Here is a 57,671-nt window from a genome sequence, read left to right as displayed (position 1 = left end):
AAGAGAACCGTAAACTGATGGTCCAGTGGTTTGAAATTAAGGATCAGCGAATTGATAAAGTCATCTCCATACTGTACATACATAGGGGCAATGTTCAGTACACGCTCCTGTAGAACTCCGGTAGGGAATAACTTTTCTTTTAAATTGTCAATCTGTGTAAGTGAGGTATCGTGCTTGCGCTTTTCTGCCCTCAGCATTTTTTTCTCCAGATTGGCGATGAGCTTTAAGGCTCTTGTTTTAGCCGCATCGGCGGATTGAGACAAGGTCTTGTCGATCTTGTAGGCATTGAGCTTGATCTGATCAAAAACAGCACTGATGGCACGCTGCTCGTCGTCCAGCGACAACTGTAAGGTCACATGTGCCTTAATCCAGTCATTCTTTAAGGTCAACGGATCCTTAAATAGATTGGTGTGGTTAATTCCCAGAATTTGCATCCTCGTCTGACTCCGTTTATCAATCACCAGGGCCGAATTACGGAGCAGCAATACCGGAAAATCTATTTGATAATAATCGAAATTAGCTTTCAATTGCAGCCAATAAGTGAGTTCGGCACCACCTCCAATGTACGCAAGGTTAGGAAGGATGATTTCCTGATATACCGGACGCATCACTACATTCGGACTAAACCGTTCCGGAAAATCAAGAATCTCCTGTTGCAGCTCAGCTTCCGTAAAACGGATGTCCGTATTCATGACCTTATAAACCTGATCTTCTTCAATGATTCTTTCGCGAAGCTGATCGGTCATATAGAAGAAATTGATTTCTCTCGGATTGACCTGTGTTTTATATCCTTTTTCTTCCAGTAAAGCATTGCTGGAAGAAATGTGTTTAAAGCTGTGTTGCCCGGTAATATCTGCTTCAATAACAGGCGCAAATTGCTTTTTAAGCTCATGTTCATCTGCATCTACGCAAACCAATCCATACTTTCCAAATAAAGCATCTACCAGCTCACGTGTTGCATCAGAAAGTTTTTCATGATGGGAATAAGCATGATCTACAATTTCAGATAATTGCAGGCCATTTTCAGTAATGCCCAGATAACCTTTATAGGCGATCAAAACCTCTGTGATATCTTTTGTACTCAATCTTCCGGTCGCACCTGCTGCCTTTTTGTTCCAGGTCAGCATTCTGTCTTCGATCTTCACATGATTGATTTCTTCAAAATCATGATCTTCGGTCGCCATCCAGTAAACGGGCACGAAATTATAATCCGGAAATTTCTCCTTCAGCTCTTTTGCAAGATTGATGGCAGTAACGATCTTATATATAAAATAAAGGGGTCCGGTAAATATATTGAGCTGATGACCGGTGGTAATGGTAAAAGTCCGGTCATCAGCCAGAAGGTTAATGTTTTGTGCTACTAAAGCCGATGGTTCAATAGACGAATATTGCTTTTTGAGGATCCGGGTCAGTGTAGACCTGTTTCCTTTAAAGTTGCGGTTGGCGATGGCCTTTGCAAAGCCTTCAAAATCCGGTATATACTTATAAAAAGCACTTAACTGATCCTTCCCACTGATGTAATCCAGTACAGCGGAGGAGAAGGCATTTGTTTCCTGGTAAGAGATGTATTTGGCCTGCATTGCCACGAATTTAAGTTAATAAACCAGAACTCCTTACATCCCGCTTTTATTTTACAATTTGTCCATATAGATCGAAGTCTTCGGCCCTGTCAATCTTCACATTAACGAAGCTTCCATTGGCTGCATAACCTGTCGCAGCATCAATTAAAACCTCATTATCAACCTCCGGAGAGTCAAATTCTGTACGTCCTATAAAGAAATCACCTTCTTTTCTGTCGACCAGAACTTTATAGGTTTTTCCTACTTTTTCCTGATTGATATCAAATGAGATCCCTTGTTGTAATTCCATGATGGCATCCACACGTTCCTGTTTCACTTCATCCGGTACATCATCTACAAGGTTATGCGCATGGGTTTTTTCTTCATGAGAATAAGTGAAACATCCCAGTCTGTCGAATCTTGTTTCTTCTACCCAGCTCAGCATTTCTTCAAAATCCTGCTCTGTTTCACCAGGATATCCACAGATTAAAGTGGTACGCATGGCGATGTTAGGTACTTTATCCCTGATCTGGTTTACAATGTCTATTGTTTTCTGTTTCGTGATTCCACGACGCATCGACTTCAGCATGTTGTCTGTGATGTGCTGTAAAGGCATGTCCAGGTATTTACAGATGTTTTCACGTTCGTTCATCGCATCCAGGATTTCCATAGGGAAGCCGGAAGGGTAAGCATATTGTAACCTGATCCATTCAATTCCAGGAACATCAGAAAGACGTCTTAACAATTCATCAAGGTTACGTTTTCCATAGATATCCAGACCGTAATAGGTCAGGTCCTGAGCGATCAGGATCAGCTCCTTTGTACCATTGGCAGCCAGGATCTTTGCTTCATTTACCAATTCCTGCATGTCGCGGGAAACGTGTTTTCCACGCATTAAAGGAATGGCACAGAAAGAGCAGGGGCGGTTACAGCCTTCCGCAATTTTGAAATAGGCGAAATGAGAAGGAGTGGTCAATAATCTTTCTCCGATCAGTTCGTGTTTATAATTCGCACCTAAGGAATGTAAGATGTTATTTAAATCATTGGTACCAAAGAAAGCATCTACATTGGTAATCTCTGCTTCCAGCTCTGGTTTGTACCTTTCAGACAAACAACCGGTCACGATTACTTTTCCTATTTTTCCAGCCTCTTTAAGTTCGCTGTATTGCAGGATCGTATCGATAGATTCCTGTTTTGCATTGTCGATAAAACCGCAGGTATTGATCACTACGATGTCATCCTTACCCATTTTATCGGATTCATGAACCACATCCATGCTGTTGCCGCGAAGCTGCCCCATTAAAACTTCTGAATCGTAAAGGTTTTTGGAACAACCCAAAGTAATTACATTGATTTTAGGTTTTTTAACAGGGATAATCTTAGATGTGGTTTTTGTATTCATGTGTGTTTTTTATCTTGCAGCGGATCTTTAAATAATGTTTAATTAAATAAACTGTCCACAAAAGCTTTTTTGTCAAATAATTGCAGGTCGTTTACGCTTTCGCCAACGCCTATGTATTTTACCGGAATTTTAAACTGATCAGAAATTCCGATCACGACACCACCCTTGGCAGTGCCATCCAGTTTGGTAATGGCCAAAGCATTTACATCGGTCGCCTCTGTAAATTGCTTGCATTGTTCAAAGGCATTTTGCCCGGTCGAACCGTCCAGTACCAATAGTATTTCATGTGGTGCATTAGGGATTACCTTTTCCATCACATTTTTGATCTTGCCCAATTCGTTCATCAGACCGATCTTATTGTGCAGACGCCCGGCAGTATCGATAATCACAACATCCTCGCCATTGGCTACCGCAGATTGTAAAGTATCGAAGGCTACAGAGGCTGGATCTGAACCCATGGCCTGTGCAACTACACGGACCCCAACACGCTCACCCCAGAGTTTAATCTGCTCTACAGCGGCTGCTCTGAAAGTATCTGCTGCACCTAAAACTACCTTCAGGTTTTCTGCCTTCAGCTTATGCGCCAGCTTTCCGATCGTCGTTGTCTTACCAACTCCGTTTACGCCAACCACCATAATTACATAGGGCTTATGTTGGCCGTATTCAAATTTACGGAAGTCATTGCTGTTGTTTTCGGAAAGCATCAATTGAATCTCATCACGCAACAGGCGATGCAATTCTGATGTAGATAAATACTTGTCCTTAGCTACACGGCTCTGAATACGGTCGATAATTTTTAAGGTAGTACTTACTCCAACATCGGAAGTAACCAAAACTTCTTCCAGGTTATCGAGTACATCATCATCCACAGTCGACTTACCTGCAACTGCTTTGGTGATCTTACTCAGAAAGCCTTCTTTAGTTTTCTCTAATCCCTTGTCTAGAGCTTCCTGCGCTTCCGGAGCGGTTTCCTTTTTCTTGAAAAAATCGAATAAACCCATACGAATGTATAACTAAACAAAAAAAGCCCTCCCATTTAAAAGGGACGGCTTTAATATAATTAAATATTAAAATTATTTTTTAGATGCAGAAATAGCATCTTGAACGTGATCGTTGTGAACAATAACTTCTTTGAAAGAATAAGCACCTTTTGGTGATTTAGTCATTGTAATAACTTTTGAATATTCTTTTCCTTTTCCCGTTTTAAGGGTTGCAACTACCTTTTTTGCCATGATCTAAATAGATTGTATTTAGTTAAATACTAAATGTATTACTTAATTTCTTTATGTACAGTTACCTTTTTCAAAACTGGATTGAATTTTTTCAATTCTAATCTCTCAGTAGTGTTTTTACGGTTTTTAGTAGAGATATATCTAGACATACCAGGCATGCCACTAGTTTTATGCTCCGTACACTCTAGAATAACTTGTACTCTGTTACCTTTTTTTGCCATTTTATTAATCTTAAGGTCGATTCACATCAACCATTGTTATTTACAAATATCCTTTTTTCATGAAGCGATTAATCGCCTCAGTAATACCAATTTTATTAATGGTTTTGATAGCTGAAGTAGAAACTTTCAGTGTTATCCAACGATCCTCATCAGGAATATAAAATTTCTGAAGTTGTAAGTTGGGATAAAACTTACGCTTAGTTTTAACGTTTGAGTGAGAAACATTAAAACCTGTCATTGCCATTTTTCCGGTTAAATCACAAACTCTAGACATGCCTTTAAATATAGTGTGTTAATTGTTCTTTCTTAATTTTTTAAGAGTGTGCAAATATCAATAAAATATTTGTAATCATCAAGTAGGTATCTAAAATATTTTCAATTTATTTACAGCACGTTGCGAACTGTAGCTTAGATTCCCGTTGAGGACGCTCCCGGGGCGCAATATACAACATTTAAACGGATTAAACGATCACCGCCTCTTCCAAATCACCTAAAAGATTCTCAAATTGAAGGACATAACGCCTCGCTTCGTTAATATAATGCACCAGTTCCGGCCTTTCTTCCTTACCCAGTTGCTGTAACCAGACCTGTTTATGCGCTTGTAAATGGTACAGTGTAGCGGTTACTCCGTATGCCTTTTGCAGTGTCTTCAGTTGAGGGTGCAAAACCTCATGGAGGCCCAGCTCGGGAATCCCCGGAAGGGAAATGGCCTTCATCATCGAAACAATGGTAATGGGAAGGAGCACCTCATAAATTTCCTTGAGTAAAGAGCGGAGGTGTTGATGCTGAGCCTTATGGGCATCAAGATTCCACTTTAAGGAATCTGTACGGTAATGCTGGTTGGCCAGTTCTGCCCGTCTTAAGGTTTCCGAAATCTGGTCGAATAATTGTTTATTCATAGATAGGTATGTCAGGTAAAACAATAGACAGTTCAACCGGGCATTTGGTTTAAAAAGAAAATCAGGAAAGGACCTAAAACCTGTGATTAAAATTTTGTTAGCTTTCTAATAAAGGTATATTTGAGTTTTAGTTATTGACCTAAACCAAATCATGCAAATTAATTCTTTTGAAGAGTATCAGGAAACGTATAAACTGAGCGTTGAGCAGCCCGAACAGTTCTGGGCTGGTATAGCAGACAAATTTTTGTGGAGAAAAAAGTGGGACAAGGTATTGTCCTGGAATTTCTCCGAGCCAAACATTAAATGGTTTGAAGGGGCAAAGTTAAACATTACTGAGAACTGCCTTGATCGTCACCTTGCTGAAAATGGAGATAAACCAGCCATTATCTGGGAGCCTAATGACCCTCAGAAAGATAGCATCACTTTAAGTTATAAAATTTTACACGAGCAGGTATGCCGCTTTGCCAACGTGTTAAAGAAAAACGGCGTCAAAAAAGGAGATCGCGTATGTATATATATGCCTATGGTTCCCGAACTTGCCGTAGCTGTATTGGCTTGTGCAAGAATTGGTGCCGTCCATTCCGTAGTTTTCGGTGGATTTTCTGCCAAATCTATTGCCGACAGGATTAATGATGCCGAATGTAAGGTAGTCATCACTGCCGATGGTGCCTTTAGGGGTAACAAACAGATTCAACTGAAAGAAGTGATTGACGATGCCCTGATCGGTTGCCCGACAGTGGAACGTGTAATCGTATTGACCCATACCCGTACCCCGGTATCCATGCTCAAAGGCCGTGACATCTGGTGGGAAGATGAAATAAAATTAGTAGATACCAACTGTCCGGCAGAAGAAATGGATGCCGAAGACCTGTTGTTTATATTATATACCTCCGGTTCTACCGGTAAACCTAAAGGTGTGGTACATACCATAGGAGGATATATGGTCTATGCCGGATATACCTTCTCCAACGTATTTAACTACCAGAAAGACGAAGTGTTTTTCTGTACCGCAGATATCGGCTGGATCACAGGGCATTCTTATATCGTATACGGTCCGCTTTCTCAGGGCGCAACAACCTTAATGTTCGAAGGAATTCCAACCTATCCGGATGCTTCCAGAATGTGGCAGGTGGTAGAAAAACATAAAGTAAACATCTTATATACCGCACCAACAGCGATCCGTTCTTTGATGAGCTTTGGAGAAGAGCCTTTAAATGGCATCGATATGAGCTCCCTTAGGGTGTTGGGCTCTGTTGGTGAACCGATCAATGAAGAAGCATGGCATTGGTTCGATGAAAACATCGGAAAAAGTAAATGTCCGATTGTGGATACCTGGTGGCAAACGGAAACCGGTGGAATCATGATTTCCCCGATCGCATTTGTAACCCCTACCAAGCCAAGTTATGCAACTTTACCTTTACCGGGTATTCAACCGATCCTGGTTGATGAAAACGGTAATGAAATTGAAGGAAATGGCGTAAACGGAAACCTTTGTATTAAGTTTCCATGGCCGGGAATGATCCGCACCACTTATGGAGATCATGAGCGTTGCAAGCTGACCTATTTCTCTACTTACGAGAACCTTTACTTTACCGGTGATGGCTGTCTGAGAGATGAGGATGGTTACTACAGAATCACCGGAAGGGTAGATGATGTGATCAATGTATCCGGACACCGCATCGGTACTGCAGAAGTGGAAAATGCCATTAACATGCATGCCGGAGTAGTGGAAAGTGCTGTAGTCGGCTTCCCTCATGAAGTAAAAGGCCAGGGAATCTATGCTTTTGTCATCTTCCCGAACCATCATGAAGACGCAGACCTTACCCGTAAGGATATCCTGCAAACGGTAACCCGTGTGATTGGTGCCATCGCCAAACCGGATAAAATCCTTTTTGTTACAGGATTGCCTAAAACACGTTCCGGTAAAATTATGAGACGTATTTTAAGAAAAATTGCTGAGGGAGATACCTCAAACCTGGGCGACATTACCACTTTGTTAGATCCTGCGGTAGTAGAAGAGATCATCGAAAAATCTCAGAAATAGGTTTCCTGTAGTTCAGAAAGAAGCCTTCAATGCTAAAAATCCCCTGATAAGCAGACTTATCAGGGGATTTTTAATATGCGGTCATATCCTGGAAACAGTTGACTAATGACTGGTTCATCTTATGAAAACCAGGATGCGCTGCTTTTTTATTACATAGAAGAAGCACTATTAGGTAGAAGAAGTACTATTGTGTAGAAGAAACACTGAAATTGACTTTGTCAGGGCTTTTATTGAAATGTCCCTGATACCAATCCTTTAACAATTGTGTCTTAAACTTCTCATTGCTGTTTACCCCTCTGACCAGTGCTTTTGCAGAAGCAGTACCGTCTATGCCATTTCTCGCTTCGTAAAGTACATAATCAACCAGGGTATGGTCATAAGGCTTTGGCCCCTTAAAAGCGAGCATCGTTCCATCTTTTCCAACAATAAATGGAACCTTCGTGGATTCTTTTAATGCGGAAAGAAACTTTTTGGAGGCCTCGTCATGAACGAGAAAATAATTGCCCTGACCAGTGTTCTTTTGCTCATCAGCAGTCCAGGCTGCCTGATCTGTACCAATAAACAAATCGGCAAATACCACATCCGGATACTTTTCAAAACGTTTCTTTAAGGCGGTGTAATCCTTGTCTTTTTCTCCCGGCGGACGGCTTGAAGGGCTGGTCCATACATAGAAATAGACAGTTTTACCTTCATATAAACTGGCAAAAGTCTGTTTCTTCCCTTGCTGATCTATCAGCTGAAACGAAGAGACATTCATGTCGGTATGGTCATTGTATCCTTTCACGACTGCTTTGACCAGGCCCTTGACCATCATGGTACAGGAACTTTGGGACAGCGAAAGCAAAATAAGGGAGGCGTAAAATAGTTTTTTCATATCGGTTCTGTTGGTTTTATAGGTTGAAAATCAAGAATCTCTCCTATATACCAGATGAACAAAACAGGCCAAAGGTTACATGGAACCAAACAAATATTTTAAAAACCTGTTATTATGGTATCTATTTATTGTTAAACATTAAAAAAACGGATCATGGATAAGTTAGAATTAAAAGGAAAATGGAATGAGATCAAGGGTAAAGTAAAACAAGCTTATGCGGATCTCACCGATGATGATTTGAAATATGAAGAGGGGAAAGATGATGAGTTGTATGGAAAATTACAACAGAAAACAGGCAAAACCCGTGATGAGCTGGTTACCTGGATCAAATCGTTGTAATAATTGATCATAAGACTATAATTATGATCATAAAAAAGCCCTTCCTGCAGGAAGGGCTTTTTTATTTAAAAGGTCATTCTCAGACCCTGCAGCAGTGCTTAGTAACCAAATATCTGTTCTAAGGTCAGTTTGTTCACCGTTCCAAATTTCTGCATGTCGTCTAATTTTACATTTTTCTCAGAGGCAACAATACAATAATTGTAAGGCTTATTGGCCACATTATTGGTATGGAAAGCTTTGATATCTGTAAAGGTTAGAGGTTTCAGTTCATTGTATTCATCGATTCTTGAATCATGATCCAATCCCAGTTTTTTATTCGCAAAGTAGCTGGCAATGATGTCATCTTTGGTAATTCTATCGGTTTCAATTGCATTCATCGCATTGTACTTGGAGGCTTCAAATGATTTTGCAGATTCAGGAAGATCGTTTAACAATTCATTCATCCCTTTTACGGCATCGTTCATTTTATCCGCCTGACTACCCACATAAGCCACCATCGCGTATTGCTTGTCAGCTCTGTCTGGTGCAGAATAAACGGCAAAAGTAGAATAGGCCAATGCTTTAGATTCCCTGATGGTCTGGAAAACGATAGAGCCCATTCCACCACCAAAATAACTGTTGAAAAGGTTTACTTTACCTGCAAGGTCTGCTTCGTATTTACCCGCATTTCTTACCCATCTGATTTCCGACTGCACCATGTCGTAATCGGCAAAATAAACCTGATTGGTTGCATTATTAGTGTAAACGAATTTTTTTACCGGAGGCTCAGGTGTAAAGGTCGCCGGAAGTTTGTGCAGCTTGCTGATGTTTGCTGTAAATTCAGGTAAGCTTTGCGGACCATAATACGTAATCGTATGCTCATAGTTATTCACATTGTGAAGAATGGCCAGCAGGTCTGCCGAAGTGATGTTGTTCACCTCATTATTGGTCAGGATATAGTTCGAAGGATTACTTGCGCCATACTGTGCATAGCTCATTAGTCCATTCAGAATCATCGCTTTATTTAACTTATTGTTTTCTCTCGACTTCAGGATTCTGCTTTTCAGTCCTGCCAAAGCTGTTTCATTAGGCTTACAGTGCGCTAAGATATGCTCTACTAAAGTCACCGCCTTATCGAAGTTTTCCTGTAGTCCGCTGATATTGATGGTCGCCACCTCGTTGCTTACCGTGAAGGTATAGTTACAGGCAATGTTATAAAACTCCTTGCTGATCTCTTCTGCGGTATATTTATCTGTAGCCAGAAATGCAAGGTATTGTGCTGCATAAGGCATCAGTTTGTTGTTCCATGCGCCCATTTCAAAGCGGTAAGACAAACGGAAAATAGGGTTTTCTTTATTTTGCACTTCAATCACGTCTGCGATCCCCGCTTTACCGAAAGAAAGGTCTTTCTGGTAATCCAGGAATTTAGGTACAATCTCTGCGGAAGGCATCGCCAATAGTTTTTTTGCAAAAGGGGAGGTTTCTGTCGCATTTGTCTTTACCGGCGTGATGGTCGGTTTCTCCACTTTCGCAATGCTCTTGTCTTCTCCTTTATGTTTGTAGGTCACCACATAATTGTCTTTGAAGAACTGATTGGCGAAGTCTGTTACCTGTTTCTTCGTCAGCTTTGCCATGGCGTCCTGTCCGCTTAGAGACTTGTCCCATTTATTGGCACGGTTCAGGATAAATTCATTCGTTACTGCCTCTACACGAAAACCATTGTTATCAAAAGACTGCAATAAGCTTAACTTTTGATTTGCTACAGTAGCTTTAATCAGACTTTCATCAAATTCTCCTTTTTTAAGGATATTGATCTGGTCTAACAGCAATTGTTTTGCCTGTTCCAGGGTCTGTCCCTGTTTAGGCTGGGCATTTAAAGTAAAGACACCATAGTCTTTCATTTGCTGATAACCTGCACCTGCGCGAAGTACTTTTTGCTGTTTGTTCAGGTTGATGTCGATTAAACCCGCTTTACCATTGGCAAGGATACTGGAGATCAGATCCAATAATAAACTTTGGCTGCTGTTCTCTGCATATCCCCTGTAAGATAACCTGACACTTTCCGCACTTGGACCATAAATGTCCAGTTTCTGAATTTTTGTCAAAGGTTTTTCCGGAGCAGGATTATAAAGTACTACCGGCTTGTTCTGCATGAAAGAGAAAGACTGGTCTACTTTCTTAATCATTTCATCCGGATTAAAATCCCCCGCCATGGCCAATGCCATATTGTTCGGAACATAGTATTTATTGTAATATTTTCTGATTTCTACCAGTGAAGGGTTTTTGAGGTGTTCTACGGTTCCGATCGTAGTCTGCTGACCATAATTATGAGTAGGGAAAAGCAATTCTGCTGTTTTCTCTTCTACTTTCCAGGCATCTTCATCCAGTCCGCGGTTCTTTTCTTCATAAACAGCCTCTAACTCTGTATGAAAAATACGGAAAATCGGGTTGCGGAAACGTTCTGCCTGCAAAGCCAGAAACTTATCAGTTGCATTGGAAGGAAAATCTTCATTGTAAACGGTTTCTTCATACCAGGTATGGGCATTGGTCGATTGACCACCAATCGCTTTCATCATTTTATCGTACTCATTGGCGATAGAATAATTGGAAGCTTCACCGGAAGTTTTGTCAATCTGCGCATAGATTGCTTTACGTTTGGCAGGATCAGTCGTTTTGTTATACTGTTCATAAAGACCGTCAATTTTATCCAGCAAAGGTTTTTCCTTTGCAAAATCCAATGTTCCGAATTTATCGGTTCCTTTAAAAAGAAGGTGTTCCAGGTAATGGGCCAGTCCTGTTGCAGTACGGGGATCTGTATTACTACCCGCTCTGACACTCATGCGGTATTCAATCTTAGGTTCTTTTGTATTAGCGGATAAAATAACCGTCAATCCGTTTTTTAAAGTGTAAAACCGGGATTGAGTAGGGTCATTGGTCACGTATTTATACGTGTACCCACCCGAACTGGCCGTTTTCCATTGAAAACCGGATTGGGCCATCATACTCGTTCCTGCAATCAGAAAACAGGCGAGCAGTAATAATTTCTTCTTCATGTTTAATAAGTTATAATTCAAATATACTCGGGAATGTGCATTATTCCTGAACATTCTCTCGAAATCTTGTATTTTTACAGACATGATGAAGCAAAAATCTAAACCTAATATTTTAGTGGTAAATGATGATGGAATCACTGCGCCAGGTATAAAGAACCTGATTGATGTGATGAAGGAGCTGGGCAATGTAGTTGTCGTTGCACCTGATGGTCCGCAATCCGGAATGGGGCATGCCATTACCATCGGAAAACCATTGCGTTTTGATCGTGTTGATCTTTACGAAGGCGTAGAAATGTACAAATGCTCAGGCACTCCTGTGGATTGTGTAAAGCTGGCGGTCAACAAAATTTTTAAAGGCAAAAAACCTGATTTATGTGTCTCCGGTATCAACCATGGCCTGAACAATTCAATCAATGTGATTTATTCAGGAACGATGTCTGCTGCGGTAGAAGGGGCGATTGAAGGAATTCCTTCTATCGGTTTCTCCCTGGACGATTTTTCTGAAGGCGCAGACTTCAGTCACTGCAAAAAATTCATTAAATCCATTTCCGAAGAGGTATTGAAACATGGTTTGCCACAGGCGACACTTCTGAACGTCAATTTCCCAAGAGGAGCAGAGCTGAAAGGCATCAAAATATGCAGACAGGCAAATGCAAAATGGGCAGAAGAGTTTGATGAGCGTAAAGATCCCTATCAACGCCCTTATTACTGGTTAACAGGTGTATTCCAGAACAATGATAAAGGGGAGGATACGGATGTCTGGGCTTTGGAAAATGGCTTTGTATCTGTGGTTCCGGTGCAGTTTGACCTGACCGCACACCATGCCATCCCTATTTTAAACTCCTGGACATTTGATGTTAAAAAAGATTAAAGATTCGGTATTTATAGGTCTGGGAATCGGAATTCTGGTTCCCGGAATCCTGGGCAGCATCGTTTGGTTCCTCATGCACCGTTACGCTTTTCTTGCGAAAGCAGACCTGCTGCTGATTGCCTGTATTGCGGTAAATGCCGGATTGCTCCATTATTTCTTTAAATTGAATAAGGAAAACCTTGGAAGAGGCATTATCAGTGCCACGTTCATGTGGGCTTTCGTCTTCTTTTTCTATAAAATTAATCAATAAACTATGAAATACTATCTAGTAGCGGGAGAGGCTTCCGGAGATCTGCACGGCGCTAATTTAATGAAGGCCATCAAAGCGGAAGACGAGTCTGCTGATTTTCGTTACTATGGTGGGGATAAGATGCAGGCAGAAGGCGGGAAATTGAAAAAGCATTACTCAGAAATGGCCTTTATGGGCTTTACTGAAGTCCTGCTCAACCTTCGTACGATCTTCAAAAACATGAAAGCCTGTAAAGAAGATGTGCTTGCTTACCATCCTGATGTATTGATCCTGATCGATTTTCCTGGTTTTAACTTAAAAATCGCTGAATTTGCAAAGGCAAACGGTCTCAGGGTATGTTATTATATTTCTCCCAAGGTATGGGCCTGGAATCAGAAAAGGGTGCTTAAAATAAAGCGGATTGTGGATAAGCTCTTTTGCATTCTGCCTTTTGAAGTAGACTTTTACAAGACCTGGGGAATGGAAGTCGATTATGTAGGAAATCCATTGCTGGATGAGATCGCACAATTTATCCCTGATGCCGGTTTTCGCAGTAAATATCAGCTTGATAAAGACATCATCGCACTCCTGCCGGGAAGCAGGAAACAGGAGATCGAACGCCTGTTGCCGGATATGTTAAGCGTTACTGCGGATTTCCCGGAACAGCAATTTGTGGTGGCAGCAGCGCCAAGCTTTGAAGAGGCCTATTACCGGCAGTTTATCAACTCGGCAAACGTGACCCTTGTTTTCGGACAAACTTACCAGCTGCTCCACGTGGCAAAAGCCGCTGTGGTGGCCTCTGGTACGGCTACCCTGGAAACCGCGCTGTTTCATGTGCCGCAGGTTGTGGTTTATAGAGGAGGCGCAATCTCTGTCGCCATTGCCAGAATGCTGGTCAAGATTCGTTTCATTTCCCTGGTCAACCTGATCATGGACCGAAAAGTCGTTACAGAACTTATTCAGGAAGATTGCAATACTTTACAGATCAGTTCGAACCTGAAAAACCTGCTGGAAGGCGCTGAGCGGGAGCAAATGCTGAAGGATTATGCCGAATTGTCTGGAAAAATGGGAACAGCAGGAGCATCAGAAAGAACCGCGAAGCTGATCATGCGCTTCCTTAAAGGGCTTTAAATCCTCCAAAACCCTGAATTACATTTAGTTTCAGATATTGTTTGAAATTTAGGATTTATTCTTTAATATTGATTTAGTAAAACGTATTAGTTCGAGCCTGATACTTTACCGGAATCATTAACTAACCTAAATATAACCAAATATGAATGTCTTTACTATTTCTAATAGAATACCGTTAGCGGAACTATAAAACGTATTAGCTTTTAATTTTCAATGATTTACAGCCTTTGGCCTTCAAAGGAGGGCCGGGATATGGGCAATCCAATCTCACCGGCATTTCTGAAATTAATGGCATATCCAACCCTGCACCCTTTTTTTTGTGGAATTGATAAAACGTATTACTAGCATCAGATAATCAACCCGAGTATTCACCCCTAACGCAAAGCCCATGAATAAATAAGCCAACTCAACATTGATACTAAATTATTAAAACGGTTTAGTATCACTCAGTGCCAATCCCTGCTTTGACATCCGCCATCAAGAACCATTGATGTTGAAGCAGCGGGCATTCCCAAATGCCCAACCCAAAATTTACTAACCTAAAAACAACAAAAATGAAAATCAAACACTTAGTTCTGGCAGGGCTCCCTATCCTCTGCCTAACGGGAATCGAGGCCTTTGCCGGGACATCAGCGGTAAGCCGCTCCGGTGCCAATTCTCATGCTTCTTTTTTCTTTCAGGGGGTATCACAAAAAATAACCATCAGCGGAACAGTGCTGGATGAAAACTCACAGCCTGTACCGGGTGTGGGTGTTAAAGCTTTAAAATCAAATAAATCAACCGTGACAGATGCTTCGGGCCGTTTCAGCATTGAAGTAGAAAGCGCCGCAGAGCAACTGTCCTTCAGCTATATCGGCTATGCCACACAAACACGTGCAGCAGGATCTGGTGCCAGCCCGCTGAGCATTAAACTGGTTCCTGCAGAAGGAGTAAACCTGGATGATGTGGTGGTGGTTGGTTACGGAACCAGAAAGAAATCTGATGTAACCGGTGCGGTGGGATCTGTAAAAGAAGAGCAACTGAAGGAACGCCCTGCCGCTTCTTTAAACCAAGCCTTGTCCGGACGTATTTCAGGGGTACAGGTGAATTCAAATTCTGGTCGCCCCGGCGGTCAGACCAATATCAGAATCCGTGGTTTCAGTTCCATCAAAACAACCAATAACCCTTTGTACGTTATTGATGGGGTGATTCTTCCTGTAGGTTCACAAACGCAGAACAGCAATGCCATCGATTTCTTAAACCCTGGAGACATCGCCTCTGTGGAAGTGCTTAAAGATGCTTCCTCAGTTGCCATTTATGGTGCAAGGGGTGCAAACGGGGTAATTTTAGTGACCACCAAGAAAGGTTCTGCTACCGGCGGTAAAATCAGTTATGATGCTGATTTTAGTGTGCCTACAATAGGTCCGAAAAGAGTGGAAATGCTCAATGCCAAAGAATTTATTGAGGTCGAAAACCTGGCTTTCGAAAATGCCAAAATCTACGATCCTGAAGGTTTTGCAAAAGGAACTTATGTAGATCCCCGAATTAAAAGAAAAAACCTGCCTTTGCTTTTCGATTCCAATGGAAATCCTTTATACGATACCGATTGGTTTAAAGAAGCCACGCAAAATAAACTTTCTCAAAACCATCAGCTTGGCTTTACAGGTGGTAACGCAGAAAGTACCTATGGCTTATTCTTAAACTACCGTGATGATAACGGCTTGTTAAAAAATTCTTACCTGAAACGCTATTCCGGAAGGTTTACAATGGATACTCAGATCAAGAAATGGATGAAAGTAGGGGGAAGTTTAAACTATACCAATCAAACGGAAAACCTGGTAGATATAGGTACAGGAGGATTGAATTCGGTTAGGATGATCACCGAAAGTTTCCCTTTTTTACCGGTTAAATATCCTGATGGAACCTGGGCAGATAACCAGAATTACCCGGGTGCTGAAGGAGGATCTAATCCGGTACATATCCTGACAGACCGTAAATACATTTTACAAACACAAAATACACTTGGAAACGCTTATGCCAATATTAACCTTGCCGAAGGCCTGGAATTCAGAAGTGTGATCGGTGCAAATATTGTCACCCGCGGACGCTCTGAATACAACGGACGCAGTTTATATGGCATCTCTTTCGATCAGAAAGGATCTGCTACTTTAGACAACAACAGGGAAACGTATTGGTCTTTTGAAAATTACCTGACCTATAATAAACGTTTTGCCAAAGATCACGCGATCACGGGCTTACTGGGTTTATCATGGCAAAAAACAAACATCTTCGGCTTTGCGGTAGGAGGAGAGAACTTTTCAACAGATTATTTAGAGTACAATAACCTCAATGGCGCAAGTAAACCAATTCCGGGAAGTTCAAGAGCGGACCGTTTTGCCTTTAACTCTTATTTTGGACGTCTCAATTATAGCTTTAAAGACAAGTATCTGTTTACTGCAACCGGACGTATGGACGGTTCCTCTAAATTCGGATCGAACAATAAATATGCTTTCTTCCCTTCAGGAGCAGTAGCATGGAAAGTTTCTGAAGAAGATTTTATCAAAGGAAGTCCGGTGATCTCTAACCTGAAACTGCGTGCAAGTTATGGCTTGACCGGAAACTCTGAGATCCCGAGTTTTTCTTCATTAGGTGTGCTGGGAACAGGATATGCGGCAATTTTTAACAATACCCGGTTTGGTGGTGTGGGAACGAACCGTCTTGCCAATCCAAACCTGAAATGGGAGAAAACAGGCCAGTCTGATTTTGGTGTAGAGCTGGGCTTGTTTAACAACAGGATCAGCATTGAAGCCGATGTATACTACCGTAAAACGACCGATATGCTACTGGACGCGCCGGTACCGCTAACGAGTGGATATAGCTTTATCACAAGAAACGTTGGTAGTATGGAAAACAAAGGTTTAGAGTTTGCCATCAATACGGTCAATATCAGTACAGAGAATTTTACCTGGAATACTGCATTTAACATTTCCATGAATAGAAATAAGGTACTTTCCCTTGCTACTCCGGCCGACATTTTTGGCGTTGGAAATCCTGGTTTTACCAATGAAACCGGAATCATTCGTGTAGGTGAAGCAGTAGGTTCATTTTGGGGCCTTACCCGTCTGGGAACCTGGAGCGAAAGTGAACGCGCAGAAGCTGCAAAATACAACTACAGGGGAAAAACAATATTACCGGGTGATATCAAGTACCTGGATGTAAACGGCGACTACCAGATTAACGATGCAGATCGTATGATCATCGGTAACGGAAGCCCGAAAGCATGGGGTTCATTTTCAAATACCTTCAAATATAAAAATGTCGATCTGACTGTTGAGCTTCAGTACTCTGCAGGAAATGATGTCCTCAACATGACGAAACACTCTGCAGAAGACCGCGTCGGACTGGCCAACAGTTACAGTTCCGTACTCAATGCCTGGACCCCTCAGAATCAAAATACCCCGATCGCAGCAATTCGCGATACCAGGGCCGGATATGTAACGAATGTGGATACCCGTTGGGTAGAAGATGGTTCATTCATTCGTGGAAGAAACCTTTTGCTGGGTTATAATTTCCCGGCAGAGATTACCAAAAAGTTGAAATTAAACCGCCTGAGAATTTATACCAGTGTGCAGAACTTCTTCCTGGCGACTAAATTCTCCGGAAATGATCCTGAGGTAACAACTTATTCCAATGCATTTGCACAAGGACAAACCTTCTTTGATTACCCTAAGCCAACAACATATATGGTCGGCTTAAATGTTGGTTTATAGTTTTGATCGCTTCTACTTTAATTAAATATATCATGAAATTAAATATAAAATATACAGGTAAAATCCTTCTTGTTGCCTTAGTCGTACTTGGAACAGGATGTAAAAAATTCCTCGAAGAAAAAGATCCTTCAAATTTAACTCCGGAAACCTATTATACCATTCCTGAGCATGCAGAGGCTGCTGTAGCTGCAGCTTATGCGCAAACACGCTTTATCGGAAACGGTGCCGGCATTTTTGTCGCAAATTTTTCAATGCTGGAAATGGTTACCGGTACTGCAAGAACAGAAACCGGGCAGAATTCCGATTTGAACAACCTGCTTGGTTTATCTTTTAACGGAGAAAATTTATTGGTTAGAAACTGGTGGGCGGGTTTGTACAATGTGATTGCACAAACCAATCTGGTGATTGAAAAGGTGCCTGCCATCACTCCGATGGATGCGGTAAGAAAAGCCCAGATCCTGGGTGAAGCAAAGTTCCTTCGTGCCTGGGCTTATTTCTACCTGGTGAGATTATATGGAGATGTGCCATTGATTACCACTCCTCAGACTGCTGCATCTCCGGATTTTTATCCGACAAGAACCGGAACGGAATTGGTTTATAAGCAAATTACAGATGACCTGACCGCTGCAGAAGAAGCAGGGCTTCCATGGCAGGATGCCAGTGGAAAGGTGAGTAAAGGAGCGGTAAAATCATTGTTGTCTAAAGTTTACCTTACGATGGCCGGACAACCTTTAAATAAAGGTGCTGCTTATTATAAGCTTGCGGCAGATAAATCTCTGGAAGTAATTACCAGCAGCGGTTATGGCCTTTTCCCTTCTTATGCAGACCTTCATAGCCTGAGCCAGGAAAACAAAGGAGAACATGTTTTTCAGATCCAGTACCTGGCTACGGTTACGGGAAACCCAATGCAGCAATTGCTATTGCCCAATTTTAAGAACGTTTCTGCCTATAGCGATGAAATTGGAAGTACGGTTCCAACCACCAAATTTTATCAGTCTTTTGAGGCGGGAGATTTAAGGACCAAAGACAGGGAAGGATTCTTTTATACTTCCTATTATACAGGAGGTAACGGGGAACTGAAAGCCTTGAATGCTCCTTATATCTTTAAACATTTTGACGTGGTTGCCAACGGAACACTGGGGACTGCAGGAACCACACAAAGTGATTTGAACTGGCCACAGATCCGCTTCGCGGAAGTATTGCTGACTTATGCCGAGGCACAAAACCGTGCAGATGGGGCACCAAATACCGCTGCCTATGAGGCGCTGAATAAGATCAGAAGACGTGCATTGATCCCGGAGCTTTCAGGTCTGTCTCAGACCGCTTTTGAGGAAGCTGTATGGCGTGAGCGCTGGCATGAGTTATGTTACGAAGGCATCACCTGGTTTGATATGGTACGCTTAAGAAAAGTGTACAATGAAACCACTAACGGCTTCGATAATTTTGTCGGACATGCATTTGCTGAAAGTCCTTCAACGGTACTGGCAGAAAAACACTTACTTTTCCCACTGCCAAGTGTAGAGATTAAAAACAATCCAAACCTTAGACCTCAAAATCCTGGGTATTAAGCGAAGATACCAATGAAAAAAGCCTGCCGGAACATCATCGGCAGGCTTTTTTTAAGAACTCATAATTAGTTTATTCCTGATCGCGAAATCATAAAGCGCAACGGTAGAATCCCCGATCTCCAATTTTCGCATGATGTTTTTTCTGTGGGTATGAATGGTGAATTCTGAAAGGTATAACCGTTCCGCGATTTCCCTGGTCCTCATATGCTGACAAACCAGTCTGATGATTTCTACCTCACGTTTCGTGAGCTTATGTTTTTTCAGGAAATCATCAAAATAGGAAAAAGAATCCTGCCCTATCTGAGCCTCTTCCAGGATTGGGAAATAGGGCTTACCCGCCAATACCTGCAAAATGATCCCGGAAAGCAGCTCCAGTTTACCTGATTTAATGACATATCCACTCGCTCCCTTTGACCTGCAATCTTTAATCAGTTCGGGAGAATTGTAATTGGTCATGATGATGATCTTTGCTTTCAGCGATCTGCTTTTCAGCTCATCAAGTGTTTTTAATCCATCCACACCAGGCATATTCAGATCAAGTAAGATCAAATCAGCCCGGTGGATGGCTTCGGATTGTAAAAGAGCCAGCCCATTGCATACACGGTCAACAATGTTAAACTGATCATCTTTGCTGAGGTAAGCTTCTATGCCTTCCAGAATTGCCGGATGATCGTCTGCAAGAATAATGGAGACTTTCATAGGGTTGAGTTGATCGTTAATTGACCTCTAAATTACTTAATCGGGCTTATTTTATGGTTATAAATTGTTTTTCTTTTTAACATTTTCCAGCATCTGGTCCAGACTTGTCCTGTCCAGTAATTCTCCTTTTGTAATTACAGCATATATTTTTTGGGTAGCACTGATATTTTTTATTGGATTTTCATTCAACAACAGGAGATCCGCTTTTTTTCCGGTACCCAGGCTTCCGTAAGCTTTCTGATTCAGAAAAGCGGGGGAGTTGACCACTGATGCCTGTAAGGCCTGAAGGGGCGTTAATCCATATTTCACCAATAACTCCAGTTCTTTATGCAGGCCGATTCCGGGATAAGCATAAGAATTAAGGTACCCCGCATCTGTTCCTGCCATTATTTTAACACCTGCTTTTTGCAATAATGGCAAGGTTTTAACGGTTTTCTCAAACAACTGATGCCTGAATTCAATGGCTTCAGCATCATCCTGCTCCACTCTTTTTACCCTTCCTTCATAAGTTTTTTGAAGCCCTTTTCCGATGTACTGAAGGTAAGCATCATGCTTGTGGTTGTCTTTTTCGAAATAAGCCAGGATGTAATTCAGTGATAAGGTCGGCGTAATGTACATGCCATGGCGGGCCATATTTCTGTAGGTGGCCATTGCTGCGGTTTCATCAAAAGTATCCATCACCTTTTGGTTAAATGCCTTACCTTTTAAAGTTCCTGCGGCCACCTCTGCAGAAATCTCTTTCTCTATTTTAGAGCCTGCTTTGAGCGCGTAACCAAGGTGTTCTACCGAACTTAGACCAGCCGCTACGATCTGTTCCATCGTCAGCGCATTTGGAATATGGGCAGATACCTGATACCCGCGCTGGCGGGCCATTCTGATGCTCTCTAAGAAAAGCTCCGGGCTCAGGGTATTGTCTGTGATCTTCACAAAATCGACTTTCATCTTTTGCAGGGAATCCAGGGCCTCTTTGATCTCCCGGGTATTGCCTACCTCGATATCTCCTTTCCATACCGATTTGTAGCCTTCCAGTTTAGGTCCGGAAGTGAAAATGGTTGGTCCCTGAAGTTTTCTTGCAGCAATTTCCGCCCTCCATTGCAATACACTCGGACTAATATCGGCCGCTGCATCGCGAATGGTGGTAATCCCGTAAGCAAGATATAAAGGGAGCAGGTTCTTATTTTCTTCAATGATTTCCGTTCCACCACCAAAATGCATGTGCATGTCCCAAAGACCGGGCATCACATATTTACCCCGGGCATCCAGGGTTTTTGCTGCTGTATATTTTGTAAGCTGGCTTTCCGGTAATACAGCGATGATCAGCCCGTTTTTAATCGCAATCATCTGTTTAGGAATAATTTTTCCTGTGTTTACATCAATAATTGTGGCCGACTTGATCAAAAGGTCTGCTGCTTTCTTCTGGGCAAATGACACCTGAACGAAGAGCATGCCAAGCAATAGAAATGTTATTTTTTTCATGAGTACATCATTGTTTTTTAATGGTAATGAAGCGATCATAAGCAGGTTCTTTGCTTTTTGTAAGCGGTATGCTGATGAGGGCTTCATTGGAATTTATTTTTTAGCAGTATGCTGATGAGGATTTCAGCAGTATTTATTATTTCTTTGCGCCAGCTTTTTCTAAAATGCTGACGATTTCTTTGAAGTTTTTCTGACGTGCATGCGTCAATGAGCTCAGACCATCCTTGTCGGCAATATTGACATCGGCTCCTGCATCTACCAGCATTTGTACAATCTGGACTTGTTTGCTGTTACCATCACTCAAGATCACGGCTTCCAGTAAGGCAGTCCATCCCAACCTGTTAATGTGGTCAATGGGGAAGGATTTGTCTTTTAACAATTCTGCAACTACGGCCACATGTCCTTTTTCGCAGGCAGGAATCAATGCCGTACCATTGTATCGGTTAAAGATCTTATAATCTGCACCTGCTTTTAAGCAAAGTTTAACAATATCCAGGTATCCGGAAGCTCCGGCATAAAGGAAAGGGCTGTTTAGCATTTTGTCCTGCGCATTTACGCTGGCCCCGGCATCGATCAGGAGGCTGGCCATGGGAATATGGTTTAAATAGGTCGCGGCCATAAGTGGCGTTTCTCCTTTTTCATTCCGTACTTCCAGGTCTTTATGACTGGAAATCCATTCTTTAAGTTTGTTGGGGTTTTGTGCTGCGATGATATCGAAGACCCCGGTTTTCGTAGGTTCCATAGTTTTTTCTTGTGAACATGCGGTTAAAGTGCATAGGCTGGAGATCAGCAAAGCCACTAAATAGGTAATGCGGTAATTCATATGCAAATGTAAATTTCCCTAAAACACCAGAGTAGGACTGTTTAGCACATCAAGGGTACTAATTATTCATTTTGCGAAATTCCTGGGGGCTGCTGTTGGTATATTTCCTGAAAAAGCGGGAAAAATAGGAAGTATCATTAAAGCCAAGGGTATAGGCAATCTCTTTAATGTCGAGTGTGCTGAAGGTAAGCATTCGCTTTGCTTCCAGTAAAATCCGCTCCCTGATGTAATCACCGGCAGTAATTCCGGATTTTTTTCTGCAGACCTGATTCAGGTAATTTGCCGTGACACTCATCTCATTGGCATAAAAGGAAACCTCACTATGTGTGGCATAATGCGTTTCCAAAAGTGTCAGGAAGCTGTTGATAATGCGGTGATCCGGAGCGAATTCCTGTACCGAAAAATTATCACTGTACCATCTTTTGATCAATAACAAGACGACCTGCAAGCGGGATTGAAGGATGTCGATGTAGAGTTCTTCAGCATGATGTACCTCTTTTTCCATTTTTTCGAGCTCCTGAATCAGGGCCAGGTACTGCTCGTCTGTGAGGGGAAGAAATGGAGAGGCGGATAGGTTAAAATAAGGGAAGCGCTGGCTTCCCGGCAACAGGAATTTTAGGGAAAACATCAGTTGATAACCTGAGGTATCTTTTGAAAGTTCCCATTGATGCGCCTGCCCGGGGGCAAGAAAAAACACCATTTTATCCTCTACTTCATGCGCTTTAAAATCTATCGTATGCGTGCCGCTTCCCTTTTCAATGAGTAAGATCATATAAAAATCATGCTTATGGGCATGAGGAATAGACGGCATGTTAATTGGCTGATGATGAACTACTTTAAAGTCCTCCTTGGTATAAGGAAGATTGAAAATTTGTTCAATACCGACAGTAGGTAAAAGCATTTCTAAGTGATAGTAAATTGTTTTATCTAACTTAAAGATAAGAAATAATTGTGCTAGCTACGACAATCCTATGAAAAGTATTTGACAATTCTTTTATGAAGTTCGTCTTTGCTTTCAGGAAAGGAAGCTTTTGGGTGCCGGTCCCAGTAATCAAGCCCTTGCTGCAATGCCCACCGTGCTTTCTCTTTGTTGCTTGCAATCAGGAAAAAATCAGCGGCTTTATCATGAAACCAATCTTTATCCACCAAATCGTGCGCCGCATTCTCCCAGTTAGAAAGGCGGTCCAGATAGGGAATGCCTACGTTAATCACGTTTTCTTTTAAAATACCCAGTACTTTTTCACGATGTGATTCCGCTATGATTTGAAAATGTAACTCCTGTATATTGTCAATGACAGGAAATGCCATGCCTTTGATGTTCCAGTCCATTTCGCTGCTCAAATGATCATTGGTGTCCTCTGTACCGAATTCTGCTTTGTACCAGCGGGAATATTCCTTTGAGGATACGCTGTAGGAGGTCCAGAATTCGGCACATGTATTTTCTTCATTGTGCCTGTTCAGTTGAAAGCTAATGGTCTGAACGAATTCCTTAAGTTTTCGTTTAAACGTCAGTGTACTTTTCGAAAATGTAAATCCCAGTTTACTTAGAGGTTCAACTAAGGTCTGTTCAATGCTATTGATGATTAATTCCCTTGGTTTCATTATAATAAATATATCCGTCCCTATTTGTTATTGTTGAGAATTTGAAGATAGGAAAAACTTTAAATGTTTTGTTACAACCTGTTATCGTGTTGTAAAAAAGACATTTGGTCCTGCCTGCATGGGATCATCGTCTTGAAATAGCTTGTGTCATGCTTCCGGTTCCTTTTATTTTAGCGCTTTATTAATCATAGGTTGCTAGGGCCAAAGAGGGCCTCGAGCCCAATCAACCTGTATTATCGTCGGATGAAAATTAGCGGTAGAATAAAAGCAATTGGAACGATATTATAAGCTGGAGGTTGACTTTAATAGAACTTATTGCTTATCTTGGTGTTACTTATATTAATATTATTAATCAATTTTGCTAACCTCGCTACTTCTTATATTAAAAAAACATGCTTTAAAACGGGAATATCCCAATATTTCTGTGGACTACAGTAAGGTCATACTCAGCAATGGCAATTTACCCGCTGCAGATGACCTGAAAATCGAAAAGCAGGAAAAAGGCGTATTGGTAAGCTGGGACCCTAATGGTAAATACAACGACACCGTGATGATCCTGCTTTATCATCCCCTGAGAAAACAGGCAACGCCAGTGATTAATGCCTGCAGGAGAGATGCAGGGGCCTACTTTGTTGGTTTAAATGAGCAGCTGCTCGACGAACCGATTGAAGCTTATATCTGTTTTAAATCTGCAAATGGCAAGGCGATTTCAGACAGTGTTTACATCGGGAACCTGAACGGAGAAGTGGAAAGTAAGAAAGAACAGGAGCAGAAGGAAAAATATGCCCTGGTAAAACAGCAGTTTGATGCCATAAAAGCCGATTATTTAAAACAAATGGCAGATAATTCCGGAAACCCCGTCAATACCAAAGCTTTTCGGAATCTGGAAAAAGAATATGAGGTGCTGAAGAACAAACTGGAGCATCTTCCCGTGAAACCTGGTTAATTGTCAATGAAAACAGCATTTTTTACTAAAGAAAGCTATCTTAGCTTAGGATCAGACCGGATCTGTATGCCCCTGTTTTTTTATAAACCGGAAAAATGTCTGGATACCCTAAGATTACAAGTTAATGAGCAAAATATTTTTTACTTCTGACCATCATTTCGGTCATGCCAATATTATTAAGTTTAGCAATCGGCCATTTCTAAATGTGGAGGAGATGAATGAGGTCATGATTGCGAAGTGGAATGAAAAGATTGGACCAACTGATGAGGTCTATCATCTGGGAGACTTTGGAATTACCAGTCCGGAAGATTTTCAACAGATCGTCAACAGGCTGAACGGTATTATTTACCTTATTGTTGGAAACCATGAAGGTTCGGCTTTAGGTTATCGGAAAAGATTCAAATGGATAAAAGAATACCACGAAGTTAAAATTAAAGATGAGGAACGTGGAAACGGTGTTCAGCGCATTGTTCTTTTTCATTATGCCATGAGGGTATGGAGAGGAGATTCAAGGGGGACATGGCATCTATATGGACATTCTCATGGAAATCTCCCTGACCTGGCTCATCGGCTTTCTTTTGATGTCGGAGTGGATGCGCAGGACTTTTATCCCTTGTCTTACGAGGAAGTGAAGGCAATCATGAAAACGAAAAGCTGGGTTCGTCCTGTTGAAGACGAAGAGGTCTGAAATATTTCAGGTGGGTTGAATCGTAAGGATGATATGGAAAAGACACAAGTCAACGTTTTATATGAGCAGGCAATTGAGATCAGGGTAGAATTCCCTGTCTCTGTCCTTTGTGCTTATAATGGTCCCTCTGATTTGGATGTGACCTGGGACGATAACCTGATGTATCTGATCAATGATGCACTCGATCAGGCCGGAGCATATATTAAGAACAGCAAACTGGAATTCTATCCTGTGCCGGAAAAAAACGACGAGGTCCTGAGTTATCAGTTGACGCTAATCGTAAAGCCACCCGGGCTGGACTTATATGGTATTGCAGCAAATCTGATCACTGAAAACTTTGAAAAAGGTCTGTGTATTAAATTGAAATCAGCGCATCAGGGCTTTGAAGTCGTATATGCAGGCCCCTTTGCCCTGATATCGCAATGACATAACCGGCAGGAGCATCAGCTGATCTGAATTCAGTTTTGATCGGTTGAAAACAAACCAGCTGATCCCTTATCATTCGCTTTTTCTGAAGGCAACTTTGACATCATTGCCATCTTCGTCTATGGTTGAAATTACGATTGGCGTAGAATGTGTTGGCGGTTGAGACATCAACGATTGTTGTGACTGCGCCTGTAATCTATAAAAATCTTCATTTGCCGCTTGTTCGGAAACCTGATAAACGGGATAGTTTTTATTGTCAATGTCCCAGTCAATGACATCGTTTCCAGGTTCATATTCTTCAATGTTATCCGAATAAATGTTCGGGCGGTTGATGGTATATACCTTATGCAAATTTTCAAATCTATGGGCAACTCCTGTAGGAATCACCAAAAATCTTAATGGAGAGGGTTTAAATTCAATTTTGACTTCCTTATGCTTTGTTGGGGAATTTTCCCGGCAGTCGACCAGATATAGGGTAACCGTTTGGTCAGGATCGCCAACAAAGGTCAGCCTGTCCTGTTGTGAAAGGTGAATCCCAAAAGCGTCATGGGTATAAGAAGCAACACCATGGTCTACGACATAAAAGGCCGAGCTGTCCAGAAAAGGGATAAAACCAGATTCATCGCCACTCCAGTAAATCAGATGCCGCTGCCATCCCAGATCACGAATGCCCTCTATCGATTCCCATTCAGGAAAGACATTTTTTCTAAGCTCTGTCTTTCTGAACATCAGGCGGGCAGAAGAACCATCATTAAATTCAAGGTCCTCGGTAAAAGGATATTCAGAGTCTATTTTAGGTAAATTTTCCTTTTGGTGAGTCCTGATCAGTTCGTAGAATACCGCTGATGCCTCACAGCTGTTGGGTTCAAAGAAATTAAGCTGATCATCTGATACATCCATCGGTAAATTGATGACATCATTTTCTAAATTCCAGTTGGTTTCTCCACTTAACCATTTATCCGGATCCGGGAGATACAACTTGTAGGTGTTTAAGGTATAGATGTTTTCCAGACCGTCAAATGCATGCGCCACACCTGGCGGAATGCAGAGACAAAACTCACTGGAAGGATGTAAGGTATAAATCAGCCTTTTCCCTTTGGTCGGAGAATTTAGTCTGCAGTCTATAAAATAAGCCTTGATTTCCTGTTCAGGATCACCCAGAAAAGTCAGCCTGTCTTCCTGGCCAAGGTGAATGCCATAATGCCCGTATTCAAATTTAGAATGACCATGAAAAACTAAAGTAAAGGGATAGGTTGAAGGAAAGGGAACAACGAATGAATCCTCTCCGTTATCAATTCTCCAGTTATTTTCAATTCTTAATTCATGGATAGTTGCTAAGCTGTCTTTCATGAGCGTAGGTTTTTATGATTTCATTTGAAATGAGTTTTAAGCAGCAGGGGACGGTTAAAAAACCGCTCCCTGCATATTGGTGTCTATTTTTTTAAGATATCGACCGAATAACCGGCATTTTTTGCCGCATCAATCAAAGTGTTGAGGTCTGATTTTGGAAAAGATTTAAGGAAGGCATCCACCGAACGTTGTTTGATTCCAGCCAAAGCAGCAGAGATTTTTTTGCCTTCTGCTACGTTTTTAGGATCTGAAAGGACGTAGTTAAACATTAAGCCCTGTAAGGCCTGGTCCCCGGTGATCACTTTATCGCCATGTTTAGCAACAAGAGAAGTAACCATTGAATCGAAATGTCCGTCGGTGTCTACATGTTTTGCGGCATACAGACTGGCAAAGAATGACTTTGCATTTTCACTTTTTAGTTCCATTTTTTTGATGATTAGGTTTTTATATGAATAATTTATTGTTGCGGATTTTGTGTTTAATATGGATGTCGTTATTCCGCATTTCCGACCCTGGATGGTAAGTCCTTACGTTACCCTGAATCACATTTAAGTTTAGTTACTGTATTATTCAGATTCTTGTATTCTATTTTTTATAGCGTTTTAAATGCTTCATCAAACCAGCAGTTTTCTCAGTGCTGAAAATGATCAGTCTTTGTTCAAAGTAAGGGCAGGTATCATCTTTAAATAGGGCTCGGCTGGCATTTGATGGTGTTAAATGTAAATTCGATCACTCGGTTCACAAAGAAAAAATATCGTTCTTTTCGTTCATTTTATCTCCGGATAAAGGCGTTGAAAATGCTGGGCGGATGCGATAAATTCCGGACGGATAAAAATATATTTTCATCAACGATAGTACTGCCGCTTCAAATCGGTGTTTAGCTTAGTATACCACCGGACATTTAAGGAAAAATGGAGCAACGTATCAATAAAACCGAGTTATTACAATTTTTAAATGGACAATGTTCCGCTGAAGCTTCTTTAAGGATCAACCAATTCCTGGAGACTGCTGCGGGACAACATTTATTGGATGAGCTGCTGAATGAACATCTGGACTTTGCAAGCGAAGGAGAGATCGATCCGGATAAACTCTCGGAATGGAAAAAGGAATGGAGTGCAAAGTTCAGTACCGTAGTTGAAGCTGTTCCTGCAACAAGCGATACCATCAATCCCGGAGGCAAAAGAATAAAGCTAAATGTGATGTTGCGTTATGCTGCGGTCCTGACTACTTTAATTTTGGGTGTTGGAATTTATAGCATTTCCAACAGGAAAAATAAATCAGCTCAGCCGGAGTCCCTGGCCCTGGTTCAAAAAAATCCTCTGGGCCGCCGTTCGACTTTCAGTCTGGCCGATGGAACCAAGGTGTATCTTGGCCCTGGCAGTGCACTGTCTTATTCTAAAGATTTCTCCGGAAATAAAAGAGAAGTGATATTAAAAGGCGAAGCCTATTTTGAAGTCACAAAGGATAGTGAAAAGCCATTCATGATTTATACCGAAAACTTAAGGACTCAGGTATTGGGAACCACCTTTAAGGTCAGTTCATTTCAGGGAAGCCCGATTCTGGTTTCTGTAACGAGTGGTAAAGTCCGGGTCGACCGGCTTACCGATGAAGAGCCCCAGGAACTGGCGATCCTGAATCCCGGCGAACAGGTATCCTATAACCAGCATTCGGGAGCACAAAAATCCAGTTTCAATATTGAAAATGTAAAAAACTGGAAACAAGGCCAGCTGGTTTTTAATGGGACGCCACTTTTAGAACTTACCAACCAAATCAGCAGGTGGTACAATGTATCGATAAATATCAGCTCAGAAACCTTAAAGCAAATTCCCATTACGGTAACATTGGACGGCAATATGCCTGTGTATCAATTCCTGGATGGTTTAAGCGCTTCGTTTGGGTTCAACTATAAAGTAAAAGACAAGGTCATCACCATCTATTAACCTAAAACCGGAAAACTATGTAAAAATGCTACACTAAAACATAAAAATCGCCCTCCATCAAAGGAGAACGATTTCAAATGGGTCAATAACCAAAAGATTTGGACGTCACATTGGTTATTTTAATTAACACGATTCTTTCGGAAATCCGAGAGTAACCTTCTAATTCTATAAAAGTATGCAAAAAGGATTTATTCCTTATCCATCCGTAAGATTTTTTTTAATTAAAAATGATAGAATCAAGTTTCTAATGAGATTTTCATTTGTTTTAACGGTAACGACATTAATATTTGTGAGTCTCTTGTTTGCCCGGGAAGGGCATAGTCAGGGTTTAGATCAGGCGATCAGGCTATCTATTAAAAATGCGGGTATGAAAGAAAGCATACTTGCCATTGAAAAAGAAAGCGGGATTCGTTTTTTGATGCGGGACGACCTCATCAAAGGTTATGAAAAGAAGTTAACGATCTCTTCTCCAAAAATTACCGTCAGACATGCTTTGGAACAGGTATTATCGGGGACGCCGCTTACCTATGTGGAGCTGAACGGCTTTGTATCTGTAGTGACCAGATCTGCGCAATTTCTGATTACAGGGAGGGTGATCGACGAAAAGACGAAAGAATCATTAATAGGGGTTTCCGTAAGGATAAAGGGGGCGCAGGCTTCGACATTCACCGACAATCAGGGCAATTTTTCTTTGAAGATTCCGGGTTATGGGGTGACCCTGCAATTTCAATCCATAGGCTACCAGTCGGCAGAAGTACGTGTAGATGATGCGAGGTCTGTACAAAATGTGGGTTTGAAAATTTTGAGTACCGCCTTAAAAGAAGTAACGGTACATGCCAGGAGAAAGGCGAATACAGAAGCTGCGGTACTTGATGAAAGAAGGTTATCCGGAATTGTACAGGACGCAATTTCTGCACAGCAAATAGAAAGAACAGCAAGTATCACAACCACGCAGGCCTTGCAACGGGTAACAGGGGTAACGGTGACCGATGAAAAGTTTGTGGCCATCAGGGGATTAGGTGAACGAAGTGTCATCGCACAGCTAAATGGCGTGCGATTGGCATCTTCGGATCCGGACCGTACTTCTATTCCCTTAGACCTTGTTCCGGCGTCCCTGCTGGATAACATTACCGTATATAAAACTGTAACTCCGGATAAGCCGGCTGATGCAGCATCGGGAATTATTGAATTAAAGACCAAATCTATTCCCGAGTCTCAGACATTTGAAGTGGTTGCACAATCGGGATTCAATTCCAATGTAGGTTTCAGAGGAAACTACAATAGCTTCTACAACAGTGATATGGGGATTTTGGGAACCAGAATCAACGATAAAAACCTGAGACCTGATTTCCTGGCGCTTTCTGAAAAGTATCCCGATGGATTGGGCTCGGTCCAGAAGCTGATTGCCAATACCAATTATAGCCTGGAAACCCAAAAGGAAGTCAACCGCATCAATTCCATTATGCAGAGCTTCGATCCTGCCCTGAAAACGGGTTATCAAAAAGCACCCTTAAATCAATTGTATTCCATGACCTATGGAAATAATTTTAAGGTCTTTAAAAAACATAAAATCGGATTGATCCTCGGAGGGAATTATTACCGCCGCATTACGGATACCTATCAGGGGGATTTGACACAGTACAGTATTTATCAGGGGGTAATTACCGGAAATAAGGATGTATATAGCTTTCGGAACATTCCCAATTATGTGACACCAAATGGTTTGTATATGGGTAAATATCAGACCTATAAAGAAAATACCGGTGCTGAAATTTTAAACTATGGGGTGCTTGGCGGCCTGGCTTACCGCTTCAATGAGCGCCATGAAATCAGTGCCCAGTATATGGGAAGCTGGGGTGGTGAAAATACGGCGACAAATTTAGCTGGTGGATATCAATATTCAGGACTGCCGGGAGCGGTGTCCAGCGACATCTATTCGATTAAACAATCTTACCGGACCTTAAATATCTTCAACATTCAGGGAGAGCATAAAATTACTAAGGGCCTAAATTCGCCACAGCTCAGCTATAATATCGCTTCTTCAAATTCCAGTCAGAATGAGCCGGATTATCGTTTTGTAACCCTTGCCAATTATACCCCAACAGGTGGTGGCTGGTACATGAGGCCCCAGATTGCAGAATCAGGTGTGGGAGGTATCAGAACTTATTCCAAACATTTATATGCACTGAGTTCCGGATACGTCAATGGATTTGGTGCCTATGGAATTATCCAGGCAGAACCTAACGGACGGAGGTGGCGTAAACTGGAGGAAAAGAATTACAATTATAAAGCCGACTTAAGCATTCCCTTTAACCTCTTCGGACAAAAACAGGAATTTAAAACAGGGGTCAATTACCTCTTCCGGGAAAGAAGTTTTACAGAGAACCATTTGTTGCTGCCGGGTTCAAATTTCAACAGAAACGGGGCATTGCCACTGTATGATGTGGAAGGAGACCTGAACCGTTTGGTGAGCAATGAGGTGATCGGAGTTCATGCGCCTTTGTCCGGACAAGGGGAGGGAATGATGCCCATAGGTGGCTTTTTATACAACAGCCAGAAATCGCCGAACAACTATAAAGGATACTATGAAACAAATGCGGTATACACCATGCTGGATGTCCGTCTTTCTGAAAAGATCCGGCTGGCAGGCGGGGTCCGCTTTGAGATGACCAGCATAGGGTCTGTGGTCGATACCTCGAATGTCTTTCTGGACCCTGCATTGTCTGCACCTACAGCAGACGGATCAAAGATTCCATTGATCCTGGTGGAGCCCAACTCTGTTCACAATGTCAATTATAAACCTTATTACTCCTTGAACCTGAATTATTCCCTTCATAAAAATATGAATTTCAGGGCGGCCTTCAACACGACTTTAGCGAGGCCGGAGCTGAGAGAAATCACCAATGTTTTTGAATTTGATGCCTTTCAGATGGGACTTGTGATCGGAAATCCAAAGCTGGTGAACCAGCACACACAAAATCTGGATTTCAGGTGGGAATGGTTCCCGAATTCAGGTGAAGTACTGGCTTTCTCGGTATTTGGAAAACAAATTGATAACCAACTGGTCAGGGTATTCAATTTAAAAACAGACGGACTGGCGGCTACTTATCCTGAGTTTCCTACGATACAGTATCAGAACGATGAGAATACCGGTAAAGTCTGGGGAATAGAAATGGAGATCGTCAAAGACCTGGAAAGAATCTGGTATCCATTGAAAAATTTCTTTGTCGGCTCCAACATGATGCTGGCAAGAAGCCTCATCAATAAATCAACAGCACGTTACAATGCCGGTAAATCTTTAGACCGGCATACGCCAAAAAATAGCCCCTTGTTTGAACAGGCACCTTACTCTATCAATTCCTGGCTCAACTATACCAATAAAAAGACGGGTACAGACCTGACCACCTCTTTCAATATGGTAGGAGAAAGACTGGTGCAGATCAACCTGACCGGAGAACCGGATTTATACACACGCCCGGTACCAATGCTGGATTTTGTATTCAGTCAGCGGTTAGCGAAGAAAGTCCTCTTTAAAGGCTATGCAAAAAACATCTTAAACCCCAACATCCAGACGGTGTATGCCAATCCGGGTACCGGAGGCAAATGGTATGGCAACGAATACCTGAACCGCAGTTTTAAAAGAGGAATGGAAGTCATGCTTGGTTTTACCTATAATTTATTTTAGTCATGTTTAAAGAAGTAAAGCACAAAGTCAGCAGCCGGTATTCCCGGAAATGGGTTTATGCAGCTGTCATCAGCTTATTGCTGTCTTACTCCTGTAAGAAAGAAAAAATCAATTTTCAAAGGGATACGGCTATAGAACGCGTCACTGGAAATTTATCGGGAACAAGGATTGTTGATCTGTTTGGCTATGACCATGTGATCGCGAATGGCGACAGCCTGACCAATTTTGTGATTCCAATTCATCCCAGTGACCCTGCTTATAAGGAAAATCATTATAAATTTCCCGGTACCAAATATTTCCCTCAGGATGGACGTATGGGCAACAGCTGGTGGAGTGTCGAAAATACAGATGCAAAAGTCGGGGCGATCTGGCAGGTTCCTGCTGCCTTGTTTGGTACCGATCATATCCTGAACCTAACTTTGCAGAACCTGGACACCGATGGGAATCCTTATGAGATGGCTAACTTTTCCATCGGCATGGAAAACAATAAACCCATGGATTATTATGTGGTCAACAGCGCAGTAATGGGGGGAAAAGCGGATTACCTGATGACAGAACGCGATGAAACGGAACCTAAAAAGGGTTATTTTAAGATCAGGGTCATTAACCTTTCCTTCAAACTGGGCCCCCGCTCTAATTTTAACGGACCATTTGAAGAACATTACGGGAAAATTTCATTGGCCTATGCGGATGGCCGCCCGGTAAGCAATGCCACGAGCAATGTTGATCCGCTGAAAAAGGTTTCCGACTATGTGGAAATTCCATATGGGACCTATCAGTTTAAAGTGTTAAATGAAAAAGGAAGAGAAATCGCAGGGGCGACAGGCAATACGCCCAATAGAATTATTGATCCGCCGAGTTCATCCATGCCCCGCACTATTTTCGACCCTTCGTACATAGTCTATGCACCGATACAAACTTATCAGCCAGGAGGGGTGTATACCATCGTAGTCAACCCATTTGGCTGTGAGTTTTTCAAAAATGAACTGAACTATACCGATTTTAAATACCAGAATTCCTTTAAAATTATTGTCGATAAAAAACCGGAGGTCAACCAGTCTTTTGCCCGGGTACAGGCGGTAAATGCCTTGCCGGAACAAACGGTCAGTTTCCGCCTGAATGGCGAAACACTTGCTGAAAATTTAAAATATGCAACAGCAAGCGTCTATCAGACAAAATCAACAGGTAAACAACAGATTGAAGCGCTGGATCAAACGGGAAAAGTGCTGGCACAAATGGAACGAACGCTTGATCCGGGAATGAATTATACTTTATGGCTGTATCCGACAGCGGAAGGGCCTGCCAGAATAGTGGTCACCAATAACGACCTGAGCGGAGTGATCCATGCCGGAACCAGTGAAGAAGATGCTTCCTATGATTACCGGTATTTTGCCATGCCATTCAGCAAACGCTTCCTGAACCTCTGTCCGGATATTCCTTATCTGACGGTAACAGCAAAAAACGGACAGGTTTTAGGCGATAAAAAAGACAATCCCGCAGTCTATAACCTCAGACCGGGGCAGGCACCTGAGCGCTTTCCTTATACTTGGGGAGACTGGTCAAGCAGGGAATATGAAATCCTCGCTTACCGGTCTACCCCTCAGGTAACGCCGGGAGTATGGGCAAGCGACATCAAAATCCTGACCAATGAAAACTTCATTGCCCGTAAAGAACTCTACACCTCGGGCTCCAAGACAATGCCTTTTCATGAACCGGGCATTTACAGCGTTGCCCTGATCGGAAGAACCGGGGCTCAGGTTCCGGAGGCATTCAAAGCAAAGATGATTGTGGTTAAACATAACCTCTGACAAGAAATGATGCACACACCGGGCCATTAACCAGGGCCTCCATATCAAAGAACCTAAACCACAACTAAATGAAAAAAATAAGCATAAATTACCTGATCATCTTATTGTTCTGCCTGACTGCCTGTGGTAAGATCGAATATACCAAAATGGACTCCCCGGCTTACCTCAGGGTGTTCAATAACTTTACCTATAACCTGACGGTAGAGAATAAAAACGAACAATTTCCGATTTTCACCATGCTCATCGAACCTAAGTTTGATGGGGAAGGAACAGTCACAGGCGCGGAAGTTCTCGGGGATTTTCTGGACAAAAGAGATTATTATGCGCCACCTTATCCTTCCCATATCGGGAACAGCACTTCGGTATTTAACCCGGAGTATCCGGGAAAAGAAAATGTACTCGTTGGGCCGGTACTGAATGGCTATGACCTGAGCAGCTGGGCACAGGTGCCCTCAGGAAAAAGAAGGGTGATGTTTGTTTACCGCCCCAAAAGTGAAGTGCCCTTTCTGCAATTGCCTAAACAGTTGAGGAGCAAAGTGCTGATCGATACGGTGCTGAACCTGGAAAAGGGAGAAGTCTTTACCCTGCACCTGCTGCAGAAAGATTTTAATACCCGCGAGAACGGGATGATCCTGAGACAGGAACAATTTCATAAAATGCCGTTATCAGATTCCCTGGTATACGTCAATATCTATAACATGAGTTCCAAAGGGTTCTGGAGTGCAAACGCAGGGTTTAAAGATAAATTCGAGCGAATGGGGATGATGAATTTTGGGATTAAGGATGTGATGAATGTTTACTATTCACTGGTAAATTATGACCAGGGACAAGGGCAATGGTTTGACCGGGCGATCAACGGACATAATAAAGCGTTCATGGGCACCATCCACCGGGATACCGAATCGGGTAAGGTGCATCCTTATTTTAGTTTTCCGGTCTTTGCGGATGCAGGAAGCAATAACATCTCCACTAAAATCTGGCAGCGTTTCTTTTTCCTGCCTCCGGGAAACTCTTTGGAGAACTACCTGCACTATGAGCTTTATAATGACAATGAAGGGAATTTTGCGATCGTCAATTGCTTTGAAAATGGACTGGTAAGGCCATTTGCGGACTGGGGAGGCGCAGCCATGTTACCCAATCTGCTGGTCAATGTTCATTCAGGAACTTATAACCCCAGGACATTTGGAACAGTCAATACCCTGGAAATTGTAAATGGAAAGGTTTTCTTAACCACGGTACAGCGGAAATACGCACCTCCTGTATATTAAAACACGAAATGATGATGAAACAATATAGCCTAAAATTTATGGTTTTTCTGCTGCTGGTATTGAACCTGGCCTGTAAACATGAAAGGGTAGTCCTTTTTGCGCCCAATCTTAACTTAAGGCCCGCAGGAGAATTTATCAACAACAATTATGAGTTCAAACTATTTAATGCTGCCCTGAAAATCACCGGATTATCAGAAGTGCTGAATGGTCCCGGGCCATTCACCGTTTTTGCACCAAGCGATCTGGCATTTAACAATATGGGCATCAGGACACCCGCTGATTTTCAGAAAATGAACCTGGACAGCCTGCGGGATGTGATGAAATATCATATTGTTGTGCAAAGAATGAGCAGTATGGATGTGGCTAAGAAAACAGTAGACAATCCATTTAACACCCTGTTAGGCCATCCGGTCTTATTAAGCCTTGGTAACGATATCGATTATGATTTTTATATCAATGGTTCCAAAATCATCAGAAAAGACATTGACCTCGCTAATGGGACATTAAATACGGTAGATAAGGTGATTAAATACCAGCCTGTTACGGTTAAAAAGTATCTCGAGAGTCAGGAAAGGTACCGCATTTTCACTGCCGCCTTAAAGAAATTCGGCCTGCTGGATCAATTGGATACACAAGGTCCGTGGACGGTACTGGCTTTGCCAAATTCTGCATTTGAAAAGCTGAGCATCAGTAAGGATGATATTGAAAAATTAAATCCGGCTTCTTTTAAAACGCGGCTTTTTGGCACTTACATTTTCAAGCTTCAGTTCTTCCGTTCCGATCTGCTCATTTTAACGAAAAGCGGAGGTTCAGGAGGTTATGACCCTTCCGGTGCTGCGGTTCGTGTTCCGATTCCCGGGGATGAAGAATACAGTCATGGCATGGCGGGCTATAACCTGTTTGTCATTAAAACGGAATATGGAAATGATCCGATTGTCAGGGAAACCACGACAGGTCCCGCCGACAGGATTGATTTATTATTTAAGAATGGGATCATACATGAAGCCGGAGAGCTGGTCATTTATCCCGAAGAAGCATTCATCAGACCCTAAACACGATTTAAAATATTGAATATGAAACTACATTTACTGATCATTTCAATGATGGTGCTGTTGTTATCTTCCTGTTCAAAAAAGGAATTTATGCCGGCACCAGAGGGAGAGAATATCCCTTATCATGAAACTAAAATGACAATTCAGGAGAACCTGGAAAGTTCTGCCTATACCTGTTTTTATACAGCATGGAGAAAAAGCAATATGGATAAAATCCTGAAAGCCTTAAATCCGAAGATCGCTGTTACTGTTTTTGTTCCGGACAATAAAGCATTTGAGGCTTTAGGATACAATATCGCCACGATTAACAGGACGCCGGCTGCTGTTTTAGACAGCTTATTGCTGTTCCATACCGCTAAAAATCAGATCTTACCGGAAACACTGGATCCACAATCGGCAAATTACCTCTTTCTGAGCTTGCTGGAGAATAAAAAGTACATCGAACGGTATGGGATGATGAATGGGGAAATGCGTTATTACCTCTATCGCCACTACTTTAATATAGAAAATAATAACGTACTGATCAATGGTAAAGTGTCCGGCAAAGCCGCTGACATTATGATCGGCACTAATGGTACTTTGATTCCGATCAATAAAGTGCTGAGCAGACCGGTTAAGGACATGCGACAAACGCTCGAAGAAGATGGAAGGTTCGGTTTATACCTGAGTATCCTGGCGCATGATGACGAGTTTTATAAAGAAATTTCCAGCTTTCCGGGCAATCAGCTGGATCGGTTTTTCAATAGAGAACCTTATGTCAGCTTCTCTTCTGTTTTTGCACCTACGGATGAGGCTTTCCATAAAGCAGGGATCCATTCGCTGGCTGATGTTGAAAAGCTAAACAGCCGGAGTGTTCCCTACATCCTGGAGGATTATTTTACCGTATCGAATTACCTGCCTGTCGACTCGGTATTGAACAATCATTTCTGGCAATACAGCGGGATTTATGTAAAAAATACAGACTTATCCTATAACAGCAGGTACATTTCCCCGGAACCGAATCCGATTTGCTTCTTTTCAAATGACCTTAAAAATGAAATCCTTGGTTCCTATGTCACCTTGTATAACAGTGAACGTTCCCGTGTGGTTCATTTAAATAACCTGGATTTTATCAGGAACGGGACCAGCCTTAAGGTCAGGGTTAAAGGCTCAGATGCAGAACCTGCCACTGTGATCGCTTCTGATATCCAGACTTTCAACGGAACCATTCATGTAGTAGACCGCCTGTTGATTCCTAAGGGGTTTAAATTTTAACCTATTTTATTCAAGATCTCATGATTAAAAGAAAAGAACTATTTGCGATTTTACTGACAGGAATCTGTTTACAGTCTTGCATAAAAGAGGCTGATTTTATTACCCCGGTAGATTACAATACGCTTGGTTATAAAATATCAGACAATTTCAATCTGTCGCTGTTCAGTGCTGCACTGAGCAGGAGCAGTAATGATAAGAAATTATTGCAACCTGGTCCCTTCACGGTTTTAGCGCCATCAAATCTGGCCTTTCAGTATTTTGGTTATTCCACCACTACTGCAGTAAAGACCGAAAGCCTCAGCAGGATGAGCAAAATTGCCACCTACCATATTCTGGAAGGAAAGTTTGAACTGGACAAGCTTCCATACCTGTTCAATCAGCAAATCGAATCCCTGGGCGGGAAATTGTTTGTCACGCATTGGATTAAAGGTACAGATACGGTCATCACCATCAATGGTGCGAAGCTGATCTTAAATAATATTCCCGGATCAAATGGATTGATCCAGGTGATCGATAAGGTGCTGGAGCCTTATCAGTTCGACGAACTCAACGATGCGATCGCCTCAGAAAATTCCATCACTTTATTTTCTCATGCGCTTCGTAAAACAGGGTTGACCAGCCTTCTTCAGAAAAACGGGTCATATACTGTTTTCGCGCCTTCCAATGCGGCGATGGCCGCTATCGGTTTTCGGAGCATTCAGGACGTCAATAATGCGGACAATAAAGTGCTGGAAGATTTGATCAGTTACCACATCGTGACCGACCGGAAATTCGTGTACGATTATATCCTAACTGCAGGAAAGTCCAATTCCAGTAAGCAAACCATGCTGAACGGTTACTCGGTGAATGTCAACCTCATCAGCGCTGCTCAGGATCCTCCGGGTGTGTTCAGCAAGATCAGCTTGCAGGGGCCGGGAAATACGGTTCCGGTACTGGTTGACCGGGCAGACCTGCTCAGTGGAAATGGTGTATTGCACATTATTAACGGCGTATTTAAAATTATCAGATAATGATTCAGAAGCGAACTTATTCCTCATTATACCTAATGAGTTTTAGCACAGTTATTTTTATGATCGTGTTATTTACCTTTTCCTGTAAAAAAGACAAAGAACTGAAAGGGGAACAAATACCTTTTAAAGTGGACAGTTATTACCCAAACAGTGGGAATGAAGGAACACTGGTGACGATTTTAGGAACCGGATTTGATACTAAAGCTGAAAATGTTTCCATCACCTTTTCAGGTCAGCAGGCAGATGTGATTGCTCTTCATGAAGACAAAATGATCGTAAGGGCCCCTAAAGGAGGCAAGTCGGGAATGATACAGATGAAGAGCGGATCCAATCATTCGGATATCGGATCGTATAAATATCAGCAGCTGAGCTTAAAGGAAATTTTCCCTACCAATGGTTCCGCAGGATCACACATCCGGATAATGGGCGAAGGATTCAGCAGCATCAGTAGTCCGGCAGTAGTTCTCATCAATGGAAAAGAATCCATTGTGGTGAGTGTAAGTGATACGGTATTGGTGGTTGAAGTACCGGAAAATGCAGGGACCGGACCTGTTCAGGTTAAGGTAAATGGATTTGAATCCACAGGTCCTGTGTTTCATTATCAAACGATAACGGGCATTAAGCCATTAACAGGAGGCAAGGGGACACATGTGACCATTAGCGGATCAGGTTTTGCTGCGGAGGCTGCGGGAAATACCATAGATTTTAACGGAAAACCGGCAACCGTCCTTTCTGCGAAAGAAAATGAGATCGTTGTGATTGCGCCTGAGGGCGTAGAAACGGGGCCGGTTTCGTTAACGGTCAATAAACAAAGAACATCGGGGCCTGATTTTACGGTCGTTCCTTTACCAACGATAGAATTTGTCAGCCCCCTGAGTGGGCCCGGAGGAACAGAGATGGTGATCAAAGGACTGACCTTTAGCCCAAACAAGGAAGAGAACAAAGTCTTGATCAATGGGGTGCCTGTACCCGTAACATCGGCCACAAATAAAGAGTTAAAGTTGATTATTCCTGGCAATACGGGGACTGGCGAAGTGAGGTTATCCGTAAATGATCAGGAAGTAACCGGGCCGAAATTCTTTGACCAGAGCCTGGGAATAAAAAGTATGACTCCTGATAACGGGCTTTCAGGTACAGAAGTTACGCTTACGGGAACAGGCTTCAGCAGCAATCCTTCGGAAAACATCGTGACCTTTAACAACATGACGGCAACGGTACTCTCGGCCACAGAAACGAAAATAACCATTAAAGCACCGGCAAATGTACTGACCGGAACGCTGAAAGTAAAGGTGGGTAACCTCGAAGCCATTGCGCCAAAACCATTCAGACGGGCAGGGGTGATCACCCTGGTTGGTGGTCCCGGAAGTACCAATATCGACCTCTCCACAAATGGAAGCATTGTTGTAGATGCCTCAGGGAATGTTTTTGCCATTGAAAATACCAAAAACAGGGTGCTTAAAATATCTCCTTCCGGACAGGTTGCTGTTTTTGCAGGGAGTTCAGGCGGACAGGCAGGTTTACAAAATGGAACCGGAACAGAAGCCCGCTTCAGGTTTGAGAATTTTGGTTCCCTTACCATCGATAAAAATCAGAACTTATATGTCGCAGATTATGGAAATCAGCTGATCAGAAAAATAAGTCCTCAGGGATTGGTTTCTACTTTTATGACGGGTGTAGGGAATGTTTTTGCCATGACCACTGATGCTTCCGGTAATATCTATGCCATGAGGGGGACCCAGAATGCCATGAGAATGACGCCGCAAGGAGATTTATCCTCTTTAAATGTTTCTTCCAGAAATTATACCCATCGTCCTGCCTTCGATCAGGAGGGTAATTTATATCTGAATCCTGATGATTTTGAGGTCTATATCAGCAAATATCTTTACCGGACCGATGGAACCGTACCTCAGCCACCCGTAAAATATTGGGCCGGAAATCCTGCTGAAACCGGTTATGCTGACGGGAAAGGAAGGGAAGTGAAGTTTACCTGGCTGAGGGGGATGCAGGTGGCAGATCAAAAGCTCTTCATTCTGGATTCTGATAATGCATTCAACATCTCGGTTCGCGAGGCAAATTTGCAAACCGGAGAAGTGGTTACGGTCATGAAACCGGTCAGAGGTTATCAGGATGGAAACCTTGATGTGGCCAGGTTCATCTCACTCCAGGATCTGGCGATTGATAAAGAGGGAGTCCTCTATATACTCGATAACTGGAATAACGCGATCAGAAAAGTCTATTTAAAATAAGCACCCACATATAGCGGATTTTCCCCCTTGATTTTGACAAAAAATCAAGGGGTTGGGGATCCCTTTGTCCAAAATTTTAGAATTAATACTTATAAACCATAAAACAACATGAAAATTAATTTAATCAGAGATCAGCTGTTCAGGGGGATGATCCGAAGCTGTTTTTTGCTTGCCCTTCTTGGGGTTTGCCGGCAGGAAGTGCAGGCCGGCCTCAAGGGATACCCGGCAAAATTGATACAGCAAAACATCAGGGGAAAGGTGACCGATGCACAGGGATTGCCCGTAATTGGTGCAACGGTTAACGTCAAAGGCTCAAATGTATATGCCATTACCGATAAAGATGGTGTTTACAGTATTCAGGCATCCGGCAATTCCGTACTTATGATCCGTTCTATCGGTTTTATTACCCAGGAAATTCAGGTAGGTGCCAGGACCACTATAAATGTCACGCTGGCGGAAGAAGTCGGTAAGCTCGGGGAGGTGGTCGTAACCGGTTATCAAACGGTAAAGAAAAGGCAGTTTACCGGAGCTTCGACTACCATTAAAGCTGCGGATGCCAAACGGGAAGGAATAACGGATGTCAGCAGGATGCTCGAAGGGCAGGTTGCCGGAGTATCGGTACAAAACGTTTCCGGAACATTTGGTGCTGCACCTAAGATCAGGATCCGCGGTGCGACTTCCATCAGCGGGGATAACAAACCTTTGTGGGTAGTCGATGGCATCATCCTGGAAGATGTGGTCAATGTGTCCAATGAGCAGTTGTCGACCGGAGACCCTTCCACCCTAATCGGGTCCTCTGTTGCCGGCCTCAATCCGGACGACATTGAGAGTTTTGAAATCCTTAAAGATGCGGCGGCAACTTCATTGTATGGCGCAAGGGCGATGAATGGCGTTATTGTCATCACAACAAAAAAAGGAAAGATCGGTACCTCAAAAGTTTCTTATACCGGGAACCTTTCTATGTATTTAAAACCTTCCTACGACCAGTTTAACATTATGAATTCCTATGACCAGGTTTCCATGTATGCGGAGATGGAACGTAAAGGATGGTTGAATTTCGGGGCAACATCAAGAATTGCCAATGGGGGGATTTATGTAAAGATGGCCGATTTGATCAATCAGTATGACGAATCAAACGGGCAGTTCGGACTTAAAAATGATCCTGTAAGCAGAAGGTCTTTTTTAGAAAGGTATGCAAATGCGAATACGAACTGGTTTGATGTGCTTTTTAAAAACTCCATGATGCAGGAACATGCGGTAAGTGTGTCTAATGGTACAGATAAAGCCCAACTGTACATCTCGACAAGTTACCTGAAAGACAATGGATGGACTGTTGGGGATAAAGTGGAGCGCTTCACCGGCAACGTGAGGGCCACATTTACGCCCAACGACAAGCTCAGTTATGGGTTAATTACACAGGGTTCTGTTCGAAATCAACGGGCGCCGGGAAGTTTAGGACGGGTGAGTGATCCTGTATCCGGACAGTTCAACCGGGATTTTGACATCAACCCTTTTAGTTATGCCCTGAATACCAGTCGCGCTTTAACGGCTTTTGATGAAAACGGCAACCGGGAATATTTCAGGAGAAATTTTGCTCCTTTCAACATTCTAAATGAACTGGAAAATAACAGCATCAACCTGAATTTCCTGGATTTTAAAGTTCAGGGAGATTTGAAATATAACCTGCTGAAAAATCTGAAGTATGCTTTTGAGGGGGCTTACCGGTATGCGAAAACGAATCAGGAACACAGCATCACTGAAAACTCAAATATGCCAATGGCTTATCGTGCTGATGGGGATGCCACCATTCGTGCGGCAAATAAGTTTTTATACAGGAACCCGGAAAATCCGGAGGCTGAACCGATTGTTGTATTGCCTTATGGAGGGTTTTACAACACGAATGACACTTATTTAAAAAGCTATAACCTTAGAAATTCCCTGGAATTTAATGAACGCTTTAATGAACTCCATCAGCTCAGGGTGTATGGCTTTTCTGAACTGAGGTATGCGGACAGACAGTTTAAAAATTTTAGCGGTTACGGCTATCAGTTTGACAAAGGCGGAATTCCTTATTTAGACCCCAATTTTGTAAAGATGATCGTAGAAGGCAATTCCGATTATTATGGAATGGAGCGCAGGAAAGACCGCTTTTTAGCCTATGGTTTGAATGCAGGATATACGTTTAAGGACCGTTACAATGTTGCCGGAACACTCCGGTATGACGGTTCCAACCTGATGGGAAAAACGAGAACTGCCCGTTGGCTGCCCACCTGGAACATTAGCGGATCATGGAATATCGATGGTGAGCCTTTCTTTCAGAAACAAAGTTTCCTGACCCGGGCCACTTTAAGGGCCAGTTATGGCCTTACCGCGAGCAGTGGCCCGGCCACAAACTCCAGTGTGGTGTTGCTGAACGCAGCAACAAACCGTCCCTATTTAAGTGAACGGGAATCGGCCATCAACATCATCAACCTGGAGAACTCAGAATTAACCTGGGAAAAACTCTATAAAACGAATATTGGGTTTGATGTCAGCATGGCTAATAACGTTGTGACCCTCGGGATGGACTATTACAACCACAAAAGTTACGATCTGATTGGTCTGATCCGGAATGGCGGTGTTGGTGGTGAAGCGGTTAAGGTGGCCAATTATGCAGATATGGATGCACATGGCGTAGAGTTTACGTTGGGGACAAAAATACTGGACCACGCTGCGCTGAAATGGAATGCGCAGCTGAATTTTGGCTATAATAAATCGGTTATTACCAACCTGAGAAATGAACCGAATATCTGGTCTTTGATCGGACCTGATGGAGGGGCGAAAGAAGGGTATCCGCAAAGGGGGCTATTCTCCTTAAAGTATGAAGGCCTGAATAAAGAAACAGGAGTGCCGAGATTTTTAAATGAAGATGGAGTGGTAAGCGATGCGGTGTATCTGCAAAGTCTAAAAACAAGCCATTTGGTTTATCAAGGTTCGATTGACCCTAAGCTTACGGGAGGTTTTTTCAACAACATCAGCTATAAAGATTTCAAACTTTCTGTCCTGATGACCTTCAGTGCGGGAAATGTGATTCGCTTAAACCCGGCGTTCAGCAGTGCCTATTCTGAGTTGAATGCTACTCCGGAAGAGTTTATCAACAGATGGATCCTGTATGGAGATCATGCCACGCCTTCGGTTTTAGACAAAAGAGGTGAAGCCCAGCTGATCAATTCATTCCCTTATAATAATTATAACTATTCCACAGAACGTGTAGCTAAGGGGGATTTTATCAGACTGAAACAGGTGAACCTTTCCTATAACCTCCCTGCGAAGCTGAACTCAAAGTTAAAGCTGTCCAATTGTTCCTTAAGTCTGGTGGCGAATAACCTGTGGCTGATCTATTCAGATAAGGCATTAAATGGTCAGGATCCGGAATTTTTCAGCTCCGGAGGGGTCGCTATGCCTATTCCCAAGCAGTTTACCTTATCCTTAAAAGTCGGACTATAAAATTATTAAAATGATCAAGATTAAATTCAAAAACAGCATTGTACTGGGAATTGCAGGTGTATGCCTGTTCTCCGGCTGCAATAAATTCCTGGATGAAAGTCCGGACATGCGGACAGAACTGAATTCTCCGGAAAAGATCGGAGAGTTGCTGGCCACTGCTTATCCTCAGGCGAGTTATATCTCTTTTACAGAATCGATGTCGGACAATGTAGCGGATAAAGGCTCCGGTAATGTCGACCTGGCGAATAGTTCTCCATATTTCTTTAAAGACGATAAAAGTCCGGACGCGGATGCCCCCATCGGGTATTGGAACGCTTCCTATAAAGCGATCTCAGCGGCAAATCATGCTTTGGAGGTGATTGACAAACAAGCTAACGATGATAGGTACAAAGCCTATAAAGGCGAGGCTTTGGTCGCCAGGGCTTATGCACATTTTATGTTGGTGACCCTGTTTTCAAAACCCTATTCGCCACAGACTTCCGCTGTTGATCCGGGGATTCCTTACGTAACGGCCACCGAAAAGATTGTACTGGGACATTACCAGCGTAAAACCGTAGCCTATGTGTATGAGATGATTGAAAAAGACCTTAAAGAAGGTTTGCCACTCATCAATGATGCGAAGTATAAGGTTCCTAAATACCACTTTACACGTGCTGCGGCAAATGCTTTCGCTTCCCGTTTTTATCTCTTTAAAAAGGATGCGGCAAATGCGGTTAAACATGCGAACGCTGTATTTTCCAGTGCCAGTCTGAGTGCCTATTTAAGGCCGGTAAACAGTACTGCCTACCGTAGCTTTCAATATCGGGAACTGGAAGCCCAATACACCAGAGCAGACAATCCGGCAAATATTTTATTGATTGAAACTCCTTCTGCATGGGGAAGAAGTTATCCCTCTTTCCGCTATGGCTTTACTTCTGATCTGATGAATAAACTTACCGGTGGTACAAATGTGACCGGAGGAACCTGGGCCTATAACATTTATGGAAATGAAACGAGCCTCAATATTCCAAAATTCAGGGAGCATTTTGTCCGCCTGACCTTAAACGCAGAAAGCGGAATTCCTTATAACATGATCCCTGTTTTCAGTACAGAGGAAGTGCTGTTCAACAGGGCAGAAGCCAATGCGATGATGGGCAATTATGAAGCTGCCCTGGCAGACCTCAATGATTACATCGCCAGTCGTTTTATCATCAGTTTCAGCAATCCTGTGTATGATCCCGGAATGGCCATTACCATGGATAAACTGATCACATTTTATAATTCGGCCGACCGCGAGCAGGTACTGATCAATTGTATCCTTGAATTTAAACGGGTGAATTTCCTCTTTGAGGGACAACGCTGGTTTGACATCATCAGACATGGACTCCCTGTAGAACATAAAACCTCAAAAGGAGAAATTTTAATCTTAGGCCCGCAACACCCGCAAAGGGTATTTCAAATTCCTGAAGAAGCACAAAGCTCTGGCCTGGAACTGAATCCACGATAAAAAAGAAATCAATATGAAACTAATGTATATATACACACCCTTTATTGTTCTCATTTTGTGTGTGTTGAGTTGTAAAAAAGACGAGGCCTTACCAACCACACCTATTGTTGGTCTGGGCGGGGAAACCTGGACAAAAGGCCCTTTAGATTTTTGGGTAGACAAGAACTTTGTGGAACCCTACAATATAGAGGTGAAATACAAATGGGACCCCTATGAATTAAACTATGCGAAGAACCTGGTTCCGGTATTGGAGAGCAGGGTAGAACCGGTGATGTCGGCAGTGAGGGACATTTATATCAAACCTTATGAGGCCGTTGCCGGTGCAGATTTTATTAAAAAATATTCGCCCAAATTGTTTCAGCTGGCCGGAAGTGCAGAGTACAACAGCGACGGGACCATCGTACTCGGACAGGCAGAGGGAGGACGGAAAATCGTGCTGATGGTGGTGAATCAATTCGATAAAAAGAATGTAGCTGAGGTCAAAAGGATGCTCCACACCATTCACCATGAGTTTGCCCACATTCTTCACCAGATCCGGGCATATCCGGTGGAGTGGAAAGGATTAAATCCCGACAGGATTACGGCAACCTGGTTCAACACGACAGACCTGGAAGCCAATACACAGGGACTGGTAACTGCCTATGCAAAGGCAAGTCCGGATGAAGATTTTGTAGAAACAGCAGCCATACTTTTGGTTTATGGACAGGCATATTTTGATGACATCGTGAACGATTTCTTTGTTCCTGAATCATCAAAAAAGATCCTCAGACAAAAGGAGGCCATTATTGTAGATTATTATAAGCGCGTGTACAACATTGACTTTAGAAAACTACAGGAGGCGACCAGGCTGGCCATTATCAATTTCACCAAATAGCGCAATTACTGATTATGAAAAAAATACTTTTATACCTGCTGCTGTTTCCTTTGATTTTTTCTTGCAAAAAGGATGAAATCGCAGACGAACAGCGCCCTGATTACAGATTAACAGAGGCGCTGACTAAATACAATGACCTTTTGAGTGGATCGGCCAATGGCTGGAAGGGGCATCTTTTCCCTGCTGGCGGTGGGGGATACGGATTTCTGTTTAATTTTAACGGAAAGAATAGGGTCGAGATGCTGGCCGATATTGATGAAGAGAGCGGACTCAAGCTTTTTGAAAGCTCTTATCGCCTGAAGGCAACCACATTGCCATCCATTTATTTCGATACTTATTCTTACCTGCATTTACTGGCAGACCCTGATCCCGGAGTAAATGGTGGTCAGCCAGGATGGGGACTGTATTCTGATTTTGAATTTTCAATTCTTGAAAGCAGCGCAGATACGATCAAATTGAAGGGGAATTTGAATGGAAGTACCTTGGTTCTGGTGAAAGCATCTGCAACTGAAGCTGCGGCTTATAAAGCAGGTCATTTAAATGTGCTTAAAAAGAATATCGCCGATTATCTGAATGCCAATTCCTTTAATTACATCGAAACGGCGAAGCACAATACCATTGCATTCAACCTGAACCTGAACAGCAAAAAACTCATCCTGAGTTACGACAGTTCGGGTATCTTGAAAACGAAAAATATTGGATTTGCATTTTCAGGATTGAACGATCTGGTGTTGTCAACAACTGTGAATATTGAAAACCTGGTGTTCAATAAGGTCCGGATTGCTGAGGATAAGGGTTCTTTATCGCTGGTTCATAAAGATCAGGTCATACCGGTACAGGTTTCCAATGCTCCTTTATTTTCTTTTGATCAGATGCTTGGCGTACAATTCAGCAGTATTGTGCTTCCGTTTGAAGAAACGGTGGCCGGCACGGGATCAGATTACAATACGATAAGGAACAGCGTGCTCCTGAACGCCAGAAATTCATTGTCGCCGGGCAGTACATTTCCGGAGCTGAGAATTTCATTTAATACGGTTGATAAGACCATGGTGCTGGATTTAATCATTGTCCAGGGCGCTGAGGTGTTTCATGCGAGGTATGCTTTTTACTATACCAAAAAGGGAGAATCCTATGCCTTTGAATATGTAGGCGCCATTGATGGAAATGCAATTTATCTGGAAACGGTATTTAAACCTTTCATTACGGGTATGACCGGAGGAACTTTCAAATTTGACTACGAACATGGACAGGCCAATTTAATGGGTTCAGGGACGAATTCTATAAAGCCTGGATTTAAGTTTATCGGTTATTTACGCTAACAAAAAAACAGTATACAAATGAAAAATATATGGATCATCATCTTTTTAGGGAGCTTATTATTCAGCTCTTGTAAGAAAGACAGCAAGGAGGCCTATGCGGTAGAAAAGGTATTTCCAAATTCCGAGGAAGTATTTAACGACTTTAAAAAGGCAATAGTAAACGGACAATCGGTATGGAAGGGTACTTTAAGACCGAAATCCGGCAAAGTATATAGCTTGTACATCAACCTGACGGCTAAAGGGGTAGTGAGTATGATGGCCGATCTGAGTCCCGAAAGCGGATCTGTTCCCAAAACCTCAAAGTTTAGTTTAAGGTCGGAAAAGACAAATGCGATCATCAGTTTTTCTGAAGGAACTTATCTGGATTCTATTTATGTGAAGAAAGGAAGGGATGTGATTGCTGCGGATACCAGCTATTCCTTCAGTTATAAAAAAGGGGATACGATTATGCTCGTTGGAAACAGGTATGGTGATGAATTGAAATTGACGACTGCAAATGTTCAGGAACGCAATGACTTTAATGCAGGTGAGCTGGGGAAATCATTACGGTCTGTAAGTCAGTTCTTTTACAATAAGCCCTTCTATTCTGTCATTACTGCCGGTGGTTATGCGGTTCAATTTGCCGTTAACCAGTTGAACCGGTCTGTGATTGCGAGTTATGTCGATAAAAATCAAGTCCAGTCGACCTCCGCAGATTTTGCTTATGGCATCAATAAAATTCAGTTTAAAAAACCGATCCGTTTAGGGAATAAATGGGTTTATGAATTGTTTTTTGATCCGGTTAAGGCGGTGTTTTATCTGGAAGATGGATCGGAGCGGATCTCTTTTGTGGGTTCTAATATGCCGGTCATCCCCCTACATCTTTTTATGGGAAATGGTTTCCCTTCTGAATTGTCGATACCTTCTCCCTTTTATGTGACCCAACTTCCGGGCTGGTCGGAATCTTACTATTATGCCTGGGCGATCGCGACCTCTGAATTAAATTACAGTCCGTACCAGGGATTTTTGCTGGTCACTGATTTTGATTTCTCTGACAAAAAGAATGTAATGAACTTCAATGTTTATTTCGATATAAATGGCACGCTCTACAAAGGGGCATTCCCTTTCGCTTACACAAAGACAACGGATGGGACTTTTACATTCAAGGCATTGCCGCTGAACCTGAAAGATCCGGTTCAGGCCAACGCCGATGTGATCAAAACCTATGTGGAAATTCTGGTCAGAGTTGTGGGCAACCACCGCTTTAAGCTCGACTACTATGATACGCCAAATGGTCTTTTAGGACAGTTTATCAGTCAGGACGACCCGGATATGTATTTTACGGGTGTGATTGGAAGTATGGTGAATTAATTGATGCGCTTTAAATGGTGAGACAGCTTTGTTTCACCATTTAATTTGTGTCACCATTTAAAGTACATGATAAACAGAATTTTAGAAATATCGCCAAAATGCTTGCGGAAATACCGTACTGAGGAACTCATCTGATTGCGTACGGTATGCACGGAGAGGTTCATCTTTTCTGCAATTTCCGCATAAGACAGGTTTTCATTCCTGCTTAAATGGAAAATTTTTCTTCTTTGCTCCGGCAAATTATTGAGGATGTCATTATAGCTTTTCTCCAGTTCTTTAAAGACGAGGTTGCTGTCTGCGGAAGGATGTGAGTTTTCCAGATTGTCTTCAAATAGCTCTAAAGGCTGGGTAATGATCCGGGCCTTTCTCCAATGGTTATAAACCGCATTTTTTACAGACCTGAAAAGATAAGGCAACAGTTCGTTTTCTATCACGATGTCCCCTTTTTTCTGCCATAAGCGCAGCATCACATCCATCGCTAATTCTTTGGCAATATCTTCATCCTGAATTAAACCATATCCGAAATTATAAAGGAGTTTGAAGTAGCGGTCAAACAAGAGATTGAATGCTTTTTCGTCATTTAACCTGCACCTGTTTAAAAGCTCCTGGTCGGATAGATGATTTAATGGTTTATTCATACGCTTTTAATTATAGTGCAGATTTTTTTAAGTAAAATGGGGCTTTCCCAAACATACAAAATTATCAGTGCTTTTCAAGCTTTGCTTTCAATTATAATGCGGTTAAAAGTATGTTTAGGAGGAGGTTATGAAGAGATCTCAAACAAAAAGGCGCCAGGGATAAAGCGCGATTTAACAAGGAAGATAACTGATCTTTTGAGGAGATAAAATCTAAAGAAAAAAGCCTATTTCAATAATAATTTGGAATCAACAAACTAATTGCTATTTTTGCCACCCACAAGTCACGAGGGGGATTAGCTCAGCTGGCTAGAGCGCTTGCCTGGCAGGCAAGAGGTCAGCGGTTCGACTCCGCTATTCTCCACCCTTCAAAAGCCTTTCAGTTCATTCTGAAAGGCTTTTTTGTTGAATTTGGTTTTTATTTTTTGTTCTCTTTCCTAAGATTTGCTTTGCCTGTAAATGCGGTAAAATCCTCCTCCATTTCTTATCAGTATAGGGGCGTTTGCGTTCATCGCTATTTTGTTATGCTCCGGCATCATTCTGGATACCTGAGCAGAGGGTAGTTTATTTTTCTTTTCAAAAAAAAAGCGTTTGTGAATGCAATTCTGCTTATTAATATTGATGCCGTTCAGGTTATGGCTAACAAATCGTTAACATACATTTAATCTGCCGTTATTTACCCGTGCCGTACTTTTGGTGGAAATGAAATTGGTCGAAATGCTCCCACCTCCGAAAGACGAACGTGAATTGATTAGCCTTTGGAAAAATGGAGACGAAAGTGCATTCAACCAGTTATTTAAACTTCATTTTCATAAACTGCTCCGCTTTGCTTCCCGTTATACTTCTGACGCTGAACTGGCTAAGGAAATTGCCATGGACGTGATGTTCAGGACCTGGCAAAAAAAAGAAGACCTGGCCGAAGATCGACAAAGTCTGGAACCCTTTCTTTTTCACTTGCTGAAAGCAGCGATAGTGGATCAGTTCCGAAAGAAAACCCTCCCTTTATTGCCGATTGAGCAAATGTCCAGCGAGCCCGTTTCTGTTGAGCAGGCTGATGACCTGGTTCAGTACCGTGAACTTAATACCTTATATCAGGAAAGCCTGAACCGCCTGAGCCCTCAGAGAAGGTTGGTATTTGAAATGCGTCAGCAGCAAGGAATGAGCTATCAGGAAATAGCTGCTGAACTTGAGATTTCTTCCAAAACGGTCAACCGTCACCTTACGGATTCTTTTCATACCGTTAGAAACTTCATGCGCAAAAACGGAGAGATGGCCTTGTTTTTTCTGTCCACTATCGGAATCTCTGGTTTTAATTAATTTTTTTGTAGTTCATTATCAGTTGTTTATGTGGTTTTTTAAAAAAGATCCTCATTTCCCTTGGGTATAAATTCTGTTTCTTACGGTATGTATGGTTAGGGCAGTTTGCCCTATACCATAAGCATGAAGAACGAAATTGACAAGGAACTTTTAATCCGCTATATCAATGACCGCTGCAGCGCTGAGGATCTGCTCCGGGTGCAGCAGTTTCTTCAGGATCCAGCGTGGCAACAAGCATTGGAAGCGTTGCTGGAGGCCGACTTTTCTGCGATGGAGCAGGTATCGTCCGATGAAAAAAAACTGGAAGAATGGAACCAGGAGTTCCGTGATAAATATTTTAAAAAGCCGGTAGTTAAATTCTGGCAGACACCATGGATCGGTTATGCTGCAGCCTGTGTGCTGGTGTTGGGGATTGTCGGATATTTTTTCAGCAAACCAGGAGCAGAACATGTGGCCCCCATTGCCATGATAGAAAAGGCGAATCCAAGAGGTGTCCGTTCCAGGATCACCTTGCCGGACAGCTCGATGGTTTACCTTGGCGCGGGTAGCAGCATCAGGTTCCCTGAGCAATTTGCGGCACAAGAACGAACATTAACCCTGATCGGGGAAGCATTTTTTGAAATTACAAAAGATGCAAAACGACCTTTTGTGATTCATACGGGTAAAATACAAACCAGGGTTTTAGGTACTTCATTCAAAATCACCGCATTTAAGGACAATCCGCTGACTGTGGAAGTGGCGACCGGGAAAGTTCAGGTTTCCAGACTGGAAGATACAAAAATAAGGTCTGAACTCGCAGTGCTGACTCCGGGAGAGGGAATCAGCTGGGAGGAAAAGACGGGAAAGGCATCAGCAACAGCTCCCGATATCTCCTCGGTTAAAGGCTGGGCAACAGGAGAGATTTCCTTCAGAAACCGTTCGCTTGCGCAAATTGCCGACGAGCTGGGCAACTGGTATGGTGTAGATATTCGTTTTGAAAAATCAGCACCTGTTCACAAACGTTTCTCCTTAAATGTAGACGGTACTGCAGCCCTGACAGATGCGCTGGATATCATCTGTAATACCGCTCAGCTGAAATACCATTTTAAGGGAAAGCAGAAAATCATGATTTCCGGCAGCAAATAAGACAAAAACAGAAAGGAGAAAAATGGACAATTAATCTTTACTAAAAACAAAAAATCCGTCCCCGGAAATCCGGAAACGGAAGATGTGATCACATGCAGTATCAAGTTTACCAAGACGCTGTACTGCAGGTGAAATGCTCCGGGCCAGGCCCGGATACAATTAAAGTGCTTTTATCAAACAACATTAACATTCAAAAATATGCATAATGTAGGAAAACTACGCCCAACAATTCCATTTATCATGAAATTATCCCTGATGTTTGTCACCCTCCAGCTCAGCTTTATCGGGGTTTTGGTTGCCGGTAATGTACGGGGCCAAAACCTCGACAAGCTGAAGATCGGGATTAAACTGAATAACGCTTCTATAGAAGAAGGACTGATCACGCTTTCGCAAAAAAGTGGTATCAGGATATCCTATGAGGATGAATTACTTCAAAAGGAAAGTAAAAAGATCACTTTAAACAGCAATGACATTACCGCAGGCGCTGTACTGCGTAGTATTCTTGAGAAAACAAATCTCAAATACCGGCTTTTTAAGAATTACATCATTATTGATGCCAGGCCTGTTCCGCAACAGCCGGGGCGGATTACCGGAAAGATTACGGACAACAGGGGCGAGGTGATGCCGAGTACCACTGTGAAGATTATAGAGACCGGACAGGCAGTGCAAAGTACGGTAGATGGTAGATATAGCATCAGCCTGAAGCCGGGTACTTATACATTGGAGGTCAGTTATATCTCTTATTTGAAACAGCGGATTACCGATATTGTGGTTCGCGAAGGGGAAATTACGGCGCTGGATATTTCCATGAAACCTGATGCCAAAGGTTTATCGGAGGTAGTCATCACTTCCAGCTATAAAAAAGCATCGGCAGCGGGGTTATATGCATTACAAAAGAATACCTCCAACTTCTCAGACGGGATCTCCTCAGAGCAGATCAGCGCCACACCGGACAAGCATGTGGGGGAAACGCTGAAACGGATTACCGGGGTATCTACCAATGAAAATAAAAAGGTAGTGATCCGTGGCATTGCAGAGCGTTACAATGTATCACTGCTAAACGGAAGTACCTTGCCCAGCACAGATGTACAGGAGCGTGATTTTGAGTTTAACCTGATTCCTACAAATCTGGTTGAAAACATCGTGGTGGCCAAGTCCATCACCGCAGATATGCCTTATGGATTTGCAGGAGGTCTGGTTCAAATCACCACGAAATCTGTACCGGAAAGCAATTTCCTTTCCCTGAGTGCAGGAAGTTCTTTTAACAGCCGGACTACGGGGAAAGATTTTTTGAGTTATGGCCGCGGCAAATATGATTATCTGGGTTTTGACGACGGTGGAAGGTCCCATTTTCCGGATGGCCTGCTAAATCTGGTTGGAAAGTTCAATCCCGCTCAGGACGACAGTAAGAATGAAATCAAGGCTGCACAGGTGGCTGAACAAAACAAACGTATCGGCGGTACAGAACGTTTGGGCGCACGTACTTTCCAATCTATGCCTTCGCAAAATTATCTGTTAAGTTTAGGAAGGTCTTATGCATTGAGCAGTAACAAAGAGCGTAAGCTTGGATTTGTGGGCTCGCTGAGTTACCGGAATACGCAAACCAATGATTACGTGTCTACCATGCGTCGTGGAGACTGGACGCAGGCACCTACGCGGGGAGACGATCCCACCGACATCAATACTGGAAATATATATGGGTTTAATACCACCTTGGGTTTAATGTTGAACGGAGGTTTTAAAACGGAAAAGCACCAGATCAACACTTACAACTTATACACCCGGATTTTTGACAACCGGTTTAGCCGTTATACGGGCTGGGACCATAACAATCCAAAGAATGAGGACAACAGGAAATTTCCGGACATAGAGGAAGATGACCGGCCGAAATTCACAGACCTGCTACAGAATAAGGTCAGCGGTGTTCATCGCCTGCAGCCCTTCAAGATAGAATGGAGCCTGGCCAGGACATCTTTGAAAGCCCTGGAGCAGGATGCCATATCTGCTTCATTGGGAGGTGCAGAAATCGGAAACGGTGTGCTGTATAGCTACACACCTGGTAGTACAACTGATCCTGGTGCTGGTACCCTGTTCCGTGGTGAATACATTTACAAGGAACGAAATTTTGATGCGACCCTGAGTGCTGCTTACGATTTTAAGCTGGGCAGGACTCAGCACATCTTTAAGGCTGGCGGAAACTATCTGAAAAAACATGCCTACTATGACTGGGAAATCCTGCCCATCGTAAAATCGGCGAGTTCTACAGTTCCAACGGAGCTGATTTCCATTCAGGACTGGGGCAAATATATGGGCATGGAAAATGCCGGCAACAACCTGTTTTATTTTAAGCAGGACTATGGCTCGAATAAATTCGAGGCGAAAAGTGTAAACAGTGGTGCATTTGCCATGTTAGACCATAAATTGCTACCCAACCTGCGGGTGGTATGGGGAGTCAGAGCTGAATATTTCAAGCTGGATACCCTGGTGAATTCTGCCAGTTTGCTAAAGGACTTAAACAGCAAAATATTTTTTGAGGAAAAGAAAGACTGGTATTTTCTGCCTTCAGCCAACCTTACTTATTCCCCTTTAAAGGACCTGAACCTACGTGCATCTTATGCCAAAGCTGCGGTCAGGCCGGGGTTGATGGAAAGTTCGAGGTTCTCCCGTTTCAACCCGAACTACGGTTCAGATGTGAGAAGCTCCGGAGTGAGCAGTACCCTGATTGATAATTACGATGCCAAGATCGAGTTGTTTCCCGGAGCAGGAGAGTTGTTGTCGGTAGCCTATTTCTATAAGTATTTTGATAAACCAGCGGAATATTACAGGATCGACAGGGAAAATAATGGAAGAGGTTACATCACCGTTTCCAATTCCGACTGGGCGAAAGTAAGGGGCTGGGAATTTGAACTGCGTAAAAATCTGGGGTTTCTATACCAGGGGCTTCCTTTTCTTAAAGACATTTACCTGAGTGGTAACCTGACGCTGCAGAAATCGGAGGTCAGGGCAAGGGACGTACAGTACGAAAAGACGGCTAATGGAGTGGATACAATGTATTATAAATACATGAAATATCCGCGTGCTTTGTATGGACAGGTTCCACTGCTGTACAATGCGGGGATCCAATATGTGGGCAAAAAGCTGGGCTTAAACCTTACCTATAACCATGCCGGGTACAAGACATTCATTACCGGAATTGAACCTGGCCTGGTGGAGTATGAAAGACCGCGTTCACAAATGGATGCGCAGATCAGCTATAAATTCCTGAAGGGAAAAATGGAAACCAAGCTCAACATGAGTAACCTGCTCGATGCCCCTTTCCGTTATTTTATCAATGACCAGAGTACCTATGAACAAAAGCCGGGTACAGAACATTTGATGGATTTGGAATGGAACGACAAGTACAAATATAAATTCGGTTTCTCAGAGAAATTTGAAGAAGGCTATGTAGATCCGGTAACGAACCGGCAAGTTGGCGACCGCCAAACTTCTACCCGCTATGTTGGCCGTACGTTCAGTCTCTCTTTTTCTTATAACTTCTAATTTAAACAGATCATGATTAAGACATTTAAAATAATTTACCTGGCAGCGCTCGTATTCCTGTTTAGTGCATGTGAAAAGGACGGAATCCCGGTATTTCCGGAAATAAAAGCAATTAACAAAGAATTCAGTATCAAAGGATTTGTGCTGGGCGATACCGTTGAACAGTATTTTGATGGGGTTAAATTGCGGGAATATTACGGACGGGTGCGGGTTACCGGTACACAAACCCAGCTTGCTTTTACCAGGGATGAGATCAATATGGAGCTGAAAAGGAAAAGTACAGGAGAGACGATTTATCAGCAAAAATTCAAGATCAACGACAAGCAAAATATTGTTCCCGCTTTCTATTTCGACGGACTGAAATTCAGTAAGGGGTATACCTATCCGGAACCCCAGGGAGATGAGTATACTGCGAATTTTTATTTGGAACCCACAGGCGGTGCTACGCCGGCCAATATCAACATTGAGGTGCTGGAGTACTATTATGATGATACCAGGCCCGACCCGCTCATCGTCGTAAATACCACTATTATTCCAATAGCGGAAAATGTTCAACCCGGAAAATGGACGCCTTACCTGAAAGTTCAGGTACCAATGGTCAACCCGCAGCAAAGTGGCACTGAATTATATCCGATTGTAGTGATCAGGGATGCAAAGACCAAGGATTATTACATCAATAAGAAAAGAGACGATAGTATCATTAACCTGGAAATCCCCTACGATGGAGTCTCGCCAGGCAAAGTTCAGAGTTTCTATTTTAACCGGAAAGCAGCGGGCGGTGGACAGACTTATGGAGAGTTTTATGACCTTGTTCAGTTGTTTCCCCGCTAATTGTATAAGAACTGATTTGAATATCCCAATTAAATCAGGTCAGAGATAGTTTAGGGTTTCTAATTTATCAAGATCCTCAACAGCCTTTCAGTTAATGCTGAAAGGCTGTTTTATTTTCCGGAATTTTGAAGCAGGGATGGATAAAAAAACAGGCTTGCTTCTTATGAGAAATATTTTTAAAATAACAGGTATTGCATTAATGATTTGCGGATGGTTTTGTTTAGGAATCGGCTTTACCATAAAGATGCCTCATCCAATTAATACAACGATATTTGTTGGCGGACT

At 42.6% G+C, this 57,671-nt stretch carries 45 protein-coding genes and 1 tRNA gene (2 of these 46 cut by a window edge); 29 read left to right on the top strand and 17 right to left on the bottom strand.

The features are described from left to right. From bshC to DBR43_RS32480, 7 genes are all read right to left on the bottom strand, one after another. Positions 1-1,580: the 5' portion of a bacillithiol biosynthesis cysteine-adding enzyme BshC gene (gene bshC, locus DBR43_RS32510; protein ID WP_124587524.1), read on the bottom strand. Its footprint begins 13 nt before the window's first position; only the first 1,580 of its 1,593 coding nucleotides appear in the window; its start codon is at positions 1,578-1,580; its stop codon lies beyond the left edge, outside the window. 46 nt (positions 1,581-1,626) lie between these two features. Further along, on the bottom strand, positions 1,627-2,961 hold the full coding sequence (gene rimO, locus DBR43_RS32505; protein WP_124587523.1) for a 30S ribosomal protein S12 methylthiotransferase RimO: 1,335 nt from the start codon (positions 2,959-2,961) through the stop codon (positions 1,627-1,629). 38 nt (positions 2,962-2,999) lie between these two features. After that, positions 3,000-3,962, bottom strand: a complete 963-nt coding sequence (ftsY, locus tag DBR43_RS32500) for a signal recognition particle-docking protein FtsY (protein ID WP_124587522.1) — start codon at positions 3,960-3,962, stop codon at positions 3,000-3,002. A gap of 72 nt (positions 3,963-4,034) precedes the next feature. Then, complete coding sequence (locus DBR43_RS32495; RefSeq protein ID WP_073229713.1) at positions 4,035-4,193, bottom strand: DUF4295 domain-containing protein; 159 nt, start codon at positions 4,191-4,193, stop codon at positions 4,035-4,037. A 38-nt stretch (positions 4,194-4,231) separates the two neighbouring features. After that, positions 4,232-4,414 (bottom strand): 50S ribosomal protein L33, encoded by a 183-nt coding sequence (gene rpmG / locus DBR43_RS32490; protein ID WP_008242799.1) that lies wholly within the window; start codon positions 4,412-4,414, stop codon positions 4,232-4,234. A gap of 40 nt (positions 4,415-4,454) precedes the next feature. Then, positions 4,455-4,688, bottom strand: a complete 234-nt coding sequence (gene rpmB, locus DBR43_RS32485) for a 50S ribosomal protein L28 (protein WP_039866682.1) — start codon at positions 4,686-4,688, stop codon at positions 4,455-4,457. Positions 4,689-4,875: 187 nt separating this feature from the next. Beyond that, positions 4,876-5,313, bottom strand: coding sequence for a hypothetical protein (locus DBR43_RS32480; RefSeq protein WP_124587521.1), 438 nt, complete (start codon positions 5,311-5,313; stop codon positions 4,876-4,878). A gap of 151 nt (positions 5,314-5,464) precedes the next feature. Between DBR43_RS32480 and acs the strand changes: the two genes are divergently transcribed. After that, positions 5,465-7,357 (top strand): acetate--CoA ligase, encoded by a 1,893-nt coding sequence (acs, locus tag DBR43_RS32475; protein WP_124587520.1) that lies wholly within the window; start codon positions 5,465-5,467, stop codon positions 7,355-7,357. Positions 7,358-7,541: 184 nt separating this feature from the next. On the opposite strand, the gene DBR43_RS32470 is transcribed toward acs, so the two are convergent. Further along, positions 7,542-8,231: a TlpA family protein disulfide reductase gene (locus DBR43_RS32470; protein ID WP_124587519.1), complete on the bottom strand. Its 690-nt coding sequence runs from the start codon at positions 8,229-8,231 to the stop codon at positions 7,542-7,544. Positions 8,232-8,384: 153 nt separating this feature from the next. Between DBR43_RS32470 and DBR43_RS32465 the strand changes: the two genes are divergently transcribed. Then, positions 8,385-8,570: a CsbD family protein gene (locus DBR43_RS32465; protein WP_073229720.1), complete on the top strand. Its 186-nt coding sequence runs from the start codon at positions 8,385-8,387 to the stop codon at positions 8,568-8,570. 98 nt (positions 8,571-8,668) lie between these two features. Here the strand turns inward: DBR43_RS32465 and DBR43_RS32460 are convergent, their stop codons facing one another. Continuing rightward, complete coding sequence (locus DBR43_RS32460; RefSeq protein WP_124587518.1) at positions 8,669-11,602, bottom strand: M16 family metallopeptidase; 2,934 nt, start codon at positions 11,600-11,602, stop codon at positions 8,669-8,671. An 82-nt stretch (positions 11,603-11,684) separates the two neighbouring features. Between DBR43_RS32460 and surE the strand changes: the two genes are divergently transcribed. From surE to DBR43_RS32435, 5 genes are all read left to right on the top strand, one after another. Then, positions 11,685-12,473 carry a 5'/3'-nucleotidase SurE gene (gene surE, locus DBR43_RS32455; RefSeq protein WP_124587517.1) on the top strand — a complete coding sequence of 263 codons (789 nt, stop codon included), beginning with the start codon at positions 11,685-11,687 and terminating at the stop codon, positions 12,471-12,473. Then, entirely contained in the window at positions 12,457-12,723 is a 267-nt protein-coding gene (locus DBR43_RS32450) for a stationary phase survival protein SurE (RefSeq protein ID WP_124587516.1), read from the top strand. The genes surE and DBR43_RS32450 overlap by 17 nt, the downstream gene beginning before the upstream one ends. 3 nt (positions 12,724-12,726) lie before the next feature. Next, entirely contained in the window at positions 12,727-13,833 is a 1,107-nt protein-coding gene (gene lpxB, locus DBR43_RS32445) for a lipid-A-disaccharide synthase (protein ID WP_124587515.1), read from the top strand. Positions 13,834-14,387: 554 nt separating this feature from the next. Continuing rightward, positions 14,388-17,582, top strand: a complete 3,195-nt coding sequence (locus DBR43_RS32440; RefSeq protein ID WP_124587514.1) for a SusC/RagA family TonB-linked outer membrane protein — start codon at positions 14,388-14,390, stop codon at positions 17,580-17,582. A gap of 32 nt (positions 17,583-17,614) precedes the next feature. Further along, positions 17,615-19,150, top strand: coding sequence for a RagB/SusD family nutrient uptake outer membrane protein (locus DBR43_RS32435; protein ID WP_124587513.1), 1,536 nt, complete (start codon positions 17,615-17,617; stop codon positions 19,148-19,150). 51 nt (positions 19,151-19,201) lie between these two features. On the opposite strand, the gene DBR43_RS32430 is transcribed toward DBR43_RS32435, so the two are convergent. From DBR43_RS32430 to DBR43_RS32410, 5 genes are all read right to left on the bottom strand, one after another. Further along, entirely contained in the window at positions 19,202-19,849 is a 648-nt protein-coding gene (locus DBR43_RS32430) for a response regulator (protein WP_124587512.1), read from the bottom strand. A 57-nt stretch (positions 19,850-19,906) separates the two neighbouring features. Beyond that, positions 19,907-21,412, bottom strand: a complete 1,506-nt coding sequence (locus DBR43_RS32425) for an amidohydrolase family protein (protein WP_233603312.1) — start codon at positions 21,410-21,412, stop codon at positions 19,907-19,909. Between the two features lie 49 nt (positions 21,413-21,461). After that, a complete protein-coding gene (locus DBR43_RS32420; protein ID WP_233603310.1) occupies positions 21,462-22,067 on the bottom strand; it encodes an ankyrin repeat domain-containing protein in 606 nt (201 codons plus the stop codon). Positions 22,068-22,206: 139 nt separating this feature from the next. Beyond that, entirely contained in the window at positions 22,207-23,049 is an 843-nt protein-coding gene (locus DBR43_RS32415; protein ID WP_124587510.1) for a helix-turn-helix domain-containing protein, read from the bottom strand. Positions 23,050-23,117: 68 nt separating this feature from the next. Beyond that, complete coding sequence (locus tag DBR43_RS32410; RefSeq protein ID WP_124587509.1) at positions 23,118-23,750, bottom strand: DUF4304 domain-containing protein; 633 nt, start codon at positions 23,748-23,750, stop codon at positions 23,118-23,120. A 358-nt stretch (positions 23,751-24,108) separates the two neighbouring features. Between DBR43_RS32410 and DBR43_RS32405 the strand changes: the two genes are divergently transcribed. From DBR43_RS32405 to DBR43_RS32395, 3 genes are all read left to right on the top strand, one after another. After that, on the top strand, positions 24,109-24,696 hold the full coding sequence (locus DBR43_RS32405) for a DUF6266 family protein (protein ID WP_255420984.1): 588 nt from the start codon (positions 24,109-24,111) through the stop codon (positions 24,694-24,696). Positions 24,697-24,820: 124 nt separating this feature from the next. Continuing rightward, positions 24,821-25,384, top strand: a complete 564-nt coding sequence (locus DBR43_RS32400) for a metallophosphoesterase (protein WP_124587507.1) — start codon at positions 24,821-24,823, stop codon at positions 25,382-25,384. Between the two features lie 33 nt (positions 25,385-25,417). Further along, the gene (locus tag DBR43_RS32395) at positions 25,418-25,810 is read left to right on the top strand and encodes a hypothetical protein (RefSeq protein ID WP_124587506.1); all 393 of its coding nucleotides are present in this window, start codon (positions 25,418-25,420) and stop codon (positions 25,808-25,810) included. Between the two features lie 72 nt (positions 25,811-25,882). On the opposite strand, the gene DBR43_RS32390 is transcribed toward DBR43_RS32395, so the two are convergent. Further along, the gene (locus DBR43_RS32390; RefSeq protein ID WP_124587505.1) at positions 25,883-27,160 is read right to left on the bottom strand and encodes a dTDP-4-dehydrorhamnose 3,5-epimerase family protein; all 1,278 of its coding nucleotides are present in this window, start codon (positions 27,158-27,160) and stop codon (positions 25,883-25,885) included. Positions 27,161-27,243: 83 nt separating this feature from the next. Next, positions 27,244-27,585, bottom strand: a complete 342-nt coding sequence (locus DBR43_RS32385; RefSeq protein WP_124587504.1) for a hypothetical protein — start codon at positions 27,583-27,585, stop codon at positions 27,244-27,246. A gap of 486 nt (positions 27,586-28,071) precedes the next feature. On the opposite strand from DBR43_RS32385, the gene DBR43_RS32380 reads away from it, so the two are divergent. The 13 genes from DBR43_RS32380 (at position 28,072) to DBR43_RS32320 (ending at position 49,938) form a co-directional block, all read left to right on the top strand. Further along, positions 28,072-29,100: a FecR family protein gene (locus DBR43_RS32380; protein WP_124587503.1), complete on the top strand. Its 1,029-nt coding sequence runs from the start codon at positions 28,072-28,074 to the stop codon at positions 29,098-29,100. A 247-nt stretch (positions 29,101-29,347) separates the two neighbouring features. Then, on the top strand, positions 29,348-32,785 hold the full coding sequence (locus tag DBR43_RS32375) for a TonB-dependent receptor (RefSeq protein ID WP_233603308.1): 3,438 nt from the start codon (positions 29,348-29,350) through the stop codon (positions 32,783-32,785). Between the two features lie 2 nt (positions 32,786-32,787). Beyond that, positions 32,788-34,593 (top strand): DUF4397 domain-containing protein, encoded by a 1,806-nt coding sequence (locus DBR43_RS32370; RefSeq protein ID WP_124587501.1) that lies wholly within the window; start codon positions 32,788-32,790, stop codon positions 34,591-34,593. Between the two features lie 68 nt (positions 34,594-34,661). Further along, positions 34,662-35,861: a hypothetical protein gene (locus DBR43_RS32365; protein ID WP_124587500.1), complete on the top strand. Its 1,200-nt coding sequence runs from the start codon at positions 34,662-34,664 to the stop codon at positions 35,859-35,861. Positions 35,862-35,869: 8 nt separating this feature from the next. After that, on the top strand, positions 35,870-36,913 hold the full coding sequence (locus DBR43_RS32360; RefSeq protein ID WP_124587499.1) for a fasciclin domain-containing protein: 1,044 nt from the start codon (positions 35,870-35,872) through the stop codon (positions 36,911-36,913). Between the two features lie 21 nt (positions 36,914-36,934). Then, positions 36,935-38,167, top strand: a complete 1,233-nt coding sequence (locus DBR43_RS32355; protein ID WP_124587498.1) for a fasciclin domain-containing protein — start codon at positions 36,935-36,937, stop codon at positions 38,165-38,167. Positions 38,168-38,187: 20 nt separating this feature from the next. Then, positions 38,188-39,177 (top strand): fasciclin domain-containing protein, encoded by a 990-nt coding sequence (locus DBR43_RS32350; protein WP_124587497.1) that lies wholly within the window; start codon positions 38,188-38,190, stop codon positions 39,175-39,177. Positions 39,178-39,212: 35 nt separating this feature from the next. Next, positions 39,213-41,423 (top strand): IPT/TIG domain-containing protein, encoded by a 2,211-nt coding sequence (locus tag DBR43_RS32345; protein WP_158622656.1) that lies wholly within the window; start codon positions 39,213-39,215, stop codon positions 41,421-41,423. 108 nt (positions 41,424-41,531) lie between these two features. After that, entirely contained in the window at positions 41,532-44,909 is a 3,378-nt protein-coding gene (locus DBR43_RS32340) for a SusC/RagA family TonB-linked outer membrane protein (RefSeq protein ID WP_124587495.1), read from the top strand. Positions 44,910-44,919: 10 nt separating this feature from the next. Continuing rightward, on the top strand, positions 44,920-46,395 hold the full coding sequence (locus DBR43_RS32335; protein ID WP_124587494.1) for a RagB/SusD family nutrient uptake outer membrane protein: 1,476 nt from the start codon (positions 44,920-44,922) through the stop codon (positions 46,393-46,395). A 22-nt stretch (positions 46,396-46,417) separates the two neighbouring features. Further along, on the top strand, positions 46,418-47,269 hold the full coding sequence (locus DBR43_RS32330; RefSeq protein ID WP_233603306.1) for a putative zinc-binding metallopeptidase: 852 nt from the start codon (positions 46,418-46,420) through the stop codon (positions 47,267-47,269). A 14-nt stretch (positions 47,270-47,283) separates the two neighbouring features. Further along, positions 47,284-48,588: a DUF4302 domain-containing protein gene (locus DBR43_RS32325; RefSeq protein WP_124587492.1), complete on the top strand. Its 1,305-nt coding sequence runs from the start codon at positions 47,284-47,286 to the stop codon at positions 48,586-48,588. Positions 48,589-48,606: 18 nt separating this feature from the next. Continuing rightward, a complete protein-coding gene (locus tag DBR43_RS32320) occupies positions 48,607-49,938 on the top strand; it encodes a DUF4302 domain-containing protein (protein ID WP_124587491.1) in 1,332 nt (443 codons plus the stop codon). 50 nt (positions 49,939-49,988) lie between these two features. On the opposite strand, the gene DBR43_RS32315 is transcribed toward DBR43_RS32320, so the two are convergent. After that, complete coding sequence (locus tag DBR43_RS32315; RefSeq protein ID WP_124587490.1) at positions 49,989-50,576, bottom strand: RNA polymerase sigma factor; 588 nt, start codon at positions 50,574-50,576, stop codon at positions 49,989-49,991. 287 nt (positions 50,577-50,863) lie between these two features. Between DBR43_RS32315 and DBR43_RS32310 the strand changes: the two genes are divergently transcribed. From DBR43_RS32310 to DBR43_RS32285, 6 genes are all read left to right on the top strand, one after another. Beyond that, positions 50,864-50,937, top strand: a tRNA-Ala gene (locus tag DBR43_RS32310). Positions 50,938-51,290: 353 nt separating this feature from the next. After that, complete coding sequence (locus tag DBR43_RS32305) at positions 51,291-51,890, top strand: sigma-70 family RNA polymerase sigma factor (protein ID WP_158622655.1); 600 nt, start codon at positions 51,291-51,293, stop codon at positions 51,888-51,890. Between the two features lie 123 nt (positions 51,891-52,013). Further along, complete coding sequence (locus tag DBR43_RS32300; protein ID WP_124587488.1) at positions 52,014-53,015, top strand: FecR family protein; 1,002 nt, start codon at positions 52,014-52,016, stop codon at positions 53,013-53,015. Positions 53,016-53,255: 240 nt separating this feature from the next. Further along, a complete protein-coding gene (locus DBR43_RS32295) occupies positions 53,256-56,555 on the top strand; it encodes a TonB-dependent receptor (RefSeq protein ID WP_158622654.1) in 3,300 nt (1,099 codons plus the stop codon). 12 nt (positions 56,556-56,567) lie between these two features. After that, positions 56,568-57,386, top strand: a complete 819-nt coding sequence (locus DBR43_RS32290) for a hypothetical protein (RefSeq protein WP_124587486.1) — start codon at positions 56,568-56,570, stop codon at positions 57,384-57,386. 94 nt (positions 57,387-57,480) lie between these two features. Beyond that, on the top strand, positions 57,481-57,671 hold the 5' portion of the coding sequence (locus DBR43_RS32285; protein ID WP_124587485.1) for a hypothetical protein. The gene runs 58 nt beyond the window's last position; the window shows 191 of its 249 coding nt (coding positions 1-191); the start codon lies at positions 57,481-57,483; its stop codon lies beyond the right edge, outside the window.

Origin of the sequence: Pedobacter sp. KBW06 (genome assembly GCF_003852525.1) — a bacterium.
In the GTDB taxonomy this organism is placed as follows: Bacteria; Bacteroidota; Bacteroidia; order Sphingobacteriales; family Sphingobacteriaceae; genus Pedobacter.
This window is presented reverse-complemented; position numbering and strand designations above follow the sequence as displayed.

What these genes read in the sequence shown, in the direction of transcription:
- acs (WP_124587520.1), top strand. Translation starts at nt 5,465, where the DNA reads ATGCAAATTAATTCTTTTGAAGAGTATCAGGAAACGTATAAACTGAGC.
- lpxB (WP_124587515.1), top strand. Translation starts at nt 12,727, where the DNA reads ATGAAATACTATCTAGTAGCGGGAGAGGCTTCCGGAGATCTGCACGGC.
- DBR43_RS32300 (WP_124587488.1), top strand. Translation starts at nt 52,014, where the DNA reads ATGAAGAACGAAATTGACAAGGAACTTTTAATCCGCTATATCAATGAC.
- rpmB (WP_039866682.1), bottom strand. Translation starts at nt 4,688, where the DNA reads ATGTCTAGAGTTTGTGATTTAACCGGAAAAATGGCAATGACAGGTTTT.
- DBR43_RS32470 (WP_124587519.1), bottom strand. Translation starts at nt 8,231, where the DNA reads ATGAAAAAACTATTTTACGCCTCCCTTATTTTGCTTTCGCTGTCCCAA.
- DBR43_RS32420 (WP_233603310.1), bottom strand. Translation starts at nt 22,067, where the DNA reads ATGGAACCTACGAAAACCGGGGTCTTCGATATCATCGCAGCACAAAAC.
- DBR43_RS32290 (WP_124587486.1), top strand. Translation starts at nt 56,568, where the DNA reads ATGATTAAGACATTTAAAATAATTTACCTGGCAGCGCTCGTATTCCTG.
- DBR43_RS32360 (WP_124587499.1), top strand. Translation starts at nt 35,870, where the DNA reads ATGATGATGAAACAATATAGCCTAAAATTTATGGTTTTTCTGCTGCTG.
- DBR43_RS32295 (WP_158622654.1), top strand. Translation starts at nt 53,256, where the DNA reads ATGAAATTATCCCTGATGTTTGTCACCCTCCAGCTCAGCTTTATCGGG.
- DBR43_RS32390 (WP_124587505.1), bottom strand. Translation starts at nt 27,160, where the DNA reads ATGAAAGACAGCTTAGCAACTATCCATGAATTAAGAATTGAAAATAAC.
- DBR43_RS32365 (WP_124587500.1), top strand. Translation starts at nt 34,662, where the DNA reads ATGAAAAAAATAAGCATAAATTACCTGATCATCTTATTGTTCTGCCTG.
- DBR43_RS32335 (WP_124587494.1), top strand. Translation starts at nt 44,920, where the DNA reads ATGATCAAGATTAAATTCAAAAACAGCATTGTACTGGGAATTGCAGGT.
- DBR43_RS32425 (WP_233603312.1), bottom strand. Translation starts at nt 21,412, where the DNA reads ATGAAGCCCTCATCAGCATACCGCTTACAAAAAGCAAAGAACCTGCTT.
- DBR43_RS32370 (WP_124587501.1), top strand. Translation starts at nt 32,788, where the DNA reads ATGTTTAAAGAAGTAAAGCACAAAGTCAGCAGCCGGTATTCCCGGAAA.
- DBR43_RS32465 (WP_073229720.1), top strand. Translation starts at nt 8,385, where the DNA reads ATGGATAAGTTAGAATTAAAAGGAAAATGGAATGAGATCAAGGGTAAA.
- DBR43_RS32355 (WP_124587498.1), top strand. Translation starts at nt 36,935, where the DNA reads ATGAAACTACATTTACTGATCATTTCAATGATGGTGCTGTTGTTATCT.
- DBR43_RS32330 (WP_233603306.1), top strand. Translation starts at nt 46,418, where the DNA reads ATGTATATATACACACCCTTTATTGTTCTCATTTTGTGTGTGTTGAGT.
- DBR43_RS32350 (WP_124587497.1), top strand. Translation starts at nt 38,188, where the DNA reads ATGATTAAAAGAAAAGAACTATTTGCGATTTTACTGACAGGAATCTGT.
- DBR43_RS32495 (WP_073229713.1), bottom strand. Translation starts at nt 4,193, where the DNA reads ATGGCAAAAAAGGTAGTTGCAACCCTTAAAACGGGAAAAGGAAAAGAA.
- DBR43_RS32480 (WP_124587521.1), bottom strand. Translation starts at nt 5,313, where the DNA reads ATGAATAAACAATTATTCGACCAGATTTCGGAAACCTTAAGACGGGCA.
- DBR43_RS32395 (WP_124587506.1), top strand. Translation starts at nt 25,418, where the DNA reads ATGGAAAAGACACAAGTCAACGTTTTATATGAGCAGGCAATTGAGATC.
- DBR43_RS32450 (WP_124587516.1), top strand. Translation starts at nt 12,457, where the DNA reads ATGTTAAAAAAGATTAAAGATTCGGTATTTATAGGTCTGGGAATCGGA.
- DBR43_RS32435 (WP_124587513.1), top strand. Translation starts at nt 17,615, where the DNA reads ATGAAATTAAATATAAAATATACAGGTAAAATCCTTCTTGTTGCCTTA.
- rpmG (WP_008242799.1), bottom strand. Translation starts at nt 4,414, where the DNA reads ATGGCAAAAAAAGGTAACAGAGTACAAGTTATTCTAGAGTGTACGGAG.
- rimO (WP_124587523.1), bottom strand. Translation starts at nt 2,961, where the DNA reads ATGAATACAAAAACCACATCTAAGATTATCCCTGTTAAAAAACCTAAA.
- DBR43_RS32325 (WP_124587492.1), top strand. Translation starts at nt 47,284, where the DNA reads ATGAAAAAAATACTTTTATACCTGCTGCTGTTTCCTTTGATTTTTTCT.
- DBR43_RS32440 (WP_124587514.1), top strand. Translation starts at nt 14,388, where the DNA reads ATGAAAATCAAACACTTAGTTCTGGCAGGGCTCCCTATCCTCTGCCTA.
- DBR43_RS32385 (WP_124587504.1), bottom strand. Translation starts at nt 27,585, where the DNA reads ATGGAACTAAAAAGTGAAAATGCAAAGTCATTCTTTGCCAGTCTGTAT.
- DBR43_RS32340 (WP_124587495.1), top strand. Translation starts at nt 41,532, where the DNA reads ATGAAAATTAATTTAATCAGAGATCAGCTGTTCAGGGGGATGATCCGA.
- surE (WP_124587517.1), top strand. Translation starts at nt 11,685, where the DNA reads ATGATGAAGCAAAAATCTAAACCTAATATTTTAGTGGTAAATGATGAT.
- DBR43_RS32380 (WP_124587503.1), top strand. Translation starts at nt 28,072, where the DNA reads ATGGAGCAACGTATCAATAAAACCGAGTTATTACAATTTTTAAATGGA.
- DBR43_RS32320 (WP_124587491.1), top strand. Translation starts at nt 48,607, where the DNA reads ATGAAAAATATATGGATCATCATCTTTTTAGGGAGCTTATTATTCAGC.
- DBR43_RS32400 (WP_124587507.1), top strand. Translation starts at nt 24,821, where the DNA reads ATGAGCAAAATATTTTTTACTTCTGACCATCATTTCGGTCATGCCAAT.
- DBR43_RS32315 (WP_124587490.1), bottom strand. Translation starts at nt 50,576, where the DNA reads ATGAATAAACCATTAAATCATCTATCCGACCAGGAGCTTTTAAACAGG.
- DBR43_RS32345 (WP_158622656.1), top strand. Translation starts at nt 39,213, where the DNA reads ATGAGTTTTAGCACAGTTATTTTTATGATCGTGTTATTTACCTTTTCC.
- ftsY (WP_124587522.1), bottom strand. Translation starts at nt 3,962, where the DNA reads ATGGGTTTATTCGATTTTTTCAAGAAAAAGGAAACCGCTCCGGAAGCG.
- DBR43_RS32375 (WP_233603308.1), top strand. Translation starts at nt 29,348, where the DNA reads ATGAGATTTTCATTTGTTTTAACGGTAACGACATTAATATTTGTGAGT.
- DBR43_RS32305 (WP_158622655.1), top strand. Translation starts at nt 51,291, where the DNA reads ATGCTCCCACCTCCGAAAGACGAACGTGAATTGATTAGCCTTTGGAAA.
- DBR43_RS32430 (WP_124587512.1), bottom strand. Translation starts at nt 19,849, where the DNA reads ATGAAAGTCTCCATTATTCTTGCAGACGATCATCCGGCAATTCTGGAA.
- DBR43_RS32415 (WP_124587510.1), bottom strand. Translation starts at nt 23,049, where the DNA reads ATGCTTTTACCTACTGTCGGTATTGAACAAATTTTCAATCTTCCTTAT.
- DBR43_RS32410 (WP_124587509.1), bottom strand. Translation starts at nt 23,750, where the DNA reads ATGAAACCAAGGGAATTAATCATCAATAGCATTGAACAGACCTTAGTT.
- DBR43_RS32460 (WP_124587518.1), bottom strand. Translation starts at nt 11,602, where the DNA reads ATGAAGAAGAAATTATTACTGCTCGCCTGTTTTCTGATTGCAGGAACG.